The sequence below is a fragment of the Treponema sp. TIM-1 genome (assembly GCF_046533115.1).
In the GTDB taxonomy this organism is placed as follows: Bacteria; Spirochaetota; Spirochaetia; order Treponematales; family Breznakiellaceae; genus JAIRMO01.
Genome location: NZ_JAJQRC010000008.1, coordinates 1 through 57671, shown reverse-complemented (window position 1 = coordinate 57671; position 57671 = coordinate 1). Strand labels below are relative to the sequence as shown.

General features: G+C 53.3%; 44 protein-coding genes (1 of these 44 running past the window's edge). 23 read left to right on the top strand and 21 right to left on the bottom strand.

The features are described from left to right. Positions 1-197: the 5' end (the start) of a hypothetical protein gene (locus tag LQZ21_RS05435; RefSeq protein ID WP_411043222.1), read on the bottom strand. Its footprint begins 469 nt before the window's first position; only the first 197 of its 666 coding nucleotides appear in the window; the start codon lies at positions 195-197; its stop codon lies beyond the left edge, outside the window. Positions 198-498: 301 nt separating this feature from the next. Then, on the bottom strand, positions 499-1785 hold the full coding sequence (locus LQZ21_RS05430) for a solute carrier family 23 protein (RefSeq protein ID WP_411043221.1): 1287 nt from the start codon (positions 1783-1785) through the stop codon (positions 499-501). A 95-nt stretch (positions 1786-1880) separates the two neighbouring features. Between LQZ21_RS05430 and LQZ21_RS05425 the strand changes: the two genes are divergently transcribed. Together LQZ21_RS05425 and rlmB are read left to right on the top strand one after the other, a co-directional pair. Continuing rightward, positions 1881-3290, top strand: a complete 1410-nt coding sequence (locus LQZ21_RS05425; RefSeq protein ID WP_411043220.1) for an MBL fold metallo-hydrolase RNA specificity domain-containing protein — start codon at positions 1881-1883, stop codon at positions 3288-3290. An 8-nt stretch (positions 3291-3298) separates the two neighbouring features. Beyond that, positions 3299-4027 carry a 23S rRNA (guanosine(2251)-2'-O)-methyltransferase RlmB gene (gene rlmB / locus LQZ21_RS05420; RefSeq protein WP_411043219.1) on the top strand — a complete coding sequence of 243 codons (729 nt, stop codon included), beginning with the start codon at positions 3299-3301 and terminating at the stop codon, positions 4025-4027. Between the two features lie 362 nt (positions 4028-4389). On the opposite strand, the gene LQZ21_RS05415 is transcribed toward rlmB, so the two are convergent. Then, positions 4390-5061, bottom strand: a complete 672-nt coding sequence (locus tag LQZ21_RS05415; RefSeq protein ID WP_411043218.1) for a SanA/YdcF family protein — start codon at positions 5059-5061, stop codon at positions 4390-4392. Between the two features lie 446 nt (positions 5062-5507). On the opposite strand from LQZ21_RS05415, the gene LQZ21_RS05410 reads away from it, so the two are divergent. Beyond that, on the top strand, positions 5508-7259 hold the full coding sequence (locus LQZ21_RS05410; RefSeq protein WP_411043217.1) for a DEAD/DEAH box helicase: 1752 nt from the start codon (positions 5508-5510) through the stop codon (positions 7257-7259). On the opposite strand, the gene LQZ21_RS05405 is transcribed toward LQZ21_RS05410, so the two are convergent. The 5 genes from LQZ21_RS05405 to LQZ21_RS05385 all read right to left on the bottom strand — a co-directional run bounded on the left by LQZ21_RS05405 (position 7228) and on the right by LQZ21_RS05385 (position 16079). Next, positions 7228-7884, bottom strand: coding sequence for a cobalamin-dependent protein (locus LQZ21_RS05405; RefSeq protein WP_411043216.1), 657 nt, complete (start codon positions 7882-7884; stop codon positions 7228-7230). The two genes, LQZ21_RS05410 and LQZ21_RS05405, sit on opposite strands and share 32 nt — an antisense overlap. Before the next feature lie 73 nt (positions 7885-7957). Continuing rightward, positions 7958-9349 (bottom strand): helix-turn-helix domain-containing protein, encoded by a 1392-nt coding sequence (locus tag LQZ21_RS05400; RefSeq protein WP_411043215.1) that lies wholly within the window; start codon positions 9347-9349, stop codon positions 7958-7960. Positions 9350-9356: 7 nt separating this feature from the next. Continuing rightward, positions 9357-10751: a helix-turn-helix domain-containing protein gene (locus tag LQZ21_RS05395; RefSeq protein WP_411043214.1), complete on the bottom strand. Its 1395-nt coding sequence runs from the start codon at positions 10749-10751 to the stop codon at positions 9357-9359. 158 nt (positions 10752-10909) lie between these two features. Next, the gene (locus tag LQZ21_RS05390) at positions 10910-13519 is read right to left on the bottom strand and encodes a helix-turn-helix transcriptional regulator (protein ID WP_411043213.1); all 2610 of its coding nucleotides are present in this window, start codon (positions 13517-13519) and stop codon (positions 10910-10912) included. Then, positions 13512-16079: a LuxR C-terminal-related transcriptional regulator gene (locus LQZ21_RS05385; protein WP_411043212.1), complete on the bottom strand. Its 2568-nt coding sequence runs from the start codon at positions 16077-16079 to the stop codon at positions 13512-13514. The genes LQZ21_RS05390 and LQZ21_RS05385 overlap by 8 nt, the downstream gene beginning before the upstream one ends. 351 nt (positions 16080-16430) lie before the next feature. Between LQZ21_RS05385 and LQZ21_RS05380 the strand changes: the two genes are divergently transcribed. The 5 genes from LQZ21_RS05380 to LQZ21_RS05360 all read left to right on the top strand — a co-directional run bounded on the left by LQZ21_RS05380 (position 16431) and on the right by LQZ21_RS05360 (position 23043). Next, positions 16431-17531 (top strand): flagellar motor switch protein FliG, encoded by a 1101-nt coding sequence (locus LQZ21_RS05380; protein WP_411043211.1) that lies wholly within the window; start codon positions 16431-16433, stop codon positions 17529-17531. Beyond that, positions 17528-20560 (top strand): insulinase family protein, encoded by a 3033-nt coding sequence (locus LQZ21_RS05375; protein ID WP_411043210.1) that lies wholly within the window; start codon positions 17528-17530, stop codon positions 20558-20560. The genes LQZ21_RS05380 and LQZ21_RS05375 overlap by 4 nt, the downstream gene beginning before the upstream one ends. A 73-nt stretch (positions 20561-20633) precedes the next feature. Continuing rightward, entirely contained in the window at positions 20634-20885 is a 252-nt protein-coding gene (locus LQZ21_RS05370) for a CopG family ribbon-helix-helix protein (protein ID WP_411043209.1), read from the top strand. Beyond that, positions 20863-21276: a type II toxin-antitoxin system VapC family toxin gene (locus LQZ21_RS05365; RefSeq protein ID WP_411043208.1), complete on the top strand. Its 414-nt coding sequence runs from the start codon at positions 20863-20865 to the stop codon at positions 21274-21276. Before LQZ21_RS05370 ends, LQZ21_RS05365 begins: the two co-directional genes overlap by 23 nt. 216 nt (positions 21277-21492) lie before the next feature. After that, positions 21493-23043 (top strand): YifB family Mg chelatase-like AAA ATPase, encoded by a 1551-nt coding sequence (locus LQZ21_RS05360; protein ID WP_411043207.1) that lies wholly within the window; start codon positions 21493-21495, stop codon positions 23041-23043. A 64-nt stretch (positions 23044-23107) separates the two neighbouring features. On the opposite strand, the gene uxaC is transcribed toward LQZ21_RS05360, so the two are convergent. After that, positions 23108-24541, bottom strand: coding sequence for a glucuronate isomerase (gene uxaC / locus LQZ21_RS05355; protein WP_411043206.1), 1434 nt, complete (start codon positions 24539-24541; stop codon positions 23108-23110). A 131-nt stretch (positions 24542-24672) separates the two neighbouring features. Between uxaC and LQZ21_RS05350 the strand changes: the two genes are divergently transcribed. The 8 genes from LQZ21_RS05350 (at position 24673) to LQZ21_RS05315 (ending at position 32900) form a co-directional block, all read left to right on the top strand. Further along, entirely contained in the window at positions 24673-25413 is a 741-nt protein-coding gene (locus LQZ21_RS05350; RefSeq protein ID WP_411043205.1) for a GntR family transcriptional regulator, read from the top strand. A gap of 9 nt (positions 25414-25422) precedes the next feature. Beyond that, positions 25423-27249 carry a DNA helicase RecQ gene (gene recQ, locus LQZ21_RS05345; RefSeq protein ID WP_411043204.1) on the top strand — a complete coding sequence of 609 codons (1827 nt, stop codon included), beginning with the start codon at positions 25423-25425 and terminating at the stop codon, positions 27247-27249. A 191-nt stretch (positions 27250-27440) separates the two neighbouring features. Continuing rightward, positions 27441-27680 carry a hypothetical protein gene (locus tag LQZ21_RS05340; protein ID WP_411043203.1) on the top strand — a complete coding sequence of 80 codons (240 nt, stop codon included), beginning with the start codon at positions 27441-27443 and terminating at the stop codon, positions 27678-27680. 326 nt (positions 27681-28006) lie between these two features. Next, positions 28007-29053, top strand: a complete 1047-nt coding sequence (locus tag LQZ21_RS05335; RefSeq protein WP_411043202.1) for an ABC transporter substrate-binding protein — start codon at positions 28007-28009, stop codon at positions 29051-29053. A 242-nt stretch (positions 29054-29295) separates the two neighbouring features. After that, entirely contained in the window at positions 29296-30129 is an 834-nt protein-coding gene (locus LQZ21_RS05330) for an ABC transporter permease (RefSeq protein ID WP_411043201.1), read from the top strand. A 280-nt stretch (positions 30130-30409) separates the two neighbouring features. Next, a complete protein-coding gene (locus tag LQZ21_RS05325) occupies positions 30410-31321 on the top strand; it encodes an ABC transporter ATP-binding protein (RefSeq protein ID WP_411043200.1) in 912 nt (303 codons plus the stop codon). A gap of 29 nt (positions 31322-31350) precedes the next feature. Continuing rightward, the gene (gene cysK / locus LQZ21_RS05320; protein ID WP_411043199.1) at positions 31351-32307 is read left to right on the top strand and encodes a cysteine synthase A; all 957 of its coding nucleotides are present in this window, start codon (positions 31351-31353) and stop codon (positions 32305-32307) included. Then, positions 32307-32900, top strand: coding sequence for a hypothetical protein (locus tag LQZ21_RS05315; protein ID WP_411043198.1), 594 nt, complete (start codon positions 32307-32309; stop codon positions 32898-32900). Before cysK ends, LQZ21_RS05315 begins: the two co-directional genes overlap by 1 nt. An 82-nt stretch (positions 32901-32982) precedes the next feature. Here the strand turns inward: LQZ21_RS05315 and LQZ21_RS05310 are convergent, their stop codons facing one another. The 10 genes from LQZ21_RS05310 to LQZ21_RS05265 form a co-directional block, all read right to left on the bottom strand. Continuing rightward, positions 32983-34497 (bottom strand): UxaA family hydrolase, encoded by a 1515-nt coding sequence (locus tag LQZ21_RS05310; protein WP_411043197.1) that lies wholly within the window; start codon positions 34495-34497, stop codon positions 32983-32985. Positions 34498-34501: 4 nt separating this feature from the next. Next, positions 34502-35977 (bottom strand): tagaturonate reductase, encoded by a 1476-nt coding sequence (locus tag LQZ21_RS05305; RefSeq protein WP_411043196.1) that lies wholly within the window; start codon positions 35975-35977, stop codon positions 34502-34504. A gap of 378 nt (positions 35978-36355) precedes the next feature. After that, complete coding sequence (locus tag LQZ21_RS05300; RefSeq protein ID WP_411043195.1) at positions 36356-37477, bottom strand: glycoside hydrolase family 172 protein; 1122 nt, start codon at positions 37475-37477, stop codon at positions 36356-36358. 17 nt (positions 37478-37494) lie between these two features. Further along, entirely contained in the window at positions 37495-38472 is a 978-nt protein-coding gene (locus LQZ21_RS05295) for an ABC transporter ATP-binding protein (RefSeq protein WP_411043194.1), read from the bottom strand. Further along, positions 38469-39440 (bottom strand): ABC transporter ATP-binding protein, encoded by a 972-nt coding sequence (locus LQZ21_RS05290; protein WP_411043193.1) that lies wholly within the window; start codon positions 39438-39440, stop codon positions 38469-38471. Before LQZ21_RS05290 ends, LQZ21_RS05295 begins: the two co-directional genes overlap by 4 nt. Beyond that, positions 39433-40179 carry an ABC transporter permease gene (locus LQZ21_RS05285; protein WP_411043192.1) on the bottom strand — a complete coding sequence of 249 codons (747 nt, stop codon included), beginning with the start codon at positions 40177-40179 and terminating at the stop codon, positions 39433-39435. Before LQZ21_RS05285 ends, LQZ21_RS05290 begins: the two co-directional genes overlap by 8 nt. Before the next feature lie 108 nt (positions 40180-40287). Continuing rightward, positions 40288-41283, bottom strand: coding sequence for an ABC transporter permease (locus LQZ21_RS05280; RefSeq protein ID WP_411043191.1), 996 nt, complete (start codon positions 41281-41283; stop codon positions 40288-40290). Positions 41284-41351: 68 nt separating this feature from the next. Further along, positions 41352-43277 (bottom strand): ABC transporter substrate-binding protein, encoded by a 1926-nt coding sequence (locus LQZ21_RS05275; protein ID WP_411043190.1) that lies wholly within the window; start codon positions 43275-43277, stop codon positions 41352-41354. 291 nt (positions 43278-43568) lie between these two features. Continuing rightward, positions 43569-44570, bottom strand: coding sequence for a helix-turn-helix domain-containing protein (locus tag LQZ21_RS05270; RefSeq protein ID WP_411043189.1), 1002 nt, complete (start codon positions 44568-44570; stop codon positions 43569-43571). A 270-nt stretch (positions 44571-44840) separates the two neighbouring features. Beyond that, complete coding sequence (locus LQZ21_RS05265) at positions 44841-45956, bottom strand: AraC family transcriptional regulator (protein WP_411043188.1); 1116 nt, start codon at positions 45954-45956, stop codon at positions 44841-44843. Between the two features lie 152 nt (positions 45957-46108). Here LQZ21_RS05265 and LQZ21_RS05260 point away from each other — a divergent pair, with 152 nt between their 5' ends. The 6 genes from LQZ21_RS05260 (at position 46109) to LQZ21_RS05235 (ending at position 53869) form a co-directional block, all read left to right on the top strand. Next, positions 46109-47356, top strand: a complete 1248-nt coding sequence (locus tag LQZ21_RS05260) for an ABC transporter substrate-binding protein (protein ID WP_411043187.1) — start codon at positions 46109-46111, stop codon at positions 47354-47356. 67 nt (positions 47357-47423) lie between these two features. Beyond that, positions 47424-48320 (top strand): carbohydrate ABC transporter permease, encoded by an 897-nt coding sequence (locus tag LQZ21_RS05255; protein ID WP_411043186.1) that lies wholly within the window; start codon positions 47424-47426, stop codon positions 48318-48320. Continuing rightward, positions 48310-49203: a carbohydrate ABC transporter permease gene (locus LQZ21_RS05250; RefSeq protein WP_411043185.1), complete on the top strand. Its 894-nt coding sequence runs from the start codon at positions 48310-48312 to the stop codon at positions 49201-49203. The genes LQZ21_RS05255 and LQZ21_RS05250 overlap by 11 nt, the downstream gene beginning before the upstream one ends. A 6-nt stretch (positions 49204-49209) precedes the next feature. Continuing rightward, on the top strand, positions 49210-51639 hold the full coding sequence (locus LQZ21_RS05245) for an alpha-L-rhamnosidase (protein ID WP_411043184.1): 2430 nt from the start codon (positions 49210-49212) through the stop codon (positions 51637-51639). Between the two features lie 47 nt (positions 51640-51686). Continuing rightward, positions 51687-52391, top strand: coding sequence for a response regulator transcription factor (locus tag LQZ21_RS05240; RefSeq protein ID WP_411043183.1), 705 nt, complete (start codon positions 51687-51689; stop codon positions 52389-52391). Next, positions 52388-53869 (top strand): sensor histidine kinase, encoded by a 1482-nt coding sequence (locus LQZ21_RS05235; protein ID WP_411043182.1) that lies wholly within the window; start codon positions 52388-52390, stop codon positions 53867-53869. Before LQZ21_RS05240 ends, LQZ21_RS05235 begins: the two co-directional genes overlap by 4 nt. Before the next feature lie 33 nt (positions 53870-53902). Here the strand turns inward: LQZ21_RS05235 and LQZ21_RS05230 are convergent, their stop codons facing one another. Continuing rightward, positions 53903-56746 (bottom strand): 3' terminal RNA ribose 2'-O-methyltransferase Hen1, encoded by a 2844-nt coding sequence (locus LQZ21_RS05230; RefSeq protein ID WP_411043181.1) that lies wholly within the window; start codon positions 56744-56746, stop codon positions 53903-53905. A 134-nt stretch (positions 56747-56880) separates the two neighbouring features. On the opposite strand from LQZ21_RS05230, the gene LQZ21_RS05225 reads away from it, so the two are divergent. Continuing rightward, complete coding sequence (locus LQZ21_RS05225; protein ID WP_411043180.1) at positions 56881-57471, top strand: hypothetical protein; 591 nt, start codon at positions 56881-56883, stop codon at positions 57469-57471. 18 nt (positions 57472-57489) lie between these two features. Here the strand turns inward: LQZ21_RS05225 and LQZ21_RS05220 are convergent. Next, the coding region (locus LQZ21_RS05220) for a hypothetical protein (RefSeq protein ID WP_411043178.1) at positions 57490-57671 on the bottom strand (182 nt) is incomplete at its 5' end.

Below are 57671 nucleotides of genomic sequence, written 5' to 3'. Positions count from 1 at the left end.
CTCCCCGCCCGCTGAATACCCGCATTCCTGCGGGGCAGCGGAACCTGTATCCTGACCTCATCAAGATTGGGGGTTTCAATCACATACTGGGTACCCCCCTCTCCCTTACGGCTAGCGCTTGAATCAGAACCTCCAAGGGCAAATCCATGGATGGAGATCATCGCCAATCCCACGAAAATGAACAACATCCTCTTCATTTTTTTTCTCCTTTTGCATTGAAATTTGCACTGAAATAACGATTTTTCTAAAGGTGGACATGGACTGTCCCTTATAGGACAACACGGCATCAGGATCTCCCCGAGACCCCAACGCTAAACTAGGGGGCATTATAATAGTTTGCCTCGTATTTAGCAAGCCTAGGGCTAGTAATTTGGTAAAAAAAAGACAAAAAAACCACGAACCACCCGAAGCTCACAAACAAAGGAGAGCATTCAGGTGGATTCCGGAATATCGAAGCAAAAGGAGCGTGTTTTTCGCGGGTTTTTCCCTGCCCTGCCGCTAATCGGTCTTAATGGTTCCCCGGCTTGGGGGGAAGATGAGGTTGAGGATGATCCCCACCACCGTGGCCAGGGCAACCCCGGCAAGTTCAAACTGCAGCCCCTCGGTTATGGCAAAGGCCAGTTTGCCCCCCCCGATGCCGATGACAAAGATCACCGAACTTATGGTGAGGTTCCGCTTGTCCTTGTAATCTACCCCGCTTTCCACAATGGTCCGCAGCCCGCTGGAGGCGATGATCCCGAAAAGCAGCATGGAGATCCCCCCCATCACCGGGGTGGGGATGGTTCTGATCAGGGCACCGAATTTTTGGAAAAACGAGAGGACCACGGCGATGACTGCGGCGCCGCCGATAACCCAGACCGAATACACCCGGGTTATGGCCATAACCCCGATATTTTCACCGTAGGTGGTGTTCGGAGGCCCGCCCCACAGGCTCGCCCAGGTGGTGGCCAGGCCGTCCCCCGCCAGGGTGCGGTGTAAGCCGGGGTTTTTGTAAAAATCCTGGCCCACCACCTTACTGGTTACCAGGGTATCCCCCAGATGTTCACAGATGGTCGCCAAGGACACGATCACAAAGGTCGATACCGCGACGATGTTAAACCGGGGGATGCCAAACTGGGGCAGCCCAAACCAGGGGGCATCCCGCACACTTTGAAAATCGATAATCGCATAGGCGGGGAAGAACATCCCCATGATCAGGGTAAAGAGGTACCCCGCCACCAGGCCGATGAGGATGGGGATGGTACTGAAAAAGCCCTTCAGAAAAATATTTGCCGCCACGGTTATCCCCAGGGTAACCAGGGCGATGGAAAACATCACCAGGCTGTAGTTGCCGCCGCCGTCGTTCATGGCCATGGTCATGGCGGTCGGCGCCAGGTTGAGGCCTATCACCACGATAACCGAACCGATTACCACCGGCGGCAGGGCCTTGTCCAGCCAGCCCTTCCCCGCAAACCGGATAATACATCCCACCACGCAGTAAAAAATCCCCGCCACAAAGGCCCCGCCCAAGGCATAGGGCATGCCAAAGGCGGCAGATATGCCGATCAAGGCCGGAATAAAGGCAAAGGACGAACCCAAAAAAGCGGGAACCCGGGCGCCGGTCACCAGGATATAGATCAAGGTCCCGGTACCGGCGGTAAAGAGGGCGGTGGACGGATTCAAGCCGGTCAGCAGCGGGACCAGGATGGTTGCGCCGAACATAGCAAAAACATGTTGAATACTCAAGGGTATCCAATAGCCCAATGGGGGCCGTACCTGGGGCCCCAAAACTTCATGATGTGCCATAAAATCCTCCCTAATAGGGGTTACTATATACTATTTCCGCATCCAGGGCTATACGGATCCGATAATTCCCGGTAAACTTGCCCGGTGGAGAAGGCATGGATATTAGTTTTTATTCCCTTGGCGCGGCTGAGGAAGTTACCGGTTCCAAACATGTAATCACGGTTAACGGCCAGAATTACCTCATCGATTGCGGCGCTTTTCAGGGCAGCAGGGCGGAGGCGGACCGGAAAAACCGGAATTTCGGCATCCCCATCGATCGTATCCAGGGGGTAGTGGTTACCCACGGCCACTATGACCATTGCGGCCTTTTACCGCTGCTTACCAAAAAGGGTTACCGGGGAAATATCTATGCGACCCCGGCAACCAGGGATATCGCCAGCCTTATCATGATGGATTCGGCCCATATTCAGGCCCGGGACGCGGCGTATCTGCGCAAACAAGCCCATAAGCAGAATAAAAAATTCACCTGGGAACCCCTCTATGATGAACAGGATGTGATCCGGGCCACCGGGCAAATCATCGGGATCTCCTATAACCGTCCCCTTTTTTTAGGGGAGGGAGTGGAACTGGAATTTTACGATGCCGGTCATATTCTTGGTTCCGCCATGGCCATGATCACCGTAAAAAAAGACGGAGCGGAAACCAAAATCCTCTGTTCCGGCGATCTTGGCCGTAAGGATAAGCCGATTATTCGGGATCCGGACCGGGTTCCCGCGCCGGATTATATCATCCTGGAGAGTACCTACGGCGACCGCCGGCACGATACCTCCGAGGATGCCATGAAGAAACTCGCCGAAATTGCCCGGCGGACCGCCCGCAGCAGGGGGAAGATCCTCATCCCTGCCTTTGCCATTGAACGGACCCAGGAGCTGGTCTATTATTTTCACCTGCTGGTGGATGAAGGCGCCATTCCGGAGATTCCGATTTATGTGGATTCGCCCATGGCTGCCAATGCCACTACCATCTTTCAGGTACACCCCGAATGTTATGATGAGGAGATCCACGAAGCTTTTATCAAGCACCACAAAAATCCCTTTGGGTTTAACAATCTCCACTTTACCACCAGCGTAGAGGAGTCCAAGGCCCTGAACAACAAGCAGGGGCCCCTCATCATTATTTCCGCCGACGGTATGTGTGAGGCCGGACGGATTCAGCATCACCTGATCCACAATATCGGCGATCCCAATACCACCATTCTGACGGTGGGTTATATGGCCCAGGACACCCTGGGCCGGCGGATCCGTGATAAGGCGGCGGAGGTGAAGATCCACGATCAGTGGTTTAAGCGGAAGGCCCAGGTGGAGGAGATCAACGCCTTCAGCGCCCATGCGGATTATTTTGAGGCCGGCCAGTGGCTTCAGTCGCTGGATACTTCCCGCTTAAAACAGATTCTCCTGGTCCACGGGGAGCCTAAGGCCCAGAGCGCCTTTAAGAAGTACCTTATCGAAAAAGGTTTTGCCCATACGGAGATCGTCCAGTACGGCAAGACCTACGACTTGGGCTGAGGGTCCTCATGTGGTATTTAACCGGATTTCATGCCATTGAAGAGCAGATAAAATCGGGAAAAGCCGTTGGTTCCCTCCTCGTGGCAAAGGCGGGTCCCCGGGCCCGGGAGATCATTGCCCTGGCAATGGAACATAAGATCCGGATTGACCGGGTGGGGACCCATGAGCTTGATCACCTTGCCCCGGATCACCGGGGAATTGTTTTACCGGTGGAAGATCCCGGCTCCCCTGAGGATATTACCCTGGAAGGGTTTTTGGCGGGCCTGGGGGACCGGACCGACGTTCTGGTGGCGGTGCTGGATGAAATCACCGACCCCCACAATTACGGGGCCATCCTCCGTTCCTGCGATCAGTTTGGGGTGGACCTGGTACTTACCCGGAACCGGCGTATTGCCAAACACGCGGAGGTGATCGCCCATACCTCCGCGGGGGCGGTTTCCTGGGTTTCCGTGGCGGAGACGGCCAACCTGATCCGGGCGGTGGGGGACTTAAAGGCCGCGGGGTTCTGGATCTACGGCGCCGACATGGCCGGGGAACCGGTGTACACCCAGGATCTCCGGGGCCGTGCCGCCCTGATCCTGGGCGGAGAAGGAACCGGCATTTCCCGGCTCCTCCGGGAGAGCTGCGATGTCCTGGTGGCCATCCCCTCCCAGGGCAGAGTGGATTCGCTCAATGTATCTGTTGCCGCAGGGATCCTGTTCTACGAAATTACCCGTCAGCGGAGCCAACGATCATAGTTGGGCGCCGTCGGACGAATACTGCCTTTATGGCTGCCGTTGCCTGAGACATGGGAATAGTATAACCATGGCGGAATTATTTTGCAAGTAGATTAAGAAAAATGTCAACAATGCTCAAGGTAAAATAACCACGAACCACGCGAACACCACGAATGAAGAGGAAGAAATAACTACAAAGGCGCAGAAGGTAGGAAGGAAGAATAATTAAGAGAGGAGGGAGGAAGAAGGGCTTTTCATTCTTAATTTTTAATTCCCTTAAAACTATGCCTTTTAAATGAAAAGTTCGTGCGGTTCGTGTCGTTCGTGGTTTTTCTTTCTTTTGTTGAAACTGAAAATTGCTGAAAAAATATTGTTAGCCCGGCCTATATCCAGGTTTTTCTGCCGTCCCCGGAAATGGGGATCTTGTCCCCCAGATACCGGGGTTTGGGCTTAAAGGTGACATAAATAAACGCCTTCACCCGGGCCAGATACTCCCGGATCTCCCATGACATTTTGGTACGGAAGGCGAATTTTTCCTGGCTTTGGGCATAGGCGACCGCGTCGAGCCCCAGGCTGCGGGCTATGTATACCGCCCGGCTTACATGAAACTGCTGGGTAACGATGATCACATCCCGTACCTCAAAAACATCCCGGGCCCGGTACATGGAATCGTAGGTATTAAACCCCGCGTGGTCCATAAAGATGTCCGCTTCGGCAATACCCGGCGCCTGGGCCAGCACATAAAGCCGCATGGCATTTACCTCATCGTAATACCGCTCCCCGTGGTCACCGGAAAGCAAAAGCTTTTTCCCGGTTCCGGCTTCGATGAGGGCAATCCCCCCGATAACCCGGTCTTCCAAAACCCGGGAAAGCCGCGTTCCCCGGGTCTGGGACCCCAGGACAAGCACCGTTGTTTTATCCGGTATATCGTCGATATGGGCATATATGTACTTTTCAGCGCCCTTGATCATGCCCAGGTTAATCAAAACCGATCCCACCGCCACTAAAGCGGCCAGGCCCATGACGATTTTGATAACCTTTTTTACGATCCCCACCTTTAAACCACCTTTTCAATAACACCGCCTTGGAACCGGTAAACACTAATATATAGAAGAAATTCACCACAAAGGCGAAAAAGGCGAAAAAGGAAGGGAGAAGAATTAAAAAGGAAAAGTGAAGCATGAGGAAGCACCCACTCGTCACCCGTAATTCCTTATTCGCCGTATGCTCATTTAATTGACCGCGCAACGGTCCACCCTGTGGTGAATTTCTTAAATTCTGTATATATTAGCCTTTACAAGATGCCAGTATACCATGTTTTTGCTTAAAAGTACACCAAATAGGCGTAAGATCAGGGATGGCGCCTCTCAGCGGTATTTCATTCTTCCGTTCGTGTCTGTTCGTGTTGGTTCGTGGTAAAATTCTTCTCTATATTAGTTTTTAGCCTGGGTATCGGGCTATTGACGGAATATTCCGCATTGAGTACTATATAATTGAAAATATGATAATTTCTAACGACCATCCTTTTGCTTCCTTTGGCTTATCCGAGGGAGTGCTGGCGGCCCTTACCCAGAAGGGATTTGAGGCGCCCAGTTCTATTCAGTCCATTGCCCTGCCCCGGCTCCTGGCAGACCAGGGGCACCTCGTGGTTAAGGCTCGGACCGGCACCGGCAAGACCGCCGCCTTTGGGATACCCCTGGTGGAGCGGCTTACCCAGGGGGGCCACGAACCCCGGGCATTGATCCTCACCCCTACCCGGGAGCTGGCCCTGCAAGTTTCTAAAGAAATTGCCTCCTTTGCCCCGGGCCCCTATCCCCGGATAACCGCGGTTTATGGCGGTTCCTCCATCAGAAACCAGATCCTGGACCTCAAACGGGGTACGGAGATTGTGGTGGGAACCCCCGGCCGGATCATGGACCTGATGGAACGGAAGGTGCTGAACCTCTCCGCCATTGAGTGGTTCATTCTGGACGAGGCGGATGAAATGCTGGACATGGGCTTTTTTGAGGATGTGGAAACCATCCTCCGGGGGACGCGGAGCGATCGCCGGGTGGCCCTGTTCTCCGCTACCATGCCCGAGGCCATTTTAAAGATAGTCAAGGAATATATCGGCGAGGTGGAGATCCTGGAAGATACGGTCCCGGAGGATGAAAAACCCGCGGTGGACCAGTACTACCTGGTCTTAAAAAAGGAAGACCGCCTGGAGGGGCTCCGGCGGCTGATAGACGAGGCCGATGATTTTTACGGCTTGGTTTTTTGCGCCACCAAGGCCGGCGCTGATGAGCTCGCCCGCCGATTGGTAGAGGGGGGGTATTCCGCGGAAGCCATCCACGGGGATCTCACCCAGGAAGCCCGGGAGCGGACCCTGCGGCGGTTCCGTTCAAAACTGACCACCATCCTGGTGGCCACCGACGTGGCTGCCCGGGGTATTGATATAGAACGGCTCACCCATGTGGTGAACTGGGACCTGCCCAATGACCGGGAGACCTATGTTCACCGCATAGGCCGTACCGGCCGGGCAGGCCGGCGGGGTAAAGCCGTCAGCATGGTGCTTCCCTCGGAGCGGGGCCGGCTCAACGCCCTGTCCCGGAGCATGGAACGGGTTTTGGGGAGCCGGATCGAGTGGATGCGGCTTCCGCCGATAAAGTCCATAATGGATGCCACGCTGAACCGGATCCGCCGGGCGGTGATCGCCGCGGCTCCCCAGAACGGGGATACGCCGGCCCCCACTGAGGAGGCAAGCCCCGCGGCCCTCGCCCCGCCGCTCCACTCCCGGTTAGGCCGGGAACTCATCGATGCCTTGGGCGCCGAGGGGGCGGTGCTTGCCCTTATCGCCGGAAATTACGGGGAATCCCTGGATTTTTCCCGGTACAGCCCGGTAATGGAATTAAACGAATTGACCAGCCACGAAACGGAACGGAAGCGGGGAAGACACTCCTTTGATGATCCCAAGCTCCTCCGCCGGCACGGAGGAAGGGGTTTTACTGAAAAGAAAGGGGAAAAAGGCCGGGAAAACAAAAGCCGGGTATACATAGGCCTTGGCCGCCGCCACGGCGCTTCCGCAGGGGATGTGGCCCGGCTCTTGATGCGCGCCGGGGGTGTACCGGGACGCCTGGTGGACGGTATCGAGATGAAGGACTACTGCGCCTTTGCCACCATGCCGGAGGATGCGGCCCGGCGGGCCTATGCCTTCTCCCGGAACGCCCCGGAGGACCCTTCCATCAAGCCGGCATCGCCACCGGAACATCCTTAGACTGGGCCGCGACTAACTCGGCGGCGCTTACCGCATCCGGCGCATATATATCGGCGCCTATGGCCTGGCAAAATTTCTCCGTTACCGGCTTCCCTGTGACTATTATTTTTACCCGATCCCGTATATTTGCCGCCGCCGCGGTCTGTACAATAAGCTTAAGTTGATGCATGGTGGTGGTGACCATGGAAATAGCGGTAATAAATTGGGCATTTTCGTTAATAGCCGCCTGAATAAACTTTTCCGGGGAAACCCCCGTGCCAAGATCCATCACCCGGAATCCGAAGCCCTTCATCATAACCGCGATAAGATTTTTTTCAATATCCCGCAGTTCTCCCTTAACGGTTCCGATAATTACCGCAGGGCCCGGCTCCCCGGTGGGAGCGGGAATCAAAAGCCGCAGTGTTTTTAAGCCCATGTTCATCGCCCGGTCGGCGATCACCATTTCGGGAGAAAGGATCTCGTTACGGACCAGCCGTTCTTCCACTGTTTTTATTCCCGGAATCAAACCCTGTTTAAGAATACTTTCTACACTATAATTTTCCGCAAGCGCTTTGGTTATGAGAGCGGAAGTCTCCATCGCCTTGCCGGATTGCAAGCTACATGAAATCTCACTAAGATCAATCATACAAACTCCTTACCATTATTCATTATCCAACAAGCGTCAACCGTAATATTGTAATATATTTTAATATTCCAAATTACTTTTCAATAATAGAGCGGTAATCTATAGAAAAGTTGTCCTCTGAAATTTCAGAAACCCTGCCTCCTCCCTTGGTTCGGTATTTTCCGGGACTTATTCCGGTGTAATTTTTGAAGATCTTGGAAAACCAGCTTTGATCTTCAAAACCGCAGGAACCTGCTATTTCGCTTAAGGATAAATCGGTTTCGGTTAATAAACGGCCCGCCTTTTCCACCCGTAAACGATTCAGGTAACTTGAAAGATTTTCCCCCATTTCTTCCTTAAAAATAGTGCTGAAATAGGGAGCCGAAAGACCGGATACATCGGCTATTTCCTGGAGGCTTATCCGCCGGGTATAATGATCCCAGATATACCGTTCCGCTTTACGCAGCGCAGCGGCATGACGCACCCCCTTAAACGAAAAGATGTCCCCCGCCATACGCTCTACTATGGCGTGGAGCATATCGGTCAGTTCTTCGATATTTCTAGCCTCCTGTATGCGACAAAGATAATAGTTATTTGTTTCCAAAAGGACTTCTTCGGAATTACCGGGAGTTACATTTGCCCGGGAAAGGAGCACTACCAACTCGATGGCCCGAAATTGGATAAATTTAAAATGATCGGGATTTGAAAACAAAAGTACCGCTAAAAGCTCGTTCAGTATCTTCCGTCCCGTTTCATTATCCCCCCGCCTGATAGCTCCCAAAAGCTGCCGCTCTTTGCTTAACGAATACCCCGGCGACAGCTGCCCCTGGGGATATTGCTTTTTCAATTCCTCAATTTGGTTGGACAGATCGAACTGTTGTTCCGCCCGGCGTTTTAGAATTTCATGGTAATCATCAGCGCCGGTGGATAAGGATTCGGCCAAAACCAACAGGAGTTCTGCCAGGGCTTTAATTTTTCCCGATTCCGCCAGGGGGTATTTTTTCGGATGCTGCTGCAGTTCCTCTTCGGAGAGCTGCCCCTGGGTCATTATCGAAAGGGCATGGCTCGTCTCCAGGCAGTCAACCCCCAGGAAACCGGTAACCAGCAGGGACCCCACGTAAGAGCCCTCGGAATAAAGGGGACTTGTCCAGAACATAAACCCCAGATCGCACATATAGATATAGGAGCCGCCAAAACGATGGGCCTCTTTAATCGCGTTAACGTGCTGTTCGTCGCAGGGGGTGTTTACTAAATCCCGGCTATTACCCGGTTTATCAGGGACCATGTATTTGATACAATAAAAGCAGGTGTTTTTTTCCGTCTGAATATAATCATGGTATACCTCCGGTATGGGTTGATAGTTTTTATCATGGACGCTCACCAGGGTGCCGGTGGCTTTGGCATACAGTAAAAGCAGCTTATAGGCCTTAAGCAGAATGGGATCGGTTTGGGCGGCTGCATTGGTCAAGGTTTCTTCGGTTGTCATGGTTCACCTATAATGAGGAATAGGGATCGTTTTCGTCCTGAGGAAGGGAATTGATGTTTCCCCCGGTTTCACGGTACTTTCCCGGACTGATCCCGGCATACGTTTTAAATATTTTTGAGAACCAGCTTTGATCCTCAAATCCGCAGGCCCCGGCAATTTCGCTTAAGGGAAGGGTGGTTTCGGTAAGCATGGCGGAGGCCTTTTCTACCCGGAGGCGGTTCAGATAATTCGACAGGTTCTCTCCCATTTCTTCTTTAAAAATGGTACTAAAATAAGGAGCCGACAGCCCCGATGCGTCGGCAACTTCCTGAAGGCATATTTTCCGGGTATAATTTTCCCATATATACCGCTCCGCCTTCCGCAATGCCGAAGCGTGGCGTACCCCCTGGAAGGAAAAAATCTGTCCGCCCATGCGTTCCACAATGCTGGCCATAACATCGGTCAGCTCTCCAATGTTTTGCGCTTCCTGAATATAGCGTATGTAGCGGTTGTTTTTTTCAAGCTGCGTATTGTCCTCGGTGGCATCCGGGGTTATCGTTTCCCGGGACAGGAGAACTACCAGCTCTATGGCCCGGAGTTTGATACAATCAAAATTATTGGGATTTGAGGTAAAGAGATTTTCCAAAATTTGATTCAGGATCTTTTTCCCCGTTTCATTGTCCCCCCGCCTGAGGGCGGCCAAAAGCTGCCGTTCCCGGTCCAGGGAGTATCCGGAAACAACATTTTTTTTGCCCCGCAGGCTTGGTGATAATTTGATTGGCGGCGGCATGCGGGAAGTCTGTTCATCCTTGTGTTTGATGATTTCAATATAATCTTCAGGCGTCTTGGATATCTGCTCCGAACAAACCAACAAAATTTGGGCCAGGGCTTTGATCTCTTCAAAGGTCCGTACCGGAATGTTTTTAAGGCGGTCCGCGATTTCTTCTTTCTCCACCTTGCCTTGCAGGAACTCGTATATTTTTTCGGCTTCCTGCTGCCGTTCCACGGAAAGCACCTTCCCTGCGATTAACGCTCCCGCAAAACGTCCGGTAGAATAAAGCGGACTGGCCCAAAATATAAATCCTGCATCACAGACATAGATATAGGAGCCGCCCATGCGCTGGGCTTCGTTTGCCCCGTTTATATGCAGGGAAAGACACGGATACGCTTCCGCATCTCCCTCGGCAGGGGAGGATTGCTGTTTCTCTCTACAGAAATTACAAAAGGTGTGGCAGCACCCTTTAATAGGACGGCCGGTTTGATCCAGTACTGCTACGGCACAATCCGTTGCTTTTTCATAGGATTTAACCACCCTATAGGCCTTAAGCAGCAGGGGTTCTATCTCCCGGCGGTTTATAATATTGGAAGAGGATGTTTTTTGTTCCTGTTTTTCCTGGGTATCCGCATACTGATACCTGTTCATAAAATGTCTCCTTAGCGCCTCGTTCAAAACGAAAGTTTTAAACAAGGTACCATAATCAACATTCTATGCATCACTTACGAACGTAATACACCCTAATGGCTAAAAATGTTTTTTTTTTCGATTTTTTCGATAAATTAAGCGGCTTACAACTACTTTTATTACAAACCACGATTACCGGCGTCAGGATTATTGATTTTTAATATGCCCCGGGCAGTGGCAATCCGTATCGCGTCGGCCCGGTTGACCGCTCCGAGTTTATCGTAGATCGCGCCGATGGTCATTTTAACGGTATTAAGCGAAAGGGCCCTGTCCCGGGCTATCTCGTCCCGGGTTAATCCCTGGGAGAGGCCGATCAACACCTTCCGTTCCCGGGAGGATAACACCATATCCGGCGTTGATTCCTGCTCCCGGTATTTTTGGAGGGTCACCGAAACTTTTTTCGCATACGCCGACGCATTTTTAAGGATCATCTCCAGCCACGATGGAGGGATCCGGTGGTGGTGGTCCTTCAGGGCTGCAAGAATAAGGGGCCGTATATGATTACCCATCTCGATAAACGGCATATCCAGGGCATCGGGCCGTGCCAGTTCGTAGGCCGCTTCCAAGGCTTCCCGGGCCGCTTCCGGCTTTTCTTTGTGGTAGAGGCATACCGCCTCCAGCACCTTCATCTCCAGCCGTCCCAGAAGATAGGCCCCCAGCCCATAGGAGTCTCTCCTGTTTTCTATTATGGCCAGGGCGTCGTCGTATCGCTTTTCCGCAAGATACCCCTTGATCCCGGTCAGAATCTCCGGGCCCTGCATGAGGAAATTTAACTCCGTATCTTCGGGATCCTCCAGAATCCAGGGGGCAACCTTGCCGGTTTGTCCGATATGGGCATAAAACCAGCCGGTGAAGATGTCGTAGAAAACAGTACGGTTTACATAGTCCGTCACTTCCAACTGGGCATCCAGCAGTTTGAAAAGCTCCGGGATTTTGGTATATCTTCCCCGGACAAGGGCTATGCGCAGGAGGTAAAAGAGGCTGCGGGTTTCAATCTCGTATTGGTTCCGCCGTTGGGCCTTATACAGGGCCTGGTAGGCGAATTTTACCGCATTATCCAGATCCCCCCTGAAATAGGCGGCTTCCGCCCGGGCGAGGTCGGTCAAACCGCAGATGCAGCCGTTCACGGAGGCGACGATATGGGGTTCCGCGGCAGCCATCGCCTGGATATACCGATCCAGTTCCCCCTCTTTCGCAAGGCCCACCCGACAGGCATAGGGCACCAGGTTGGTCACGGTAACGGTCCCCCGGATCTCTACCCCGCCCAAGCGGTAGTAGTGATGGGCCTTTTCAAAGAAGCGGGGGAACTCGTAGTTTTGGGTGAAGGGACTGGAGAGCATCCCGATAAAGCCCAGGTTGTTGTAGCTGCCGTATAAGGTCCGGTTGTTATGGACCGAAGGAGGCAGGGCCTCAAAGCGTTCTATGAGTCCCCGGGCTTCCTCGGCGGCTTCTTCCAGCCTGCCCAGGGTAAAGAGCAGCCGGGTATGCAGGACCGGGGCCCGGGGGCTTTCCTGGTACAGTTTTTCCGGCGCCCGGTCCATGATATCCAGGAGGAAACGGATGAGATGCTCCGGCAGCACCTGGGGGAGGGTATAGACCACCTCCATCAGCTTAGTATAGGCCCCGGCTTTTTCATAGTACCCGATGGCGTCCATCTTCTGGCCGTTTTTCTCGCACCAGTTTCCGGCCAGGAGATAGACCTCTTTTTTTTCCTCCGCCGTTAAGCGGTCCTGTTTACCAACGAGATACTGCTGGAACAGGTGGTGGAGCCGGTAGGCGTCCAGATAGGGATCGTACCTGACGAAGGACCCGATCTTCTCTATCTCTGCAATGAACTGATCGCCCCCGGATATTCCCTTGATGAATTCGAGGGGGAGATGCTCGATCAGGGAGAATTTGATAAAATATTTCTGCATTTTTTCAGAAATGGTGGAAAAAAGCTCCCGTTCAATCCGGTTGAAGATATTGAACTTCAGAAAACCGCGGCTGTAACCCTCATCGGCCCGCTTTTTTAAGGCCAATGCCGCCAGATGTATGGCAAAGGCCCAGCCTTCGGTATCCCGGTAGAGGCTGCGGGCCGCTTCCTCGGGCAGGGTAATATCCTCCAGCCGGAAGTAGTCGATCATTTCGTCCGGGGTAAAGCGAAGATCATCCTCGGTTATTCTGGCCAGAAGCCCCTTGGAGAGGAGACTGACCGTATTGATCGCCGGTTCCTTCCGCGAAATAAGGATGGAAGTCAAATTACGGAAAGAAACGGTGGAAGATAACTCCAGAAAATTCAGGACCGGTTCGTTGTGAATCAGGTGAAAATCATCGAACACCGCGACGTATTTTACATCCGGTATTGCATTCCGCTGGGGAATGAGCAAATACCGATCGAATTGCCCTTTTGTTTCCGGAAAGCCGTTTTCCGCCATTTTCGCGGCGCCTTCCGGGCTGAGAAAGGCCACCGCCCGGACGAAATTTTCCCAGAACCGCCAACTGTTGTTATCCCGCTCGGACAAATGGATCCATACGGTCCTAAAGGGGGTATTCCGGAGATACGAATAAACCGCCAGGGTTTTACCGTACCCCGCCCCGGCGACCACGGTAACCAGGCGGTGCCGGACCGCCTGGTCCATAAGCTGCTGTATCCGGGGCCGGTTCAGAATAATTTGGTTATCCGCCACCGGCGAGGCACCAGGGTAAAAAAACTGCCCGGTAAGTGATCCCGCTGTATCCTCATTCATTGTTTTTCAATATTCCTTTTGAAACGGCGATCCGCACCGCGTCGGCACGGTTTACCGCTCCCAGTTTATTATAAACATTTCTGATGACACTTTTCACGGTATTGATGGAAATTTCGCTGTCCTCGGCAATTTCTTCCCGGGTTAAGCCCTGGGAAAGACCGGTTAACACCGCCAGTTCCCGGGGGGAAAGGCCCGAACCCCGGGAAGCCGGCGGATGCCGCTGTTCCCGGAAATGTTCCGCCGCCTCAAAGAGCCGTTGGGCGTGGGCCGATGCGCCCCGCCGGATCTTCTCAAGCCAGGGCCGGGGAATGGCGCAGTTTTTTTCCCGCAGGGCCATCTCTACCAGGGTCCGGACATCCTTACCGATTTCGATAAAGCACATGTCCAGGGCATTGGGTTCCGCCAGGGTATAGGCCTCGGTTAAGGCCGCCAGGGCCCCCTCCTTATCATCAAGCTCCTTGAGGCAAACCGCCTCCAGGACCTTCGTGGTGATCTTGCCCAGCAAAAAGGCCCCCAGGCTGTATTGGTTTTCCCGGTCCCCCAGGGCAGCCAGGGCAACGGGGTAACGTTTTTCAAAGACCTGCCATTTGGTCCGCACCAGGGTTTCCATTCCGTGGATGAGGGAATTGAGCTCGCTTTCCTCAAAATCGTTGGTCAACCAGGGGGCAAGTTTCCCGGCCTGGCGGATCTGGAGATAAAACCAGCCGGTAACGATATCGTAGAAGATCTGGCGGTTGACATATTCGGTCACCTTCAACTGGGCTTCCAGGGCTTTAAGGATCTCCTGAACCTCCCCATAATCCCCCCAGGCCAAATTGATTCGGAGCAGGTAGAAGAGGCTGCGGGTTTCAATCTCATACTGGGCCTGTTCCCGGGATTTGGCCAGGGCTGTCCGGGCAAACTTTTCCGCCTCCTCCAGCTTTCCCCGGAAATAGGCCAATTCCGTCCGGGCGAGGTCGTCCATACCGTAGTAACAGCCGTCCATGGTGGCGGTCAGGCAGGGGATCGCCTGGGCGGTAGCCTCGATGAACCGTTCCATCTCCCCCTTTTCAGGGCTTCCCACCCGGCATATATAGGAACTTAAGCCGGCAACCCGCAGGGCGGCGATCGCGTAGGGGAGCCGCTGGTAATAGGTATGGGCCCGTTCAAAGTAGGGGACAAAATCGTATTGCCGGGTATGGACGCAGGTGATAAAGTGGATAAACCCCAGGCTCTGGTAACAGCCCGAGAGGAGCCGGTCCGAAAAGGCCGAGGGGGGGAGGCTTTCGTATTCCTTGATGACCCCCTGGAGTTCAGCCAGGGCCTTGTCAAAACGTCCCAGGGTAAAGAGCATCCGGGCATGGATGATCCAGGCGGTGGGGTACTGCCGGTACATCTCCTGGGGCGCCCGGTCCATAAGCTCCAAGAGAAACTGGGCGGTACGTTCCTGAACAATCATGGGCAGGGTATACACCGTATCGAAGAGTTCCCCGTAGGCCCCGGCCTTTTCAAAATAACCGATGGCGGCCATCCGCAAATCATGGACGGCGCACCACCGGGCGGCCTTGGTATACACCTCTTTTTTCTCGTCCTCGCTTAATTCCCCCTGCCGGGCGCTTAAAAATTCCAGGAACAGGTGGTGGATATGGTACTCATCCAGGTAGGTATCCAAGCGGATAAAGGAGTTTACCTGCTGCAGTTCTTCGATGATGGTTTGATCCGGGGCCAATTCGGCGATGAGTTCCACGGGATAGTGATCGATCAGGGAGAGCTTGATGAGGAATTTCTGCAATCCCCGGGAATTGATGGAAAACACCTCCCGCTCGATCAGGGGGAAGATATTGCTCCGCAGGGAAGCGCGGCCGGAGTCCGTGGCGGCGGCTCCGTTTTTGAGGGACAACCCCACCAGGTGTATGGCAAAAGCCCAGCCCTCGCTGTCCCGGTACAGATCCGACAGATTCCAGCCCGGGTCGATATGCTGCATCTTATAGTAGGCAATGATCTCCTCCTGACTAAACCGGAGATCCATCTCGGTGATTCGGGCTATCTTGCCCTGGGCTTCCATGCTTCCCAGGTCCAGGGCCGGTTCGGTCCGGGAAATAAGAATGGAAGTAATACTGGGAAAGGGGCTGGTAAGGGTCTGCTCCAGAAAACGGAGGATCTTTTTATCCTGGATCAGGTGGAGATCGTCGTATACAAAAATGTATTTCAACCCCGGATTTACGACCTTTCGGGGGATAGCGAGGTACCGCTCAAACTGCCGCTTTGTTTCAGGAAACCCGGTATGGGCCAGCCCATACCGGGTATCGTCATTGTTATAGGCCGCCGCCTGGACAAAATTTTCCCAGAAACGCCAGGGGTAATTGTCCTGGGGGGAAAGCTGCAACCATGCGGTCATCATGTTATACTTCCGCACAAAGGAATAGACCGCTTGGGTCTTGCCATATCCTGCCCCGGCGGTTACTATAACCATGGGGCGTTGGATCGCCTCTTCCAAAAGGCGATCCAGGCGGGGCCGTTCCAGGTAGGACTGATTGCTCCGCTCCATCGAAACGTTGCTGTGAAAGAATTGATTCGGCATCGATTCTCCCTTATTGCTCTGGTAGAAGATCGAGGGAAGTATAATCCTATGATAAAATCTACCAGATATTGTATTTTCTTACGACTGTTGGTATTATTTTACTATTATATCCTACTTAACTAGATTGTCAATAAAATTTATAGATAAATTTTTCTAATTTTTGAACCCCATGCTCCGGGGGCCTTTTCCCCTTTTTTAAAATATCGTAAGATATTAGGGGGAGGGTTAACAAAACTGAAGGACAGGAATACGATTCCGGAACATGCCCAGCTTCGGGGGGTTTCGGCATACCAACATACCCTGCAAAAAAAAGGTCCCGCTGAAAAAGGGCAAATTCCGGTGGAGCCGGGTTTGTCCAAAACCGTCCCCCCAGAAGTCCCGGGTACGGGATTACTTAAAACCGGGCTACCCGGGGGCCTTCCCCCAAAAAAAGCGGCCCCACCCCCGGAGGGGGATTCTAAATACCGCCGGGTAGCTAAATTCCTCATCCTTATCGGCGGAGACGAGGCGGCGAAGATCCTCTCCCAACTGGAAGTAGACCAGGTGGAGCTTATTTCCAAGGAAATAGCCTCTGTCCGGGGGATTACCGCCGAGGAGGCGGAGTCAATTCTGGCGGAATTCCGATCCATCCTGGATTCCGGCTATCGTTTTTCCGGGGGAGTCTCGGGGGGGGTGGAAACCGCCCGCCGGCTTTTATACGCCGCCTTTGGGCCCGTCCAGGGCGAAACCTACCTCACCCAGGCCGTTCCGGAAAGTAAGGAAAATCCCTTTGGTTTTTTAGAGGATTTTTCCGGGGAACAGCTCGCCCTGCTTTTACGGGAAGAATCCCCCGCAGCTTCCGCCGTGGTCCTCTCCCGGCTATCCCCGCAGTTAAGCGCCGCCCTGTTGACCCAGCTCCCGGGGGACCAGAAAGCGGAGATTCTCCGCCGGATCGCCCATCTGGACAAGACCGCCCCGGAGGTCCTGGAGCGGGTGGCAGCGGTTCTCCGGGAAAAAGCCCGGGCCATAGGCCGCGGCAGGGAGGAAACCCTCCGCCTGGACGGCATGGGGGCCCTGACGGCGATCCTCAAGTCTTCGGACCTCTCCTTTGGGGACCGGCTTTTGCAGGAATTGGAGGAAAACGACCCCGGCTTGGGCCGGAATATAAAAGAACGGCTCTATACCCTGGAGGACGTGATCCGCGCCGACAACCGGCCCCTTCAGGAAAAACTCCGGTCCATGTCCAACCGGGATATCGTGCTGCTCCTCAAGGGCCGTTCCGGGGAATTTACCGAAAAAATATACGCCAATCTGTCCGCCGGCCGCCAAGAGATGATTCGGGAAGAAACGGAACTGATCGGTCCGGTTCCCAAGGTGGAGGTGGATGCGGCGGCCCGGGATTTTCTTGCCTGGTTCAGGTTAAACCGGGAAGAAGGCCGGATTATACTTCTGGATGATGAGGATGTGGTATGAATACAACGTTGCGGGCAGGACAGATCCTGGACAGTGGTTTTGAAATTTTGGAATTGGTCGATCTTCCGGAGCTGGCAGCGGCCGGTATTTGGGCCCGGCACCAAAAAAGCGGGGCCGAGGTTTTCCATATCTTAAACGAAGATCCTGAAAACCTCTTTGCCTTTGGTTTTGCCACCACCCCGGAGGATTCCACCGGGGTCGCCCATATCCTGGAACATTCGGTTCTTTGCGGCTCGGAAAACTATCCCCTGCGGGACGCCTTCGGGGTCCTGGCCCAGGGCAGCCTCCAGACCTACCTTAACGCGTGGACCTTTCCCGATAAAACCCTGTACCCCGCCAGCTCCGTCAATGAGCATGATTATTTCAACCTTATGGCCGTATACGGGGACGCGGTATTCCGGCCCCTTCTTTCGGAATGGACTTTTATGCAGGAGGGCCACCGTTTGTTCTTTGCCCCGGAGGGGGAGTCCCCGGCCGGGGGCTTACAGATCACCGGGGTGGTATACAACGAGATGAAGGGGGCCTACTCCGCCCTGGACGCCTATGCCGAACACTGGTCCGTCAAGGCGGTACTCCCCGATACCCCCTATGCCCTGGAATCCGGGGGGGACCCGGAATCGATCCCGAACCTGACCTGGGAGGGTTTGAAGGAATTTCACCGGACCCGGTACGCCCCGGCGAACTGCCGGATCTTCCTGGCGGGTAATATCCCCACGGAAAAACAGCTTGCCTTTCTGGATGAACGGTTCCTCTCCCGGCTCCCCCCGGGAACGGCCGCCCCTCCCCTGCCCCAGGCCGCCCCGTGGGATAGCCCCCGGACCTTCCGGGTTCCCTGCCCCGCCGGGGGGGAACAGAAGACCACGGCATTCCTCTCCTGGCGCTGCGGCGACTCCACGGATTCCGCCGAAACCATGGCCCTGTCGGTGCTTACGGAGATCCTCCTGGGCCACGACGGTTCCCCCCTGACCCGGACCCTTATCGAATCCGGCCTGGGGGAGGATATTTCCCCGGTCACGGGTCTGGTGAATGAACTCCGGGAAACCATTTTTGTGGCGGGGCTCCGGGGGGTAAAGGACCGGGAAGCCCTGGGCGGACAGGAAGCGGGGGCCGCGGTGGAGGCCCTGATCCTGGGGGAACTGCGCCGCCTGGTTCGGGAAGGCATTCCCCGGGAAGAAATTGAGGCGGCCCTCCTCTCCCTGGAATTCTCCAACCGGGAGATCCGCCGTTCCGGGGGGCCCTTCTCCCTGGTGTGGCTGCAACGGGCCTTCCGGGGCTGGCTCCACGGGAAAAAACCCTGGGAACGGCTCCTTTTTGTCCCGGCTTTTACCGCCCTCAAAGAACGGATCTCCCGGGAAGCAGGTGTTTTTGAATCCCTGATCCAAAAACGCCTCTTGGATAACCCCCACCGGGCCCTGGTTTTGGTAGAACCTGAACCGGAATACCTGGAAAAAAAGGAAGCCGCCCTGGCAGGGGCCCTGGCCCAAAAAGCGGCGGCCCTGTCTGAGGGGGAACGCCGGACCATCGTGGAAAAAAACGCGGAGCTTGAAAAACTCCAGGCTGCGGGGGACTCGAAAGAAGCCCTGACCCGGATCCCCCACCTTTCCCGGCAGGACCTTTCCGGGGAGGTCGAAACCATTCCCCGGGAGCTCCGGGATGCCCGGGGGATACCGGCCCTTACCCACGGGGTGTTTACCAACGGTATTATCTACGGGGATCTGGCTTTCCCCCTGGACATACTTACCCCGGCGGATTACCCCTGGCTGCCCTTTTTTTCCAGTGCCGTGATTGCCGTGGGCCTTCCCGGCCGGGACTATGGGGAGGTGTCGAGCCTCCTCGCCCGTACCGCCGGGGGCTTACATGCCCTGCTGCACACCGGTTCCTCCCTTACCGATACCCGGTCCCTGGCCACCCCGGGAGGGGTCCTGGATCTCTCCGGCCGAGACTGGCTGGTCTATCGCCTGAAAGCCCTGGAGGAAAAATTTTTCCCTGCCCTGGATCTGACCCTAGAACTTATCCGGGAGGCGGATTTTTCCGATCTCCGCCGGATCCGGGATCTGGTTTTGGAAACAAAAAACGAGATGGACGCAAGCCTGGCTCCGGGGGGGCATAGTTATGCGTTCTGCCGTTCAGGCCGGTATTTTTCCCGTTCCACCGCCATAAATGAACTATGGGAGGGCCTGGATCAACTTCGGTTTATCCATACCCTGGCGGAGCTGGATACCGCGGAGATCAGCCGTACCTTGACCTCCCTCCGGGACCGGATCGCCGCGGGGGGGCTTCTGTTAAACCTCAGCGGTTCCGGGGAATCCCTCCCCGGCTTCCTCCGGGGGGCGGCGGAGCGGCTGTATCCCTTCGGTCCCCCCCGGCCCCGGAATCCCGCGGCCGGGGGCGCGGATCCCTTTTTTGCTCTGATCAGCGGGAAAAATCCCCCGGCGGCGGCACAGGCCGAAGTTTTTGTTTCCCCCTCCCTCCAGGTCGGTTTTGCCGCTTTGGCCCTGCCCGGCGCATCCTTTTTGTCCCCGGCGGCGGCAGCGGAGGCGGCCCTTTCCCATTGGCTTTCCACGGGCCCGCTCTGGGAGGATATCCGGATGCGGGGAGGGGCGTATGACGCCTTTGCCCATCCGAATAACCGGGAACGGGTTTTTTTCTTTGCTACCTACCGGGATCCCAACCCCCGGCGGTCCCTGGAATCCATGGGTCTTATCCTGGGGAAAGCCGCTGCCCAGGGGATGGACGAAGAATCCCTGGTAAAAACCATTATCGGCACCTACTCCAAAGAAACCCGCCCCCGGACCGGCGCGGAAAAGGGGTTTATCGATTTTTTCCGTTTTCTCTCCGGGATAGAGGATCTCCACCGGGAGCGAAATCTCCGCCGTCTGATCGCCCTGACTGCGGAGGATATGGCCGGGGCGGCGGAAGGTCTCGCCGCCCATATTGTTGGGGCGCCGGCGGTGATTATCGCCGGCGCTGCTGCCGGAGAAAGGGCTGCCCGGGACTTGGGGGTGGAATTTCAAAATTTACCTGCCTAACCGCAATATTTTTCTTGACTTTATTCTTTCTCTGTATTACACTTTGTATTGTATTACACGATGGAGGTAATTTATGACTACGGCGCGGTTATCCTACGAATTGGAGGAGCGGCTTGATACGGCTGCACGGGCAAAGCATATGACTAAGTCGGCTATGGTGCAAGAAGCTCTGGCCCAGTATTTGGCGCACGACGAAACAGAAAAGAGTTCCTACGATCTGGGTCTGCCCTATTTCGGCAAATACGGCAGCGGCGAAGGGGATCTTTCCGTGACTTATAAAAACCGTATTCGGGAAAAGATCGGTGCTAAATACCATTCTCGTTGACGCCGGTCCTTTAATTGCCCTGTTTGATCGGGACGATAATTACCATAACCGGGTCATATCCTTTTTAGCGGGAAAGGATTTTCGGTTTGTCACGACCACCGCGGTACTTACGGAAGTCTCGTATATGCTGAATTTTAATGTTCAGGTTCAGATCGATTTTTTTGAATGGGTCCTCCGCCGGGGGGTCCTTTTGGAGGAGATCCGCCCGGAGGACATGTCCCGGATCATCGGCTGGACGAAAAAATACCGGGATGTTCCCATGGATTTTGCGGACGCAACCTTGATGCTTACCGCGGAGAAAAAAAAGATCTTCTCGATCATCAGCCTGGATTCGGATTTTGACATATACCGCCTTCCGGGAAAAACAATGCTGGAAAACATCTTTTCCTGATACGCGCCCCATCCCACCCGAATTGCCGTTAGAAGGGGGGGGCTGTTTCCCTGCCATAGCCCCGAAACGGGGCCATTTTTTGGCCGCCCCCCCTGCGCTCCGGCCCTTCCGGGCCTCCGCTGCCCCCCTCATGCCACCGCCTACGATTGCCGCATTTTTTTTATTTTTATTGAAGCATAGTTCAGGACAACACCTATTATATACGGGGTATATAAAATGTATGTCATGGCCTATGCGCCCTATGGCGCCGATGGGATCATCATCCGGGTAGAGGTGGATATACGCCGGGGTATACCGGGGATCGATATCTCCGGTCTCGCGGAGGGGGCGGTCCGGGAAGCCCGGGAACGGGTACGGGCGGCCTTCCGCAATTCGGGATTTCCCTTTCCCCAGGACCGGATCCTGATCAACCTTGCCCCCGCGGGGGTGCGGAAAGATGGGGCTTCCCTGGATCTTTCCATTGCCCTGGCGGTGATGGCGGCGTCGGGCCTGGTCGCCATTCCGGAGAACCTGATGGCCCTGGGGGAACTGGAACTCTCCGGCCGGATCCGTCCCATCCGGGGGGTGCTGGCCGCCACCGCTGCGGGGCTCCGCTCCGGGCTCCGGGAATTTATCGTACCCGCGGGGAATGCCGGGGAAGCGGCTATCCTCGCTTCGGGCCGGTTCACCGCTGCCGCCAACCTGGCCGAAGCGGTCCACGCCCTGATGGTCCGGTCCGAAACCGGCGCCCTGCCCCCGGAGCCGGTTTTTCCCGCCAAAGGAAATCCTTCCGAAGCCCTGTCCTGGGGGGACTTTGCCGAGGTCAGGGGCCAGGGGCGGTACAAGCGGGCCCTGGAAATAGCCGCTGCCGGGGGACACAATCTCCTGGTCTTCGGCCCCCCCGGGGCGGGGAAAACCATGCTGGCCCGGCGCTTGCCTTCGATCATGTCCCCCTTAACCCCGGAGGAGGCCGTGGAGGTGACCCGGCTCCACAGTCTGGCGGGCCAGCTCACCCCGGATGCGGGGGAATCCTGCCTTATCACCCATCCTCCCTTCCGTTCTCCCCACCATTCCGCCAGCGCCGAAGGCATCCTGGGGGGCGGAAAAACCATCCGGCCCGGGGAGATAAGCCTGGCCCACCTGGGCGTGCTTTTTCTCGATGAGGCGCCGGAATTCCGCAGTAACGTACTCCAGGCCCTGCGCGAACCCCTGGAAGATCGGGTCATCACCATTGCCCGGGCCGACGGACAGGTCCGGCTTCCCGCGGAATTCCAGCTGCTTTTGGCGGCCAATCCCTGTCCCTGCGGCAGACTGGGGATGCGTTCCGGCCGGGATTGTTTCTGTTCCACCGAAGAGATATACCGGTATTGGCGTAAATTCGGCGGCGCCCTGTTGGATCGGGTGGAACTGCGGGTGGCGGTTGGCTCCCCGGAGCTACGGGATAGGGGGCAGGAAAAAGAAGAAACCAGCGCCGAAATTGCCCGCCGTGTCCACCGGGCGGTGAAGATACAGGAAGAACGCTTTAAGGGCAGCCCGGTCCGCCGCAACGCCCGGATGCCGCCGGCCGTTATGGATCGTTTTTGTCTGCTCACCAAAGAGGCGGAGAAAACCCTTTCCGCCGGATCGGAAAAACTCGGGTTTTCCGGCAGAGCCTACCACGGGGTCCTGCGGATCGCCCGGACCATCGCGGACCTGGAAGGCGCCGCTTCCATCGAGACCGTCCATGTGCTGGAGGCGCTCCAGCATCGTATCCAGGGGGAGGATCCCTATGATGTCCTTTCCCCGTAGATTGCACCCAAAAACTCAGGCGGGTTGTGGGAATGGCCCGGCGCTTTTACCTAACCGGCCCTGGTTAGCCTTTAAAATAGCGCCGGGCGTTTTGAAAACAAATATCCCGGACCATCTCCTTAAGGAAGGGCAGATCCGGGGGAATTTCCCCTTCCTCGGCCCAGGAGCCCAGAATATTACAGAGGATCCGGCGGAAATACTCATGCCGGGGATAGGAGAGAAAACTCCGGGAATCGGTAAGCATCCCCACAAAACGGGCCAGGAGCCCCAGGTTGCCCAGGATCCGCAGGTGCTCATCCATGCCGTCCCGGTGATCGTTGAACCACCACGCCGAACCGAGTTGGATTTTGCCGGGGATCCCCCCCTGAAAAGAGCCCATGAGGGTCCCCAGGACATAATAATCCTTGGGGTTGAGGCTGTAGAGGATCGTTGCGGGAAGTTTGCCCCGGGCATCCAGGACATCCAGAAACCGGGCCAGCGGTTCCGCCAGGCGGTGGTCGTGAACCGCGTCAAACCCGGTATTGGGTCCCAGCGCGGCCAGCATCCGGGAATTGGTATTGCGCAGCGCCCCAAAGTGGAGCTGCATCACCCAGCCTCGCCGGTAATATTCGGCCCCCAGGAAGGCAAGGATAAAGGCCTTATAAAATTCCCGGGCCCGCCCCTCCACCGGCTCGCCGGAGAGTACCCGGTGCAAGGTTTCCGCCGCTTCCCTTTTTCCGAAATCCTCCGCTTTTACGGCCCTGTCCGCCCAGGAGGCGTCAAAGGGCGGATACTCCAGGGCGTGATCCGCGGAACAACAGCCCCGCCGGTCAAAAAGCTCGATCCGGTCCCGGAGAACCTGGAGCAGATCCTCCAGGGAGTTGATGGCTTTTCCCGCGGCCTGCCCCAGCCCGCGGACATACTCCCCAAAACCGGGGCTTTCAATGGCAATGACCTGGTCGGGCCGGAAGGAAGGGAGCACCCTGGTTTCGGTCTTCCCGGCTTTTTGTATCTTTTCATGCCATTCCAGGGTATCCACGGGATCATCGGTGGTACCCACCGCGTAAACCTTGAATTTCTTGAAGATCCCGTATACCGAAAGAGCCGGGTCCCCTTCCAGCTTCGCGTTGGCCGCCTTCCAGATAGCCGGAGCGCTCTCCCGGTTCAGGGGCTCCGAAATGTCAAAATAACGCTGAAGCTCCAGGTGGGTCCAATGGTACAGGGGATTCCCCATAAGCCGGGGCACGGTTTCCGCCCAGGTGAGAAATTTATCGTAGGGGTCGGCGTTTCCGGTGATAAGCTGTTCATCCACCCCATTGAACCGCAGGGCCCGCCACTTGTAATGATCCCCCCCCAGCCAAATTTCAGCCAGGTTGGAAAAACGACGGTTTCCCGCTATCTCCTCGGGGATGAGGTGGCAATGGTAGTCGAAGATCGGTTCCGCTGCCGCCGCTTCATGGTAAAGTTCCTGCGCCGTTTTAGTGGAAAGCAGGAAATCTTGATCCATAAATTTTTTCATAGTTTCCATCCCCCCTGAAGCTGCTGTAAGGCGTATCTCTTGTAAGATGGCATAAAATAAGATAACATACTAGTACATCAGACGAGTCAGTTGTACCGGTCTACGGTAAAAAGGAAGTAAGTGATTATACCATGAAAACACCGGCAAGGCAATCGTCGGGGAATGTGCAGGACTCGGTGTATACCGCCCTGCGGAAAAGCATTATTAACTTGAATTTAGCCCCCGGAACCGCCATCAGTGAAAAAGAAATCTCCCTTCGGTATCAGGTGAGCCGTACCCCGGTCCGGGAGGCTTTTATCCATCTGTCCAAAGAGGGCTTGGTAAAGGTGATTCCCCAACGGGAAACCCTGGTGTCCCTGATCGATCTTGACCGGGTGGAACAGGAATTATTTCTCCGGGAAAGCCTTGAAATGGCGGTATTAAAACCCTTTATCAGCCGGTGCCGGCCGGCTCATATCTCCGAGTTGGAAGAAATTGTTGAAACCCAGATTGCCGCCTCGGGCCGGAATGAATTTATCAATTTTATCAATTCTGACGACCGTTTCCACCGGGTTTTTTTTGAGGTAGCCGGTCATCAATTAGGCTGGGAAGTCCTGGATAGTATGTGCGGCCATTATCACCGGGTGCGTTTACTGACCGTTTGGCTCAACGGGATTGCCCAGAATATTGTGGGTCAACATAAGGAAATACTGACGGACATAAAAAACAAGGACCTCCACGGGGTTCGCCTTAAACTGAACCAGCACCTCCACAAATTACACACCGAGGAAAAACTGCTCCGGGAAAAATTTCCCGATTATTTTGCCTCCCCCCAGGGGACTAATAACTTTGAGGTTGATTTCGGCGGGTTTCCTCTCTTTCCCTCGGGGTAAAATCGGGGTATGGATCAGGAAAAATTCCGTATCCTTAAAACCTACTTTGGGTTTACCCAATTCCGCCGGGGACAGGAGGAGGTTATCGACGCCCTCCTCGCCGGGAGGGATGTGCTGGCGGTGATGCCCACCGGCGCGGGAAAGTCCCTCTGTTATCAAATACCGGCCCTCATCCTGGAGGGCCTTACGGTGGTTATCTCCCCCCTGATCTCCCTGATGAAAGACCAGGTTAACGCCCTTTCGGATGCGGGGATTCCCGCGGCTTACCTTAACAGTTCCCTTTCGCCCCGGGAATATGCGGATACCCTGGCAGGGGCGGGCCGGGGGGATTACCGAATCCTCTACATCGCCCCGGAACGGCTCCGGCGGGAGGATATGTACCGCCTGGGGGAGCGTTTGCGGATCCCCATGGTGGTGATCGATGAGGCCCACTGTATTTCCCAATGGGGCCATGATTTTCGTCCCAGCTACCTGGTAATCGCCGAATTCATCCGTATTTTTTCAAAACGGCCCATCACCGCGGCCTTTACCGCCACCGCCACCGGAAAAGTCCGGGACGACATCGTCAGGATCCTCAACCTGGAGGACCCGTTTCTTCTTACCACCGGCTTTAACCGGGAAAACCTCTATTTTGGCGTGGGGCGGCCCCCGGATAAAGTCCGATCCCTCCTGTCCTATCTGGAAAATCACCGGAATAAAAGCGGCATCATCTACTGCTCCACCAGGAAAACCGTGGAGGAAATTTGCCGGACCCTCAACGCCCGGGGGTTCGGCGCTGCCCGGTATCACGCGGGCCTGGACGACCGGGAACGGCATAAAAATCAGGATGACTTTATCTACGACCGTACCCCCATCATGGTTGCCACCAACGCCTTTGGCATGGGAATCGATAAGTCCAACGTCTCCTTTGTCATTCATTATAATATGCCGAAAAACATTGAAAGCTATTATCAAGAGGCGGGCCGGGCCGGCAGGGACGGTGAGGCGGCGGACTGTATCCTCTTTTACAGTCCCCAGGACGTGCAGGTCAATAAATTCCTCATCACCAACGGGGATGCTGAAAGAGACGAAGCCCTGGTAAGCCACCACCTGGAACTTCTGAAACACATGACCTACTACGCCACCACCAATGACTGCCTTCGTTCCCACATTCTGGGTTACTTTGGGGAAAGCGCTCCCCATTTTTGCGGCAACTGTTCCAACTGTACCACCCAATTTGAAAACAACGATATCACCATCCCGGCCCAAAAGATCCTCTCCTGTGTATACCGCATCGAACAGCGGGGAAAACGCTTCGGAAAGCTTATGGTGATCAATATCCTCAAGGGCAGCAAAAACGAAAAACTCCTCAGCCAGGGCCTGAAGAGTTTGAGTACCTACGGCATCATGGCGGAAACCGACGTACACCGGATCAGAACCATCCTGGATTATCTTGTCGAAAAGGAATACCTGGCCCAGGAAGGAGAGGAGTACCCGGTACTCCTACTCGGGCCCCGGTGGGAGGAAATTCTCCGGCAGAAAAAGGCCCTTTCCATGATGCTTCCCAAAGAACGGGAGCGGAAAAAGCCCGGGGTCCCCGCCGATGAAACGCCGGGGGAATTCCGGGAGGATCTTTTTGCCCAGCTCAAGGAACTACGGAACCGCTTGGCCCAAAAAGCCCGGGTCCCGGCCTATATCATTTTTTCCGATGCATCCCTCCGGGATATGTGCCGCAAGCTGCCCAAAACCCCGGAACAATTCCTCACCGTTTCCGGGGTGGGAGCGGTAAAAATGGAAAAATACGGCGGCCTATTCACGGACCTTATCAAAGCATATACCGGAACCAGCCCGCCCTAGCAGGCGGTAACATCTAAAAGTTGGGAAATAAAAACTAATGGAATTTAACCCCGAAGGCGCATAAGGCGAAGAAGGGGAGGAATGAGGAAGAATGCCCTACTCTTCATGTTTTCCTCTTCATTCTTAATGTTCCAACAGTGACTGACACCATATGCGTTTGCTTAGGAGAGAAAATCTGATAAAACAGAGACATGGAAACGGGGAACTATGAGTTTGAACAATTAGTGGCATTGCTGCCTGAGGGCTGGCAAGCCAAGGCGAAAGAATTGGGGGCCTTTGAGCGGGCGCGGGAAATAAAAAGCCCCGAAGACTTGCTGCGGCTGATATTCCTGTATTTAACCGAAGGGAAATCCTTCGCGGAAACCAGCGCGCTGGTAGAGCTGGGCGGCGATATTCACCTCAACGTTTCCGATACCGCGTTGTCCCCATAGCTTAGTACCTGTCCGTTACCAGACACGCACCTATGAGTAGCATTACCCCAAATGGAAGGGGTAGACCGAAGGATATGTTTCTTTTTCTCACCTCCTTTTCATATCTTAGTCAGCTATTCAAGCGACCTCGTGTCGCACCATCCTTCCTTTTTTTCATTTAATTGACCGCGCAGTGGTCTACTTTGCGCCTTCGGGGTGAATTTCTTAACTCCGTATTTAGAAAATTTCAGTTTTCAGGGCTTTTTTTTAAATTACCCTTGACTAAACCGATGGTTTTAATATATTATTATACCTACCAATATAATAGGAATTTATAGGAGGATTCCATGAAAAAAACAATTTGTGTTTTTTTATCGCTTATGGCCTTTTCCGCCGCCCTCTGGGCAGGAGCAAAAAGGGAGGAAGCCCCGGCCCCGGCTGTCCAGCAGCCGGCCGCCCCGCAGGCAGGTCCAGCGCTGTCGGGTAAGCCCGTGATCGTGGCGGACGCCAATTCCACCCATCATCTGAACCTTTACGTGGCATACGAAAAGGGGCTTTTTGCCAAACGGGGACTGGAGGTGGAGATCCAGCAGACCAGTTCCGGGGTTGCGGCGGTGGTCGGCGGGGAAGCGGACATCGTCTTTAACTGCCCCACCGGGGTTATTACCCCCATCGCCAAAGGACAGAATATCACCATCATCGGCCAGGTAAAGATTCCCTGCACCTCGGTGCTGGTGGTCCCGGTCAATGCCCCCTACAAGACCCCCGCGGACCTCAAGGGTCAGCAAATCGCGGGGCTTTCCACCACCTGCTGCGCGGTTATCCTCATCAGGGACGCCCTGCGGAACCAGTACAACACCGATTTTGAGCTGGTAACCCTGGCTCCCGGCGCGGCCATCGCCGCCCTTGACGCAGGTCAGGTGAAGGGCGCTATTCTGGAAGAGCCCTTTGTGGCCCTGGCCCTGCTTGCCAAAGACGCCCAGGGGAATCCCAAATACAAGACCCTCTTTAACGGCGGTTCCGATGCCGATGGCGACGGGAAAATTGATCCCAACCTTGCCGGGGAAAATCCGCCCTGCCGGACCATCAACGCCAACAAAGACTTTATCGCTACCCGTCTGGGCGACGCCCAGGTCTTTATCGAGGCTATTGCCGAGGCCAACCAGCTTATCCTGGCCAACCCGGTGGCCACCGAAATCGTGGACATTGCCGCGAAGTACGTGACCGTCGACCGCCAGGCCATCATCAACAGCAACCCCAAACTGGGCTTTACCACCAAGCTCGCCACGGATAAGTTGAAAGGCTATGCCGAAGCCCTGGTCCGCCAGGGAACCATCGAAACGAACCCCGGCGACGCGCTTTTTGCGTCGGCGTTCAAGGGGACTACTTGGTAAGAAAAAAGTGAGGAGTTAGTTAAAAAAAGTTAGGAAGAAGAACAGAAGAAGTGAGGAGCTAGGAAGGAGGAGTGAGAAGTTAAGAGGAAGATGCCTCTCTTCTCACTCCTATCTCCTCCTTTTTCTTCTTTGCTTTTGTGGTGAATTTCTTAATAAGCCCCATGGTACCAAATTCCCCTTGACTAATCCGCTGGTTTTACTATAGTATTATACCCATCCAAATAATAGGAAAATTGGAAGCTATGAACACAGCCGATACTTACGAGACCAGGGGGTGGCGCAGGGTTTTCCAGGAGCTTTGGGGTTTTCTGAAAAATTCCCTGGGTAATTTTTTCTCCCTGGAATTTTTGACCATCCTTATCCCCCTGCTCCTGGCCTGGGAATTCCTTTCCCGGTGGAAATTTATCCCCGAGAGCCTCCTCCCGCCCCTCAGCGTCGTGGCCCAGCGGTTCTGGTTCATGCTGTGGCACAAAAACCTCGTACTCCACATCGGTTACAGTATGGGCCGCTTTTTCACGGCCTTTGGCATCGCGGTGGTCCTGGCGGTCCCCATCGGCCTCCTCATGGGGTGGAACCTCAAAATCCGGGCCTATGTCCTGCCCCTCTGGCAGCTTTTGTCCCCCATCCCCCCGCCGGCCTGGGTCCCGATGACCATCATCCTCTTCGGCATCGGTTCCAAAATGCACATCTTCCTCATGTTCATCGGCATCTTCTACCCGGTCCTGTTCAACACCTACCAGGGCATCAAAGACACCGACCCCCGCTACCTCGCCTCCGCCCGGGTCTTCGGCGCCAGCGAGTTCACCCTGCTCCGCAAGGTCTACTTTTGGCACGCCTTCGGCTCCATCATCATGAGCCTCAAAACCGGCGTCGCCATGGGCCTCGTGATGCTCCTCATCGGCGAATCCTACGGCGGCCGCATGGGCATCGGCTACCTCCTGGGCCAGGCCAAGGACTACTTCGTCATCCCCGAAATGATGGTATGTATGGTGATCCTCGGCTGGATCGGCTGGTTCCTCATCGAGATTCTCAAGTACGTGGAGATCAAACTCGCCATCTGGAAAATAGGAAGATAAGGGGGGAGCACATGAAAACAACCATAAAACTATTTCCGCCTAAATCTGAAACATTCATCGACGCTGCTCCCCCCCGCTCCATAAAAACGCTTGCCTTTTTTCCGTCATGGAGTTTTGTGGTAAACCGCCGAAGCGGTTTACCACAAAACTCCGAAAATAACAAATGCGCAAGCGTTTGTTATTCCGCTCCCCCCACTCCTAGTCCAAAGTCCGAAAATAAAAACACAAAGCGTTTTTATTCCCCCACTTCGGGTCCCTGCCGATATGGAGCGTATGTGTCATGATAGAAGCCAAAAGCATCGGCAAATTTTTTTCCGTGATCAACGAAAAGGGCCTGGCCGAAGGTCTTACCGCGGTTCTCAACGTGTCCCTCACCATCCCCGACGGAAAGATCGTTTCCATCCTGGGGCCCTCGGGCTGCGGTAAATCAACCTTCCTGGAGATCCTCGCGGGCCTCCAGGCCCCCACCGACGGCACCATCCACATCGACGGCAAACTGGTCCTGGAGCCCCTGCCCGCCACCCGCAAGGAGCAGATCGCCTACCGCCGCCGCTACCGCTTCATTTCGCCCCTGGCCAACGGCGTGTTCCGGGATCACCCCAAACACGACATCGCCATGATCTTCCAGGATTACGCGGTCTTCCCCTGGATGACCGCCCTGCAGAATGTGGTGTTTGCGTTGAAACTGCGCAACGCAGATAAAACCGGCGGGACGAAATTGAAAAAACGGGAAATCGAGGAGAAGGCCATCTTCTATCTGCACAAAGTGGATCTGGCGGCCTCGGCCCATAAGTACCCCTCCCAGCTTTCCGGGGGTATGCGCCAGCGCCTGGCCCTGGCCCGGGCCCTTTCGGTGGAACCAAAGATAATCCTCATGGACGAACCCTTTGCCGCGGTGGATGCCCTGACCCGGGAAAAGCTCCAGGACGAACTGCTGCGGCTCTTGGCCGAGACCGGTGAAAGCGAGGGTCCCATCACGGTCATTCTCGTGACCCACGATACCCAGGAAGCGGTGTATCTTTCCGACGAGGTGATCGTATTCTCCCCGGGACCGGGTACGATCCGCAACCGCATTCCGGTAACGGTAAAACGTCCCCGGGCCCGGACAGATGCGGAATTGGTGGAAATCCAGGAACGTATCTTAGCGATGTTTCAGTACGACATCAATCAGGAAGCGGACTATTCTATATAAAGTTAGGAGTGAGAAGTGAGGAGTGAAGAGTGAAGAGTGAAAGCGGCCCTTATCGGGGGGCAATTTTTGATAACATTATCGCCGCCCGGGGGAACACGCCCCTGGTACGGCTGGGGAAACTGGGGAAGGACCTGCCGGGGATAGTGCTGGTAAAGGTTGAATCCTTCAACCCCCTGGCCAGCGTGAAGGATCGCATCGGGGCGGCCATGCTGGACGCGGCGGAACAGGAGGGCAAACTGAAACCCGGCGGCACGGTGATCGAACCCACCTCGGGGAACACGGGCATAGGCCTGGCCTTTGCCTGCGCCGCCCGGGGCTACCAGCTCATCCTCACCATGCCGGAAACCATGTCGGTGGAACGCCGGAAACTCGCCCGGATGCTCGGCGCGGAAGTGGTCCTTACCTCCGGCAAGGACGGGATGAAGGGTTCGATCAGAAAGGCCGAAGAACTGGTGGGCCGCATTTCAGGCAGTTTCATGCCCCTGCAGTTTGAAAACCCCGCCAACCCCGAAGTACACCGCCGGACCACCGCGGAGGAGATATGGGCCGATACCAAGGGCGGGGTGGATGTCTTTGTGTCCGGGGTGGGAACCGGCGGCACCATCACCGGGGTAGGGGAAGTGCTTAAAGAACGCAACCCAAAGGTCAAGATCGTGGCCGTGGAACCCGACGCCTCACCGGTACTTTCCGGCGGCTTTGCGGGGCCCCACCGCATTCAAGGCATAGGCGCGGGGTTTGTCCCCAAGGTACTTAACCGGTCCATCATCGATGAGATAGTCAGGGTAACCAACGAAGACGCCATAGACAGCGCCCGCACCTTGGCCCGCACCGAGGGTATCCTGGCCGGTATTTCATCGGGAGCCGCCCTGTGGGCCGCCCTTAGCATCGCTTCCCGGCCCGAAAGCCGGGACAAAACCATTGTGGTGATCCTTCCCGATTCCGGGGAACGGTATCTCTCTACCCAGCTTTCAGATCTGGACGAATAATGATGAAAAAGCTCCTCATGGCGATCCTGCCGGCGCTGCTGCTTGTTTCCTGTGCCGCAAACAAACCAGAACAAGCGCTGGAAGAAGCGCCCATCATCACTTCCGCCACCTATCAGCACACCCAATACAACGGGCGAAACCAGCCGGTCGAAGTTTATGCCGCGAAAGAAGATGTTCCTCCTTTTATCATCACCTATTTCAGGTCCGAAGAAGATTTGGAGCATGATCTGAACGGCAGCAGCGAAGCGCCGGTTGAGGTGGGTGATTATTATGCCCGGATTGAACGGCCCGCGGGGAACGGCTACCAGCCGGGCAGGCCCATCAAGGTCGAATACCACATTCAGAAGGCGTTTATTTCCATTGTTACTGATCCGGTGTGGCGTTTTACCTATGACGGCAGTCCCAAGGAAATTATCGCCGTCACCGAACCGCCGGTGGATCCGCCGCTGATTGTTTCTTATTTTGCCGCGGGTGATGCCGCCGCCCTGGGCGCTCCGCCCCGCGAAAGAGGGCAGTACCGCGTTACCGTGGTCTTTCCCGGCAATGAACGGTATATGGGGGCTTCCCAAGAATTAGAATTGTGGATTGAATAGGCCCATACAAAAAAACCGGCAAGGACCCGCGCGAGAATAAAATGCATGGCATTTTATTCTTGCGCAGGTCCCAAGGGCTGTTTCAAAGGGTAACGCCGTTTTTAAAGATCGCGATTTCACGGTACCCGTTTAATTCACTTTTTGTTTTCCGGCGGCCCGACGCCACCGCGATAATTATATCCAGCAGCTCGGAACAGAGGGATTCCATGCCGCCGTCAAGAACCGCTTCCGCGTCAAAATCGATCCAGTTTGCCTTTTTCCGTGCCAGGGCGGAATTACTGGCGATTTTAATCGTGGGAACCGGCGCGCCCAGGGGCGTTCCCCGGCCCGTGGTAAAGAGGATGAGGTGGGCTCCCGCGGCGGTCATGGCCGTTGAAGATACTATATCATTTCCCGGCCCTTCCAGGAGCAGTACCCCTCCCTTTCCGGGAACTATCCGTTCCCCATAGCGGTAAACCCCCCGTACCGGAGCCGTACCCCCTTTCTGAACACAGCCGCAGGATTTGTCCTCCAGCGTTGTAATGCCGCCGGCCTTGTTTCCCGGTGAAGGATTTTCGTACACCGTCTGGTTATGGGATCGGTAATACTCCTTAAAGCCGGTGATAAGGGAAACGGTTTTATCAAAGAGTTCCCTGGTTTCGCAGCGGTCCATAAGCATCTGTTCCGCGCCGAACATTTCCGGTACTTCGGTCAATATGGCGGAGGCGCCCATACCGCACAGGGTATCACAGAGGCGGCCGGTCAGGGCATTGGCGGTAATGCCGGAAAACCCGTCGGAACCGCCGCACTTAAGGCCGACAATAATTTCCGGCAGTTTCGCCGGTTCCCGCCGGGCCTTTGCCGCGTGAGACGCCAGATCCGCCAAGAGGCTTTTCCCCTGGGCGATTTCATCCTCGCAGTCCTGGGTCACCAGAAAGGCCATGCGTTCCGTATCTTCGGCGTATTCGCCCAGAGCTTCCTTAAAACCCTGCAGGGAATTATTTTCACAGCCCAGGGAGAGGATCAATACCGCGGCGGCATTGGGATGTTTCGCGAGATCCGCGAGAATGGTTTTGGTTGTTTCATGATCCCCGCCCATTTGTGAACAGCCGTAGGGATGGGTCCAGGCATACACCCCGTCGATGGCGCCTCCGCCGTATTCCTGATCCGCCCACCGGGCCAAAATTTCCGCGGTCCGGTTGACGCAGCCCACCGTAGGAATGATCCAGATTTCGTTGCGGATGCCGATCCGCCCGTCCCTGCGCCGAAACACGCTGATCTCCGGTACCTCCCCCGCCTTCCCCTCCTTCCCCGTAAGCGCCGGCTGGTAGTGGTATTCCGGGGCTTGCGAAAGCAGGGTCTGTACATTATGGGTATGCACATGGGCACCCCGCTTAATCCGGACAGACGCGGCGCCGATGGGAAACCCGTATTTAATAATCCGCTCCCCGGCTGCAATATCCCTTAGGGCGATTTTATGGCCCGCGGGAATAGCATCCTCCGCAGTCAGCAGCGTACCCGCCGGGAACGAGAGGGCTTCTCCCTTTTTGAGCGGAGAAAGCGCCACCGCCACATTGTCGTTCCCGTTGATTCTGATTAAGCGCCGTGTTTCTCCCATACCCCTACACAACCCCCTCGATGGCCTGCTTGATACCGGAACGCCAAATCGTTGTAAGGCAGGCGCTGACGGCATCCGCAAGCCCGGCATGGGCCAGGAGATCCTCCCCCCACCAATCGGTGGAGCCCAGCACCACGCGGGTTATCTTCTGCGCCCTGGCCGCATCGTCCCCTTGGGTTTCCGCGTAGAGGGCGGCGAAGCATTTTAGTATATCCTCATCATCCTGAATCGGATAGGCGCTTCCGTTTCTGCTGCCCCGTAACTCACGGCCCGCAAGGCTGTCCCCGTTATAAAAGGCGATAAGGGCGGCGAGGGAAAAGACCAGCACCGGCGGCAGCTTTCCTGTTTTGGCGAGATAGCCGGTAAGCGAGGGAAGCACCCGGGTTTTGAATTTCGATACCGAATTCAGGCTTATCGAAAGGATCAGGTGTTTGATATAGGGGTTGGCGAACCGTTCAAGCACGTCATGTGCGTATTGGGTTAGTTCCGCCGTGTTGCCGTCCATCGAGGGAATAATTTCGTCAAAAATACCCTTCTTCATCATTTTGATGATCAGGGGATCTTTGATGCACTGTTCCACCGTATCAAGGCCGTAGAGGTATGCCGCCAGCACGCTGGAAGTGTGGGCGCCGTTTAGAATCCGTACTTTTCGGGTCCGGTAGAAACTCATGTCATTGGTCCAGATCACATTGAGTCCCGCGTTTACCAGGGGAAGTTCCGCGCGGTGATCCTGGTTGCTTTCAATAACCCAGAGATGAAAAATCTCCGCCGCTACCAGCAGTTTGTCTTCATAGCCGATTTTTTCGCAGATAGCAGCAGCCTCCTCAGCGGGATAACCGGGTACAATCCGGTCCACCAGGCTGTTGCAAAAATCACAGGAACCAAGCCAGGCAAAAAAAGGCTCCCCCAAATTCCATTCCCGTGCGTAGCGTTCGACGATTTCTTTAAGTTTATCGCCGTTTTTGTCAATTAATTCACAGGGGATAAACACCAGTGCCTTTGCGGCATCCCCCTGAAAATGTTCAAAACGCCGGAACAGAAAGGCCGTTACCTTGCCCGGAAAAGATCGCGGGGGCTTGTCGGAAAGCCGGTCTTCGGCGTTATAGGCGATCCCCGCTTCGGTGGTATTGGAAATGACAAAACGCAGATCGGGATTTTCGGCGCAGCGCAGGTATTCGTCAAATTGGGAATACGGGTTTATGCAGCGGCTGATCGATTTAATGGGCCTGAATTCCTCGATGGTTTTACCATTTTGGACTCCCCGCAGTACGGTGGTATAAAGCCCCTTCTGGGCATTTATCGTCTCCCCCATGCCCTGAGCCAGGGGCTGGACCACCACCACGTTTCCGTTAAAACCGGTCTTGTCGTTGACGATATCGATCTGCCAATCCACAAAGGCCCGTAAAAAATTCCCCTCCCCAAATTGAAGTACCTTCTCCGGCCGGGGAACGGGCTCCATCGCTTCGATTATCTTCTTCATAATAGCCTATTCCATCATTATTTTGCCCAAAAAACCATTGCCAGAATCACCGGAAACATTGCAAAAATCACCCTGATGGGAAGGCGCAGGGGGCTGCGTTGGGGGGTGGGAAATCAGGCTGGTTTCAAAATTTATCCCCCAATCCGGCAGACTTGCGGAACGTTTTCCTGCGCGGGTCCTTACATCACTTCCAGGTAATCCTTATCCGGCAGTGGGGGGAAGGGAGCCGCCGGCAGGGTCTGGTACCAGTAGGCCACTGAGGTAATATCGTCCTGCAGGGGCAACAAGACCTGAATACATAAATACTTTCCTTTCGGGTTTAAGTAGTGTCTGTCCATAATGTAGACACATTATGGACAGACTTCCTTGAAGACCGTATTATCTGGGCCAGCGTTCTTTCGCCGCAGGCAATTTGGGAAACTTACCGTAAGGTTTATCCTGATACCAGTAAGCTACGGAAGCAACATCGTCGGTCCTTTCAAAAAGTTCGGACTGATTATGGCCTATCTGCTGAATGGTAACCCGTAAATCCGATTCAAACATAATGGGGTCCATTATATGGAAGCGGTAGAGTCCGTGCTTCGGCATGAGGTCGTAGATTTTTTCCAGCTTGCGCATATCCCTGCCGCCGACATACAGATAGCTCTTTGAGGATTCAAGACCGGAAAAGTAATGATGCCCCAGAAAAGCGGTAGAATAAGTCACCTCGTCATTGATACCGTCATGCTCTTCATAAAAGCACCATGCGCCGCCGAAGTAATCCTCCGTACCGGTACCACAGATGGTGGGATAATCCCTGTCACCGTCGATGTAGAATTTCATTTCCCCTTCACCCCACCAAAAACGCTCCAGGGCCGTCCAGGCGAGGTAGGTTCCCACATAGTGGCCTTTGCCGGAAACGCCGTCCAGGATGGTATAGTCTTTCCCTGCCGTGGTAAGGTTTTCCCTTCTCCACTGGGCATGAAAGTATGCGGAATTATCAGGGACCGAATCAAGGGTGTAGTTAATCTGAAAGAAAAACCCCGGTACATCACCGGGATGCTGGTTCTCTATGGTGAATTTGGCGGTCCTACGGAAGGGCATGGGGAAATAGCAGTTCATTCCACCGGTAGGATTTACCGCTATGGGCAGGGCGTTTACCTTGCTCCGCGCACCGAAACCACAGCAGAAAAAATCCCCCAGGGGAACCTCCACCGACGGAAAGTCCGCATCGTCCCAGTAAATACGCAGAACCAGATCCCGGAGTATATAGTAACTCTTTTCGCCGTTCTGGGCGCAGGTCATCCAGAAGCTGTTGATGATTCCGGGCCCCGCAATCCCGGCCAGGACGGTTTCTTTTCCCTGGGGCAGGGTGATACAGGGCCGTCCTTTCCGCCCGGGACCCAGATTCGAGGCTTCCTTCCCTCCGGCGCCCGGTTCACCATGAGGATTTTCCGCACTGATTGAACGGGACTTTCCGGTTTTTAAAACCATAAGATTCGCAAGGCCAAAGCTATTCATGTTTTCCTCCGCAGTATTTATTTGGACTCATAATTACGGTACTTGTAACAAAGCACCCGGTGATTTCCCTCAAGATCTACCATATCCGGGCGTTTTTCCCGGCAGACATCCCTGGCATAAGGACAGCGGGCAGCGAATTTGCAGCCCTCCAAACGGTACTCCCTGCTTTCAAGATCCGGCAGCACCATATTATCATCCCAGAGTTTTCCTACCCGGGGAATGGAATCCAGAAGCAGCTCCGTATAGGGATGTCCCGGCTTATTCAACACATCCTGGGCATTACCAAATTCGATAAGATTGCCCCGGTACAGGGTGGCAATGTAATCACTCACATAATATGCGGTGGAAAGATCGTGGGTAATATAAATAAAACTGACATTGTAGTCATTTTTCAGGGACTTAAAAAGATTGACAATGTTCATCCGCATGGAGGCATCGATCATTGCCACCGGCTCATCGGCCACAATAATTGAAGGCTTGGGGATTAATGCCCTGGCGATTGAAATGCGCTGAAGTTCCCCGCCTGAAAACTGACTGGGAAATTTTCCCTTTACCTGGGAATATTCAAGTCCTACCGAATTAAGGGTTTTTGAAATAATGCCCAGCGCTTCGGTACGGTTTTTTGCCAGATCCAGGCGCAGGCATGTTTCAAAAAGATAGTTCTCCACAATACGCCGCCGTGAAAATGCAGTAAAAGGATTCTGGAATATGGGCTGGACCTTTTTGTAAAAATCTTTTTTATCCCTGCTGAATAATTTGTTAAGCGGGACATTGTCAATCAGAATATCACCTTTTGTTTTATCCAATAGATGGAGAAGCATCCTGGCGAGGGTTGTTTTACCGCTCCCCGATTCGCCGACAATGCTTAATATCCAGGGTTCTTCCGATGTAATGGAAAAAGAGATATGGTCAACGGCGGTTATTTTTTTTCCAAGGATCAAGCCGCCTATGCGGAATTCTTTTGTCAGCTCCCGAAATTCGATACGGTGACTCATTTTCCGGCCCCCTCAAGAAGGTGGCAGGCCGCGGTATGTCCCGGGCTTACGGTAAAAGTCCCGGGTTCCTCCAAACGGCATCGCTCCCGGCAGTGAGGACAGCGCTCTGCGAACCTGCATCCTTTTATGACCAGCCGCAGATTGGGAGGCGTACCGGGTATTCCTTCCTTCTGGCTGTTGTCCCCAAGACGGGGAAGGGCTGCGATGAGCATCTGCGTATAGGGATGTGCAGGCTTATCAAATATCTCCGTGGTCGGGCCTGCTTCCACCATCTCACCGGCATACATTATTCCCACCCGATCCGTTATCTGATAATGTACGCCCATATCGTGGGTTACAATAATAATTGAATTACCCATCTTCCTCTGGGTGCGTCTCAACATCATAAGAATGCCGCGCTGTACCACCACATCAAGGGCGGTCGTGGGCTCATCGGCCAGAATAATCTCCGGGGAAAGGAAGGTCGCAAGCGCAATAAGCACCCGCTGCCGCATCCCTCCGGATAACTGGTGGGGATAGGCGTCAAGGGCGGCGGCCGGCAAATCAAGTTCCTGTAGGTATTTGGTGATTTCCGCCCGCAACTGTTTCTTGTCTTTCAGTTTACCGTGTTTTCCGACAGTATCCATAAACTGGCCGCTGATTCTGGTTACGGGGTTCATCACATGCATCGCGCCTTGAGGAATATAAGACATCTTTTTCCACCAAATTTTACGGATCTCACCGCTTTTGAGGATTTTTGCCGTACCGTCATGGTCTCTATACTCGATTGAAGCTTCGCCGGCTGAAATTTCCAGGGGAAAATCAATCAAATCGTACATGACTTTAAGGAGCGTGGACTTCCCGCAGCCCGATTCTCCGGCTATGCCGAATATCTCGTTCCGTTGTATTTCAAGATTAATGTTGTTAACCGCATTGACATAACCGGAAGCGGTATCGTAGCGGGCGGAAAGTTTATCGAGCTTAAACATTTCCACCTCGCTTCTTCGCGGCGTACATCTGGTAACCGGTCATGGTAAGAAAAAGGGAAACAAATACCAGCACCGTCGTAACTACCGGAGAACCGATCCACCACCATCTGCCCATCAGCATAGCCTGCTTCTGGTTTGCCCAGTAGATCATGGTACCGAGCGTGGCCTTTGAATTGGTGGAAAGTCCGATAACCGCGAGGCCCGATTCCATGGCGATACCCACCAAGACTGCGTTAATAAAATTGGCCAGCCCCCAGTCTGCAATGAAGGGAAACACTTCTTTTACCAGTGTTTCTATAAGATGCTGCCCTGAAAAAACAGCGGTAAAAATGAAATCCCGCTCTCTTATGGATAAAGCCATTGCCCTTGCCTGACGCGCCGGCCACGGCCAGTTAAAAAAAACCATAACCAGCGCGATGCCGTATATATTCAGATTGGTTGACAGAAGTGCGGAAATCAGAATAAGGATAGGCAGCGCGGGGACAACGATAAACGAATCAATAACCAGGGTAATAATGCGATCTAATACACCGCCTATAAAGCCCGCCAGGAGGCCGACTAAGATTCCGATAAGCGACGAAAGCGAGGCGACGATAAAACCGATAAGAAATGAGTTCCGTATGGATTCGGTCAATACATGGAAAGTGTCCTGCCCAAAGGATGTGGTACCCATAAGGTGCTCCGCGGAAGGCTTTAGATCCTTAATGAAGGTGTTCCATTCCACCGCCGAACCTTTCATAAAGAACGGAAATATAAATCCAGCAACAAACAAAAGGGACAATAGTATTAAGCCGAACCACAGCCTGAAATTCCAATACCGGAAACGATTGCTCATTCTCTCCGCTCCTTATTGATACCGGATTCTTGGGTCGAAAAACGGATAGAGTAAATCTATCAACAGGGAAGTAACGGCCACCGCCACAATGGTAATGGTTATGGTCCCCATTATAAGATTATAATCTCCCCGCAAGATTGCTTTATAGATAAGGTTACCCAGTCCCGGATAGGTAAAAATCATCTCCATAAGCATGGCGCCTCCGAACATGGTTCCCAGTTGTAATGCAAGGGTTGTCATCTGAGGCAGCAGAACATTTGGCAGAATATAGCCGGAAGTAATCCTGTTTCTGCTTAAGCCCTTGAGTCTGGCAAAAAAGATATAATCTTCTTCTGCGGCGGCAGTGGCGACAGACTTCATACTGATAACCCACCAGCCGAACCCATTGATTATAATAGACAAGGCAGGCAGAAAAGAGTTCTTAATTATGGAAATCAAGTAGGAAATATCGGTGATAGAACCGTTAAATGAATACCCCAGTGGAAAAAGGGGTATGAGATAACAAAAGAATATTACAAGAATAAGGCCCAAAATATAGTAGGGAATTGGATAAAAAACAATCGCCAGGGATTCCAATATCCTTGAATACCCCTTGTCTTTGTGTATTGCCGCGATTAAGCCGATGGCGTTTCCAAAAATAAAAGCGATTATGGTAGACACCAGAAGCAGGCCGCAGGTCCAGGGCAGGGCGCGGCCCACCAGTTCCATAACCGGTGTAGGAAAGAACGCCAGAGAAGGCCCAAAATCATGGGTGAATATAACCCGTTTTAAGAACCCAAGGTACTGGCTGAAAACAGACCCCTCAAGCCCGAAAAGGGCGTTCAGGGAGTCCCGGATCCCCTGCACGGCATCGGGACTTACATTCCCCATGGAAAGCATCCTGCCTACCATGTTATCAACCGGATTTGATGGCAAGAAACGGGGAATAAAAAAAACAGCGGTAACCCCGATCAAGATAACCCCGAAAAAGGTTATAAGTCTTGACAACAGGAATTTCAAAAAATGCATGGTATCATCCTCATCCAGTCATCAGGCGAGAAGCCGGACCGGCTCCCTGCGGGAACCCGGCGGTTCACTTATTTTACGCCGGTGGGGCGGTAACGGGGCAGATAGGTTCTGAACTGATCCCACCACCACCAGGGGCCTTCAAAGGGGTTATCCGCGGACTGGTAGCCTGTCCAGTACGTGGTATTAACCGGCACTATTTTTGTCGTTCCTACCATATTATTCATGGGCATTTGCCTTACCATTTCCTGGAAAATCTCCGTGAGCTTTTGGATAACCTGGGGATTATCCGAGGGGAGCGCCAGAAGCTCGTCAAGGCGCTTGTCCACATAGGCGTTCTTGAACCGCGCGATATTGATAGAGTATTCCCCATTGGGCCTATAAAACCTGGAATGCCAGCCGAGCATATTTGTTGTCATATCCACCATGGTGGGAGTAGTCGGCCAGAAAACACCCACTTCATAAAGACCGTTGTACTGGGATGCGCCCCATGTGGCAGAATCAACACCCCGTGCTTCCACGTCAATACCAAACTTCCGCCAGCTGTCCGCGACGGCATAACCCAGCTTGCCGTTCATCGCGGAGTCTGACATAGTTACCAGGCTGATCTTCCAGGGCGTCCCGTCCGGCAGATACCATCTGCCGCCCCTTTGGGAGAAACCATTTTTCGTTAAAAGTTTGGCAGCTTCCACGGTATCATACTTCCACCAACCGATACCAAAGGCGGCAAGCTTCGCCTCCGGTGTGGCCGGAAGATTGGCTACTCCCTGTGCCTTAAGCGCTTCGAGCATCTTGTCCGGGTAGGTATCATCAAAGGGTTTATACCCATCGGCAAGGGCAAAATTCTTAAGCCAGGGCAGCATGGGCTTGTGGTAAGCGTTCATCAGGGGATCCAGAGGAGGCGCCTGAATCGGGGAGAACCGCAGCATGCCGTTACAAATAGAAATAGAAACAGAAATAGTATCCGTCGCCAGGGTAAGCGCCCAGCGGACATCCGGATTATCATAAGGAGCTATGTCGCAGTTAAATACCGTACCCAGCCCGGCAGGATCGTTGGGATTGCCGTACGGGAAGCCGTTAAACCAGGCTTTTACGTTTTTATTTCTTTCCATCAATAAGCTGAGGCTTTCCGGGCTTACGTCCACCATGATGTCGTAATCGTTATTCAGCATGGCCATAACCCGGCGTTCTTCCGTTCCGTAACTGCGGAAGAGTACATATTTCATCTTGGGTTCACCAATGCGTTTACCCGTAAGACCATTTTGCCAGTCCGGCCGTTTTTCAAAAAGGTACCAGGTTCCGCCGGTTTTATCCAGGTCTTTGAGAAGCCAGCAGTCAAGGCCAATGGGGTTTGAATTCCTGAAGGTTTTGGGATCCTGTTTTTCCCAGATATGTTTGGGGAGAACGAAGAACGTGGGGCCCCAGACTGCACTACCCAGACGGGCGGCAAGTTTAGGTTCGGGATTGTTTGTTTCAATCTGCACCGTATGGGCGTCTATTTTGGTTACCCTTTTAAAGAGGTCTTTATAAGCCGCATGGGGTGTCAATTCCGGCGTTTTTAAGACCATTTCCGCGGAATACACCACATCATCGGCGGTAAAATTGACCCCATCGGTCCATTTGATTCCGTCAAGAAGTTTGATAGTAAATTTTGTATAGGTAGCATCTTCGGGTTTGGGCAACTCCGCTGCAAGCTCGGGGTAGACTTCGCCTTTCATGGAATCAATCTGATAAAGACCGGTTAGCAGCAACTGGTGGTATCCGCCGCTCGAAGACCAGCCTGGCAGAAGCGGGTTGAACTGGGTAGGATCGGCGATTATTCCGTCCATGTTGTCCACGATAAGAGTTTCTGCCCTTGGAGTGCCGACATCCGTCATCTTTGCAGACCCACCGGAAGATCCGGCCGTTCCCTGGGAACCGCCTCCTGCAAACAGAGGCCCGCAAACGACAGCCGCCGCCATCATAAGAACGGCAAGTACCAACGCTTTTTTCCTCATCACTTTTCCTCCAAAATAAAATGTGATTAGGAAGATGAGCCAGTTTCAAAACCCGGTTGGTTTTTCACTGGCTCTTGCAGTTTCTCAGGCTAAAGCCTTGCGAAACTGCGTTTTTCAAGGTTGCTGTTTCAAAACTGAAGTTTTGAAACAGCCTCAGATGAATACAACTTCCTAACTGAGATATTATTGCCTTATAAATATTGATATGTCAAGAAAAATTTTATAAATTTATGTAATTTTTATTTAATCATTACAGTTTTTCATTATTATTTGGATGGTATTCCCTATTCTTTATAGTTTTTTCTGCCGGGGTTCGGGGTATGCGCCGGTTTCCTGTTTGGCAATCAGAACCTTACACAGTTCAGAACCCATGGAATAAAACGAGGGACCTACGCTTTTTACGGGGCTGAGGCCATGATAATTAAAGGTTTCTTCTTCGCAGTCGTAGACCAAAAAGTTGTCGTTTTTAACGGGGATTTTGTACTGTATGAATTTCGCACCCACGATGTAATTGGAAGAATAATCAATGGAATATACGGCGCAGCGGGAATTGAAGTTATGGAAAAACGTATCTATGGCCGTCATGGAACCGCTGTCTGCCAGATGGATGTACCGCACATCATCACAGTCATCCTTAATGGCTTCTAACATCCCTTCATAACGGCGGTTTCTCTTTCGGGGATAGTACCCTACCACCAGGAAACGGCGGTATCCCCGGTCTACAAAAATCCGGCCCGCTTCCTTGGCGTGGCGGAAATTATCCGTCTGAACCACCGGCAGGATGGGGAGTTCGTCCAGGATAATATCGGTAACAATATCCCTGCCCTCCCGCATAACGTGGTAAAAAGGAAGGGCGGAATTGTTGAAATACAGGGCGATGATACCATCGGCATCCAGGGACAGGAGGTAATCCCCAAAACCCAGGGAACTGATATCCATATCCGGTATGGGTTCAAACCGTGCGGAAACCCCTTTTTCATCGGCGGTTTCCCGGATGCCCTTGAAAAGGGCTTCGTTAAACCGCGTATCAGTCCTCGCCGAAACCACCGCTATTTTATACCCGTCCAGCTTCTTCCGGGGCCGCAGGGCGTCAATGGTTATTCCGGCCTTTCGTTTTACGGTTATATACCCGTACTCCTCAAGCTTTTTGACCCCCCGCTGGGCGGTCTGTATACTTACCTGGTATTTCTCCGCCATTTGGCGGATCGACAGGTATTTATCCCCCGGCTGGTAGTGGTTCTTAATATCCCTGACGGTGGCATGAAAAAAGGCGTCAAATACTTTTTTTGGCATTATTAATCCTTATTTGTTATGATTAAATATGCCGTACTATTGTCTTTAATACAATAGGCCGCTTTAGGCTGCTATGAACTTGTCAACGCCCGGGAATGGCTTAAATGACCAATTTACCTTTTTTGCCTTCTGCTCATTTAATTGACTGCGCAGCGGTCTACTTTGGGGTGGTTGCTTTCTATTGTGGGGCAAGTTTAGCTGCTTGCGGGCGGGGTATGCTGATGTATCCGGCTGCTTATAGGGGGTATCCATCGCTGGATAAACCGCTTTTTAAGCCGGGGAGCCAGCGATTTGCCTGTATTGCCGCCGGTATGCGGTGGGACTCGTGCCGCAGGTCTTTTTGAAGGTCCTGATAAAGTTCTCTTGGCTCTCAAAGCCCAGGGAATAGCTAATCTCATAGATGCGCATATCGGAGTTTTGCAGCAGATGTTTCGCAAAACGCATTTGATTATCGCGGACTATTTCTTTATATGTTTTTCCCGAGACGGCCTTGATGAGCCGTGAGCAATAGGACTTTTCAAGATTGAAATGCTGGGCGAGTTTCGCCAGCGACAGGGTTCTGAAGTTTTCATTGATATACATGATCATGTCCCAGTGTTTGTTTTTGACCGCCCTCGGTCCGTTTTTCCCAACAATTGCCTTGTTACCATAGCGCCGTAAGACAAGGAAGAAAAAAATTTTAATTTGGTTTTCCATAATACGGTTTGTAAACGGATCGTCTGTCTTTTGTTCGATAAGCATATCAAAGAGCATATCAAGGAGTTCATTGTCCTTGTCGATATTAATAATAATGTACTGACTGGAGTTAAAGGCGTAAAGCCCTTCAGTAAAAAAACGTCCAAGCAGATTATCCGCGGTAAGCAGGTCAACACCAAACACGTCAAAGGTATTTTTGCGAATAAGAAAATAGATAACAATACTGTCATCAAATATTTCCACGGTGTGATTGGTCAACGGCGGTATAAAACAGAGGCTGCCTTCATGAAAATTGATGCGCTCTCCGCCTATGGCACTGACACAAGCGCCTGAAAGGCAGTAAAAAATTTCGAAAAAATCATGGGAATGGACAAAAGCCGGGTAGTAACGGTCATGTTTTTTAAAAAAGACGTTCCGGTCAGGAAGCTGTTTAGGAAAGAATAACTTCTGCGGCTTCATGGAGGATCCGCCCAATGTCAGGAAAAGATGGTTTATCCCTTGGGCTTTTGCCGGAAGCCCCTCGTCATAACGGTCGATTTCCCAATTTATCAGGGATTCCCTGCTGATGGATTTGAGGTGAGCCATGAGCGCTGTCTGGTCATTACCCAGTTCATAGCAGCGTTTAAAAAAAAGCTCCTTATCGTTATAACGCCTAAGTTCCTCCAGAATGGCGAGGGCTTCCTGCTTCATGGTCCAATTGTTCCAGAAACCACAAAAAAAGTCAATATATAAGTCAATTTTTGTCATTGCGTATTGCATATACCCGGATAATAATAACAGATCGCTGCCTCTATACCGTTGCGGAGGCCGGCAGTCAAAAAAGCACGGTAAAGGAGTAATGTATGAAGTTAAAATTCGGGTTAATCGCTTTGGTATTACTGGGGGTTCTGCTTCCAAACCTGTTCGCACGGGGCGGGAGCCAAACCGGCAGTACGACCGGGAAAACAACGATAACCGTATGGGAGCACGAGAACAGTTTTGAAGAAAGCCTCAAGCAGGTGATTGCGGGTTTTGAAAAAAAATATCCAAATATCACCGTCGCCTATGAACTCAAGTCGACTGATTATTACAGTGTTCTGAATACGGCGCTATCCTCCGGGGCGGGTCCCGATCTTTTTTGGACCCATGGAACAAATACCGGAAACATGGCGGAATATGTTAAAAACAACGTCCTGCTTGATCTCACGGGGAAAGTGGATTATTCCACTATACCCGCCTCGGCTCTGAGCATTTCTGATATTGGCGGAAAACGATATTCAGTTCCCTGGTTGATGATGGATACCCGGGCCGTGTATTACAATGTGGATATGTTTAACCAGCATGGCTGGGCAGTGCCAAAAACCTTTGCTGAATTTGAGGCGCTGCTCCCGAAAATCAAAGATGCGGGGATTATTCCTATTTCGCTCTCCCCCAATGACTCCTGGTCACTGCTCTTTGCTTTTGAGCCTATCCTTTCCGGTTTTGATCCTGCATACACCAGGAGCCTGGCGAACTATCCGGTATCCGTAACGGCCAAACCGGTAAGTGATGTCCTTACCAAGATGCTTGATTGGGCGGACAAAGGTTACTTCGGCGCAAACTGGCTCGGGGTAATCAATAGCAACGCCCAGATCCTGGCCTTTACCACCGGGAAGGCTGCCATGAATATTGACGGTTCCTGGGCCGCTTCGACCATCAGTGAAAATAATCCTGCCCTGAACTATAGCGCGTTTTCTATTCCGGCGGCAGACGGTACAACCGGTTTGGTGGGAACCCTATCAAACGGTTTCTCCGTAAACGCTGCTTCCAAGAATTTGGATGCGGCGCTGCTCTTTGCCAATTACTGCGCATCCTTAGAAGCCCAGACGATATGGGTGCAATCCCAGGGCGGCCTGTCCGCGAGTCCGCAAATCAAGTCTTCAACCGCAATCGCGGATGCGATCAGCAGAAGCGGGCAGGGGAATGTTTATACATCCTGGTATGACGTGTTGAATAAGCATTCCAAGAACAGCGAGGCCTGTTCCATCTGGGATCAGGACAGTACTAAGGTTTTTTCAAAAAGCTTAAGTCTTGCTGATCTCCTAAAAAATATCGCGGCCCTGATGGACTAATCGCCGCGGCAGAGGTAATAGGGGACTACCATGAAGCATATTCTTCCCGCGGATGGGGAAAAAAGCTATGAAACAGTCTAAAAATTATATTTTTTTCATCACGCCGGGTTTAGTTCTCTATACCGGCTTTGTGGTGGTCCCTATTCTGTACGTTTTATATTTAAGCTTGTTTGAATGGTCCGGCTTAGGGCCGATGAATTTTATCGGCGTGGAAAACTTTAAAACATTGTTCACAAACAGCCGGGTAGCGCCGGAGATCTTTCATGCCCTGCTGAACAATATGAAGTATTTATTGTGCGTATGGTTTATCATAACACCTTTTCAATATATAGTCGCGTACCTCTTGTTCATCAGGGTTCCCGCGTGGCGGTATATAAAGTTTATGATATTCCTGCCCTATGTCGTAAGTTTAACCATTATTAGTTTTTTTGCCACCTTGATCTTTGATCCAAACATTGGATTATTAAACAGGGCTTTGGAAAGCATGGGACTGGCAGGCGGGGCGTGGTTTGGTGACACCCGCTGGTCATTCAAATTACTGGTTTTTCTGATCCTCTGGCAGGGTGCGGGCTCTGGCATTATGATCTTCTATTCCAATATGCTGGATGTTTCACAGGATATAATGGATGCATGCAGGATTGATGGCTGTAAAGAATGGCAGCGTTTTTTTTACATTTTTCTGCCCCTTTCATTGCCGGCGTGTGCGTCGATTATCACCATGAGTACCATCTGGGCGCTTGCCTTATTTGACCTGCCTTTTATTCTTGGCGGATCCAACGGCGGCGTGTCAGGCTCGCTTGATTTTGTTAATCTGGTTTTTTATCGTTATACCTTTGGTACAGCCATGCGGGGAAAATCAGACCTTGGCTTTGGGGCTTCCATTTGCTCGGTTATGTTCGTAGTTATGATGGTGATAACTTTTATTCAAAATAAAGTGTTGTCAAGGTTTGAGTATGAAAACTAAAGAGAATGACGCGGTGAAACTGTCCATAAAGAATCAGCGGGAAGGAGTTGAGATCCTATCCCCTGTTGCAAAAACAGTCAGAACAGTTCTCTCGGGTGTATTGGTGATTTATACCGGTTTAATTGTCTTTGTGGTCATCGTTACCCTCCTTGACTCATTTAAGACAAAAACGGATTTGATTACCAATTTTACCGGCCTCCCCCGGGTGTTTTCTTTTGATAGTTACCATGCAGTATTGTTTGATGACGATTTTCTGCTTTATTTCAGGAACAGCCTGATATTGGTCATAGCCGGAACCGGCGGCTGTGTTCTTCTTTCCGCATTGACCGCTTATGGTATCGCGCGATATGATTTTAAGGGAAAGATATTTCTTTCCAGTTATTTGTTCCTGGGCATGATGGTGCCGGTACAGGTAAGCATTCTGCCGGTGTTTCTGATTTTGAAGAACCTGCATTTGCTTAATAATTTACTGGGACTGATTCTTGTGTATATTTCCACTATATCCATGTGCTGCCTGGTATTCCAAAAATTCTTCCATACCATTCCAAAGGCCCTGGAAGAATCAGCCCGGCTGGATGGGGCGGGAGACCTGAGAATCTTTTTAAGGATTATCATGCCGGTGTCCAAGCCGGTAATACTCTCAATGGCCTTGATTAACGGAATAATCCACTGGAATGATTTCTATATGCCTATGGTCTTACTCGGAAGCCGCGCGACGAAAACATTAACCCTTGCTATCTACCAGTATGTAGGGCGGTTCGCGAAATATATGAGTGAATCAATGGCGGCGGTGGTGATTACCTTAATACCGGTTATCATTTTATACTTTCTATTCTCAAATCAGATGGTGCTGGGTCTTACGGGCGGCGCCGTAAAGGAATAAACGAACATGGATGCTCCTTTTATTGCGGCAAAAACACCAATCCAATGCCCGGTGCTGCGCAAGTCTTTTACCCTGCGGGGCGGCGTCAAGGCGGCGCGTCTTTCCATCACCGGCCTGGGCCTGTACCGGGCCTTTATCAATAATAAGCGGGTTGGAAACGATTACCTTACTCCCGGTTTTAATGACTATGATGCCTATCTCCGTTATCAGACTTACGATGTCAGCGCCATGGTAGAAACAGATACTACTATCGAAGTATATTTGGGCGATGGCTGGTATAAGGGCCGTTTTGGCCTTAACGGGCACAGCGGTAATATTTGGGGCAGTAAGTATCTTCTGGCGGTGGAGCTTTCCATAACAGCCGAAGACGGCAGCAGTACCGTAATCAAAACCGATGAGACCTGGACCGCGGCCGAGTCCTTTATTCGGGAAACCTCTATCTATGACGGCGAGTTTCAGGATCGCACGATGGATTCAACGCAGCGTACCGCCTGTGAAATGGTAAAAACCCATTATAATGTCATCCCCTATACCGGCGCTCCAATGGTTGAAAAACACCTCCTTAAACCGGAGTTGTATATTTCTCCGAAAGGCGAGCGGATACTCGACTTTAAGCAGAATATGGTGGGGGTCTGCCGCTTTGTCTGCAGCGCTCCAAAAGGCACGGCCGTAACACTGCGTTTTGGCGAGACGTTGCAGGACGGTTGTTTTTATAACGCCAACTACCGGAGCGCAAAGGCGGAATTTGTATATATATCCGATGGTAAGGCCAGGATTGTTGAGCCGTATTTTACCTATTATGGCTTCCGCTATGTTACTGTTGAAGGTATAGAAACAGTGAACCCCCATGATTTTTCCGGTGTGGTTATTTATTCGGATTTGCCTGAAACGCTGCGGGTGGAAACCTCCGCCCCCAAAATCAACCGCCTCATTCAAAACGCGGTTTGGGCACAGCGGGGTAACTTCCTTGATATTCCTACAGACTGTCCCCAGCGGGACGAGCGGCTTGGTTGGACAGGCGACACGCAGGTTTTTTCCGGAACTGCCTGTTACCACATGAACTGCCTGGCGTTCTATGCGAAGTTTCTGGATGACCTCCGCGCTGATCAAATTATGTATTACCAGGGGAATATACCCATGTACAGTCCCTCCCTTAAAGGCAATCCGAAAAGCGGAGGCGCGGTTTGGGCTGACGCGGCCACTATCGTATCCTGGAATATTTATACGCACTACGGGGATCGGGAACAACTGCGGAAGAACTATCCGCTTATGCGTGATTATGTCGAAACGCTCATTGCCAGCGACACCCGCGATAATGCCGGGCACCTTCTTATTAAAGATTTCACCTTTGGAGACTGGGTCGCTCTAGATGGCGCAACCTCCAATAGCGTTATGGGCGGCACTGACGCAACCTTTATTCGGAGCGTTTATTATTACAACAGCGTAAGTATCTGCGGCAGGGCTGCCGGTGTGCTGGGGTTTCATGATGACGCGGAACGTTATGCCGCCCTGGCGGAACAGATTAAGGCGGCGATTCTAAAAGAATTTTTTACAGAAAGCGGAAGACTTGGCCTGGAAACACAGACATCTTATGTTCTTTCTCTTTATTATGACATTTATAAAGACAAGGAAAAAGTGATTGAAGGTTTTAAAGCGCGGCTGGCGAAGGATTTATACCGTATTAAAACCGGCTTCACCGGAACTTCCCTCATGCTGCCCGCGCTCATGGATGCAGGTATGGTAAACGATGCCTACAGAATCCTCTTTAACGAAGCGTTCCCGGGCTGGCTCTACGCGGTGAACCTTGGGGCAACAACCATATGGGAACGCTGGAATTCCCTGCTTCCCGATGGCAGGGTCAGCGGTACCGGCATGAATTCCCTGAATCATTATAGTGCCGGTTCGGTCTGCGAAGCTATTTATTCGCGAATGGCCGGTTTGCGCTGTACCGCGCCGGGCTGGAAAGAAGCTGTCATTGCGCCGCAGCCGAATTACCGGCTTAAGCGCATCAGCCTTGAATTTGATTCTCCCAGCGGGACCTATAAAACAGCATGGGAACTCTGCGCGGACAACAGTTTTGAAATGCGTGTCACTATTCCGGCGGGCGCGAAGGCGGTGATTATACGGCCCGGACATCCGGAACAGGAGCGTATTGAAGTCAGCGGCGGCGACTATCAGTACCGGTATACCCCGGTATCAAATTTTTTCTATCCTTTCTCAAAAAAAACTCCGGTTCTTGACCTCATTGCCAGCGAGGCTGCCAGAGAGATATTAACGCAAAAACTGCCACGCCTCTGCAAATGGATCAGCGGAGAAAACGAGGAATTTTTAAGTTTCCCCCTGGAGGAGATTCCGGGTCTGGTCGCAGAATTTGGCAATAGTGTCGAGGCAGTAGTAGACGAAGTTGATTCCCTTCTTAAAACCATAGCCGGTTAGCACCAAAGCAGTAGCCTTTTTACCGCTTTACCCGTAAAATAAGGACCATGAAGGATATGCAGACCGTCTTGGTGGTGGATGATGAAGTAAAGATCCTCAGTTTGGTAAGGTCCTATCTGGAAATAAACGGGTATGCCGTCTTTTGTGCCAAAAACGGCAGGGAGGGCATGGAATTTTTTGAGAGCCGCCGGAGTTCGCGGAATCCGGTTTCGCTGATACTCCTGGACCTTATGCTGCCCGATTTTTCAGGCGAAGAATTTTGTAAAAAAGTGCGGCAGGACTCTGATGTTCCTATCATTATGATCACCGCCAAGGTTGAGGAAGAAAACATAATCCACGGTCTTAACATCGGCGCCGATGATTATGTAACCAAACCCTTTAGCCCCCGGCAGCTTATGGCGCGGGTCGAAGCGGCCCTGCGGAGAAGCAGCGGCAGAAAGACGCCCCAAAATTTTCTTTACTATGATGATTTAATCGTCGATACCGAAAAGCGGATGGTCAGCCGGAACGGGAAGGCGGTTAACCTTACCCGCGATGAGTACCATATCCTTACCCTGCTCATGTCCCGCCAGGCAAAAATATTTACCCGCGAAGAAATTCTTGCAGCGATAAAAGGCGCTGATTATGACGGCTTTGATCGTTCGGTGGACACCCACATAAAAAAAATCCGGGCAAAAATCGAGGATGATCCTAAAGCGCCGAAATACATCATCACCGTCTACGGTATGGGATACCGCCTGGGGGACCTATGAAACGAAATTTCACCATAAGCCTTCAACACCGCCTGACCCTTACCTATGCCTTGTTTATCGGCGCGGCCCTTGGAATTTTAACCCTGGCAATAAATAGGTTCACCGGCATAACCTTTAACGCGCTGATTAAAGAAAACATCAGTGAGCGAAGCGGAGAAATCGTCCGGGCCATCGAAGCCCTGTATAAGCCCCTGGAAGGGGGCTTCGATGCCATCGTCACCGAGGCGATAGGGATGTACTTTGTCCATGAGGGGTATATTGTAACCGTGGAAGATGCGGGGGGAGAACCGGTATGGGATGCCCGTTCCTGTGATATGCGGCAATGTGTGGAGGTGATAAACGACATAACGGTACGGATGGAACAGAATTTCCGTTTAAACGGCGGCATGCAAAAACAGCGGTATCCGGTTTACTATAACAACCGGGTCATCGGGGCGGTGAGTATAGAAACCTACGGTCCTTTTTTTTACAGTGAAACAGAAACCCGGTTTTTAAGCTCCATAAACAGGCTCCTCCTTTTCGCCGGCGCTATCCTTGCCCTGTTAAGCGCCGGCATTGCCTTGCTGCTTTCCCGAAGCATCGCACGGCCGATTCTTAAAGCTGGGGAAGCGGCCCGCAAGATAGCCCAGGTTCACGCGGCCGGGCAGGTACCTTCCGGCGAAGCAAACCCCGAGGGGCTTATCATCAGAATAGACGAGCGCTATAAGACGCGGGAACTCCAGGACCTTTCCCGCTCAATCAACTGTCTTGCGGAAGAATTGGAGGAGGGGGAACGCCGTCAAAAACAGCTCACTTCCGACATCGCCCATGAATTACGCACCCCCCTTACCTGTTTACAGGGAAACATAGAAGCCATGATTGACGGCGTGTATAAACCGGACCGGGAACATCTTGAAAGCTGTCACGAGGAAATAATACGGCTTACGAATCTGGTTAAGGATCTGAGTATCCTGACCAGCCTTGAGGAGGCCGGAGACATTGCCGGAAAAAAGTTCCTCCCCAGTCCCTACGGGATGTCAACAAATTTGAACAAAACCAATTTTGACCTCGCAAAGCTGGTGCAAATTACGGCGGACCAGTTCAGGGCGGCGGCCCATGAAAAAGGAATAGCGTTACAGCTCCACCTGATCGAAAGCCCCATAAACGCCGATTACGATCGTCTGAAACAGGTGTTTATGAATCTTCTTTCCAACGCGGTAAAATATACCGACTCAGGAAGCATCACCGTCAGCATAGAGCAGGGCCCCCTCCATTGGGATATTATCGTTGCCGATACCGGCATAGGCATACCGGAAAAGGACCTCCCCCATATCTTTGAACGCTTCTACCGTACCGATAAATCCCGGAACCGCAGCACCGGCGGCGCCGGAATCGGCCTTGCGATAGCCGCCGCCATAGTAAGCGCCCACGGCGGCACAATCAGCGTGGAAAGCACCAGCGGAGAAGGCACAGGAAGCCTGTTCCGGGTGCGGCTATAAGGCTCCCTTCATGCCATACCGGGCAGGTTCTTCCTATAACCGGGGATCCACGGCTTCATTTTCCAGGGCCAACAGGGCAAACACACATTCATGAAAACGGTGCAGGGGTTCCTTCCGGACAAAGCGTTCCAGGGCTTCCATGCCCAAGGCAAACTCGGCCAGGGCGAGACGGCGTTTTTTTGCCAGGGAACGGTTTCGCAGGGGATCCGCGTTTTCGGGCATGGTGTATTCGGGGCCGTAGATGAGTCTGAGGTATTCCTGTCCCCGGCATTTGAGGGCGGGTTGGATCAGTTCTGTGCCGCGGCGGGCAATAAAATCCACGGGCTTTACAATCATGCCTTCGCCGCCAAAACCGGTAAGACGGAGCCACCAGTCCGCTGCGGCAGCAAGGGCTTTTTGGTCGTTAAGCTCAACGGTGATGTGGCCGGTGCTTATAAACAGGGGATCGGTTTCCGTCATAAAACGCCGGATGGTCTCCAGGTGGCAGAGATGGGTTTCGTGGTTCCAGACCTTCCCTTCGGTGGCAAGGATATGAAAGGGGGCGACCCGGTAATCGTCCGCCGAGGATACGGTCCGGTGGCAGCGGCGGTAGGCTTCGGTATACCGGTCAAGACATGCCTTGCGCTGTTCAAAACGTTCCAGTACCGCGGCGACATGCATGTCCGCGGGCGGATGGCCCCGCTGTTTTTCGGCAGGTGCCGGGGCCACAGCCGCCGGCCCCCGGATAGAAAGGGCCTGTTGTAAGAGGGCGATACCCGCGGCAAGGCCGTCCCTCCCGGCCCGGCCCACCGGGGCGTACTGTTCCGGGAGGAGCCTGCGGATCTTTGCCGGCGGGGGTAAAATTTCCGCGTCCAGGCACACCCAATCCGTAGCGAATTGTTCCCAAAACCCCGAGCAATCAAGGACCTTCCCCAGGCGTTCCAGGATGGCCTGCTCTGTTGCGGCTTCGGCGGGATCAAAAAAATGCCGCCCTATCCGGGTATAGATGATTCCCGGTGGGCCGTCCGCTGCGCCGAAGCGGTCCAGGGCGGTTTCAGGGCTGCGACAGAGGACGATCACCGCCCGGGCCCCCCCATGCTTCTCCTCACAGACCACCCGGTCAAGGCCGGCCTTCCGGTAATAGGCAAAGGCCTCCTGGGGATGTTCGATAAATTCCGGGAGGGAACTGGTTCTGCAGGGGGACATGGCCGGGGGAAGGTAGATGAGCCACCGGGGATCAGCGGAAAAGCGGCTCATGATTTCAAGGGCCGCGGCGCGGTCCTCCTCATCGATCACCAGGTCGTGATGCAGGGCGGTCCGGATGGTAAGCTCCCTGAGTACGTCTTCAACGGCCGGCAGGGCCCCGGAACTGTGGTTTTGGGATGCGCCGGAACCGGCGGCAGGATCTAATAAGGCGCCGGGGCAAAGCGCGGGCGGTTCGACGCCGGAGCCGCTCCGGGGGAAATTCCCCTGAACAAATACCCCCATTTGGGTAGGGGCGCCCTGGGTTGCGTCTACCTGCCCGATATCCGCAAAACTCACTTCATAACCGTAACGACCGGCAATCCGCTCCGCCCAGAGGCGGAACTGCTCCCGGTTCCACTCAAAACGGTGATCCCGGTGACGGAAATTTGACCGGCCGTAGATCCTATTGTATGCAACGTTGGGGGTGCTTATCACCACCATTCCCGGACGGGCATCGCCAAAGACAAGCGCCGCCAGGGTATCAAGCCGGTTTTCGTCCAGATGTTCTATCACCTCCGCCAAAACAGCGGCATCGTAACCCCTGAACCGCTTGTCCCGGTAGGTGAGGGAGCCTTGAAAGAGGGAAAACCGTTTCTGTTCTGTTTCCGGCAGTTGGTCCAGTTTTAATCGTTTTCGGGCATGTTTCAGGGCGCTGGGGGAAACGTCAACGCCGGTAATCCGGGTAAAGTTTTTTTCTTTCAGTAAAAGCCGCAGCAGATTCCCCTCCCCGCAGCCCAGATCAAGCACCGATTGGGCGCCGTTTTTTTTCAGCACCCCGGCTACCGTTTCCAGCCGCAGCATATTCAGCCGTGGACGGGCCCCATTCGTTGGTTCAAGCGCTGCCCCGGCATCGTTTTTTTCCGTCCGGGCGGGTGAAGGGTCGTCAACCCTTCTTCCCTCCAGCCGGTCAAGGGCGGTATGGGTCAGGACCCACAGGTTCTTGAAATAGCGGCGGGCAATAAGGGCTTTTGCGGGATGATCCGCAAGCCAGCCTTTGCCGTGGTTGAGGAGCTTGTCTATTTCGTCTCCCGCGATCCAATAGTGTTTTTGCTGGTCAAAAACCGGAATAAGCACATAAATATGGTTGAGCAGATCCCGAAGCCGGACCTTTCCCCGGATGGTCAGGTTGAGGTAGGGACTGTTTCCCCATTCGGGAAATTGCTCGTCAAGCAAAACCGGCGCTTCACTTTCCACCTCGTACCCCAGGGGCCCAAATAACAATTTTGGCAGCCGGCCGCCGCCCCGGCAGGGCAGCATAAAAAGCCCCGCACTTAAATCCAGGGGAGTATCCGCCAGTTCCTGTTTTTTGGCGCACCTTCCGGCCAGGGCGGTTCCGTACACGCTGGATATGGCGGTACTCATAAACGACGAACCCGTATAGGGCCGGTCATTCACATAGTCAACGATACCGGGCGATTTTGTCCCCCCCCGGCCCGGATCCGGGGGATCGATGTCGAGGAGCATCGCGGCGGTACAGCGCAAAGGTCCTGTTTCGGGGTAAAACACCTGCACCCGCCCAAACCCCAATTCCATTGTCTGGGGCCGCCCTGGATGCTTGTGGAGCAGGTACCCCAGATCCGTGGGATCTTTGCCGGTATAGGTGATGGTAAACAACATAACCGGATGATACCCTAAATGTTCTTCTTTTGCCATATAACCGGAAAAACCCGCGTTGCCTCATTGAAAAAGTAACCCAAAAGACCCTATGCCACATTTTGGAAAAGTAACCCAAATCAAGGCAGACTATCCGGAACCACTAGTTCCCGGAGGTCAAAATGGGGTTATCCATGAAAGAGAAAAAGGCAGTTACCCGGCAGGTTCGTTCCCACTACCTAAAAGCCGGACGGAAAGAGAAGTCGGCCATTTTGGATGAATTCATCCAGATTACCGGTTACAAAAACCGGAAGTACGCCCTGCATATCCTCAATAAGCCGCAGGCTCCCCTCGTCGTTACAGGCAAGACCGTCAAACTCAAACCGCAGAAAAAAAGACCCGCCAACCGGCAGAGCAAAAAAATCTATACCGATGAGGTCATCGCCTCCCTCCGTCTCATCTGGGCATTCTTCTGGTATAAATGCGGGCGGAAACGAAGTTTCCGAAAGCTCCTCGCTCCCCTCATCCGCCAGCATATGCCCTTCATCGCCTCCTGGCCCGCCTTCGCCATCACGCCGGACATCAGGGAGAAACTCATGAAGATAAGCCCAAGAACCCGCTTTCGCGGGAGAGACCATCGACCGCGCCCTCAAAAAAGACAAGGCTGCCCTCGCCCTCACGGGCAAAAGTCTCACCAAACCGGGAAAATCCCTCAAACGCCTCATCCCCATCCGCACCTTCTACACCTCAGCGGAACGAAAACTCCCCGGTTTTATCCAGATTGACACGGTCCACCATTGCGGTCAGACCACTTCCGGCCAGTATATCCTCACCCTCACCGCCACCGACGTCGCTTCCGGCTGGATATCCCTGTATTCCCTGCTCAACAAGGCCCACCGCTGGACCTTCAACGCACTCAAGGACATCCACGCAACCCTTCCCTTCCCGCTCAGGGAGTTCCACAGCGATAACGGCAGCGAATTTA

Excerpts from the sequence above, each read along its gene's own strand:
- LQZ21_RS05250 (WP_411043185.1), top strand. The coding sequence starts at position 48,310 with ATGAAAACTAAAGAGAATGACGCGGTGAAACTGTCCATAAAGAATCAG.
- LQZ21_RS05310 (WP_411043197.1), bottom strand. The coding sequence starts at position 34,497 with ATGGGAGAAACACGGCGCTTAATCAGAATCAACGGGAACGACAATGTG.
- LQZ21_RS05245 (WP_411043184.1), top strand. The coding sequence starts at position 49,210 with ATGGATGCTCCTTTTATTGCGGCAAAAACACCAATCCAATGCCCGGTG.
- LQZ21_RS05350 (WP_411043205.1), top strand. The coding sequence starts at position 24,673 with ATGAAAACACCGGCAAGGCAATCGTCGGGGAATGTGCAGGACTCGGTG.
- LQZ21_RS05385 (WP_411043212.1), bottom strand. The coding sequence starts at position 16,079 with ATGCCGAATCAATTCTTTCACAGCAACGTTTCGATGGAGCGGAGCAAT.
- LQZ21_RS05255 (WP_411043186.1), top strand. The coding sequence starts at position 47,424 with ATGAAACAGTCTAAAAATTATATTTTTTTCATCACGCCGGGTTTAGTT.
- LQZ21_RS05295 (WP_411043194.1), bottom strand. The coding sequence starts at position 38,472 with ATGAGTCACCGTATCGAATTTCGGGAGCTGACAAAAGAATTCCGCATA.
- LQZ21_RS05330 (WP_411043201.1), top strand. The coding sequence starts at position 29,296 with ATGAACACAGCCGATACTTACGAGACCAGGGGGTGGCGCAGGGTTTTC.
- LQZ21_RS05370 (WP_411043209.1), top strand. The coding sequence starts at position 20,634 with ATGACTACGGCGCGGTTATCCTACGAATTGGAGGAGCGGCTTGATACG.
- LQZ21_RS05430 (WP_411043221.1), bottom strand. The coding sequence starts at position 1,785 with ATGGCACATCATGAAGTTTTGGGGCCCCAGGTACGGCCCCCATTGGGC.
- LQZ21_RS05405 (WP_411043216.1), bottom strand. The coding sequence starts at position 7,884 with ATGATTGATCTTAGTGAGATTTCATGTAGCTTGCAATCCGGCAAGGCG.
- LQZ21_RS05265 (WP_411043188.1), bottom strand. The coding sequence starts at position 45,956 with ATGAAGCAGGAAGCCCTCGCCATTCTGGAGGAACTTAGGCGTTATAAC.
- LQZ21_RS05270 (WP_411043189.1), bottom strand. The coding sequence starts at position 44,570 with ATGCCAAAAAAAGTATTTGACGCCTTTTTTCATGCCACCGTCAGGGAT.
- LQZ21_RS05400 (WP_411043215.1), bottom strand. The coding sequence starts at position 9,349 with ATGACAACCGAAGAAACCTTGACCAATGCAGCCGCCCAAACCGATCCC.
- LQZ21_RS05275 (WP_411043190.1), bottom strand. The coding sequence starts at position 43,277 with ATGAGGAAAAAAGCGTTGGTACTTGCCGTTCTTATGATGGCGGCGGCT.
- uxaC (WP_411043206.1), bottom strand. The coding sequence starts at position 24,541 with ATGAAAAAATTTATGGATCAAGATTTCCTGCTTTCCACTAAAACGGCG.
- LQZ21_RS05375 (WP_411043210.1), top strand. The coding sequence starts at position 17,528 with ATGAATACAACGTTGCGGGCAGGACAGATCCTGGACAGTGGTTTTGAA.
- rlmB (WP_411043219.1), top strand. The coding sequence starts at position 3,299 with ATGTGGTATTTAACCGGATTTCATGCCATTGAAGAGCAGATAAAATCG.
- LQZ21_RS05225 (WP_411043180.1), top strand. The coding sequence starts at position 56,881 with ATGAAAGAGAAAAAGGCAGTTACCCGGCAGGTTCGTTCCCACTACCTA.
- LQZ21_RS05285 (WP_411043192.1), bottom strand. The coding sequence starts at position 40,179 with ATGAAAGGTTCGGCGGTGGAATGGAACACCTTCATTAAGGATCTAAAG.
- LQZ21_RS05325 (WP_411043200.1), top strand. The coding sequence starts at position 30,410 with ATGATAGAAGCCAAAAGCATCGGCAAATTTTTTTCCGTGATCAACGAA.
- LQZ21_RS05235 (WP_411043182.1), top strand. The coding sequence starts at position 52,388 with ATGAAACGAAATTTCACCATAAGCCTTCAACACCGCCTGACCCTTACC.
- LQZ21_RS05290 (WP_411043193.1), bottom strand. The coding sequence starts at position 39,440 with ATGTTTAAGCTCGATAAACTTTCCGCCCGCTACGATACCGCTTCCGGT.
- LQZ21_RS05240 (WP_411043183.1), top strand. The coding sequence starts at position 51,687 with ATGAAGGATATGCAGACCGTCTTGGTGGTGGATGATGAAGTAAAGATC.
- LQZ21_RS05395 (WP_411043214.1), bottom strand. The coding sequence starts at position 10,751 with ATGAACAGGTATCAGTATGCGGATACCCAGGAAAAACAGGAACAAAAA.
- LQZ21_RS05390 (WP_411043213.1), bottom strand. The coding sequence starts at position 13,519 with ATGAATGAGGATACAGCGGGATCACTTACCGGGCAGTTTTTTTACCCT.
- LQZ21_RS05230 (WP_411043181.1), bottom strand. The coding sequence starts at position 56,746 with ATGGCAAAAGAAGAACATTTAGGGTATCATCCGGTTATGTTGTTTACC.
- LQZ21_RS05425 (WP_411043220.1), top strand. The coding sequence starts at position 1,881 with ATGGATATTAGTTTTTATTCCCTTGGCGCGGCTGAGGAAGTTACCGGT.
- LQZ21_RS05335 (WP_411043202.1), top strand. The coding sequence starts at position 28,007 with ATGAAAAAAACAATTTGTGTTTTTTTATCGCTTATGGCCTTTTCCGCC.
- LQZ21_RS05300 (WP_411043195.1), bottom strand. The coding sequence starts at position 37,477 with ATGAATAGCTTTGGCCTTGCGAATCTTATGGTTTTAAAAACCGGAAAG.
- recQ (WP_411043204.1), top strand. The coding sequence starts at position 25,423 with ATGGATCAGGAAAAATTCCGTATCCTTAAAACCTACTTTGGGTTTACC.
- LQZ21_RS05305 (WP_411043196.1), bottom strand. The coding sequence starts at position 35,977 with ATGAAGAAGATAATCGAAGCGATGGAGCCCGTTCCCCGGCCGGAGAAG.
- LQZ21_RS05315 (WP_411043198.1), top strand. The coding sequence starts at position 32,307 with ATGATGAAAAAGCTCCTCATGGCGATCCTGCCGGCGCTGCTGCTTGTT.
- LQZ21_RS05340 (WP_411043203.1), top strand. The coding sequence starts at position 27,441 with ATGGAAACGGGGAACTATGAGTTTGAACAATTAGTGGCATTGCTGCCT.
- LQZ21_RS05280 (WP_411043191.1), bottom strand. The coding sequence starts at position 41,283 with ATGCATTTTTTGAAATTCCTGTTGTCAAGACTTATAACCTTTTTCGGG.
- LQZ21_RS05260 (WP_411043187.1), top strand. The coding sequence starts at position 46,109 with ATGAAGTTAAAATTCGGGTTAATCGCTTTGGTATTACTGGGGGTTCTG.
- LQZ21_RS05410 (WP_411043217.1), top strand. The coding sequence starts at position 5,508 with ATGATAATTTCTAACGACCATCCTTTTGCTTCCTTTGGCTTATCCGAG.
- LQZ21_RS05360 (WP_411043207.1), top strand. The coding sequence starts at position 21,493 with ATGTATGTCATGGCCTATGCGCCCTATGGCGCCGATGGGATCATCATC.